Origin of the sequence: Calothrix anomala FACHB-343, assembly GCF_014696435.1 — a bacterium.
In the GTDB taxonomy this organism is placed as follows: Bacteria; Cyanobacteriota; Cyanobacteriia; order Cyanobacteriales; family Nostocaceae; genus Aulosira; species Aulosira anomala_A.
The window spans coordinates 1-57,671 of record NZ_JACJQG010000010.1; the positions used below are offsets into that span (position 1 = coordinate 1).

Annotated in this window: 34 protein-coding genes and 1 pseudogene; 28 read left to right on the plus strand and 7 right to left on the minus strand. The window is 38.6% G+C overall.

Annotation, left to right across the window (positions count from 1 at the left end):
• A pseudogene (locus H6G08_RS07340) lies at positions 1-519 on the minus strand (DEAD/DEAH box helicase); the annotation flags it as partial.
• Positions 520-923: 404 nt separating this feature from the next.
• Between H6G08_RS07340 and H6G08_RS07345 the strand changes: the two are divergent.
• The 5 genes from H6G08_RS07345 (at position 924) to H6G08_RS07365 (ending at position 17,772) form a co-directional block, all read left to right on the plus strand.
• Positions 924-3,791 (plus strand): DEAD/DEAH box helicase, encoded by a 2,868-nt coding sequence (locus H6G08_RS07345; protein WP_190540062.1) that lies wholly within the window; start codon positions 924-926, stop codon positions 3,789-3,791.
• Positions 3,788-8,623, plus strand: coding sequence for an Eco57I restriction-modification methylase domain-containing protein (locus H6G08_RS07350; protein WP_190540063.1), 4,836 nt, complete (start codon positions 3,788-3,790; stop codon positions 8,621-8,623). Before H6G08_RS07345 ends, H6G08_RS07350 begins: the two co-directional genes overlap by 4 nt.
• Positions 8,624-8,628: 5 nt before the next feature.
• A complete protein-coding gene (locus H6G08_RS07355; RefSeq protein ID WP_190540064.1) occupies positions 8,629-9,186 on the plus strand; it encodes a hypothetical protein in 558 nt (185 codons plus the stop codon).
• Positions 9,187-9,253: 67 nt separating this feature from the next.
• On the plus strand, positions 9,254-15,580 hold the full coding sequence (locus H6G08_RS07360) for a DEAD/DEAH box helicase (protein WP_190540066.1): 6,327 nt from the start codon (positions 9,254-9,256) through the stop codon (positions 15,578-15,580).
• 35 nt (positions 15,581-15,615) lie between these two features.
• Entirely contained in the window at positions 15,616-17,772 is a 2,157-nt protein-coding gene (locus H6G08_RS07365) for a UvrD-helicase domain-containing protein (RefSeq protein ID WP_190540068.1), read from the plus strand.
• Positions 17,773-17,833: 61 nt separating this feature from the next.
• Here the strand turns inward: H6G08_RS07365 and H6G08_RS07370 are convergent, their stop codons facing one another.
• A complete protein-coding gene (locus H6G08_RS07370; RefSeq protein ID WP_190540070.1) occupies positions 17,834-20,467 on the minus strand; it encodes a DEAD/DEAH box helicase in 2,634 nt (877 codons plus the stop codon).
• A 376-nt stretch (positions 20,468-20,843) separates the two neighbouring features.
• Between H6G08_RS07370 and H6G08_RS07375 the strand changes: the two genes are divergently transcribed.
• From H6G08_RS07375 to H6G08_RS07455, 17 genes are all read left to right on the plus strand, one after another.
• On the plus strand, positions 20,844-25,286 hold the full coding sequence (locus H6G08_RS07375) for an AAA domain-containing protein (protein WP_190555561.1): 4,443 nt from the start codon (positions 20,844-20,846) through the stop codon (positions 25,284-25,286).
• Positions 25,264-27,126 carry a phospholipase D-like domain-containing protein gene (locus H6G08_RS07380; protein ID WP_190540075.1) on the plus strand — a complete coding sequence of 621 codons (1,863 nt, stop codon included), beginning with the start codon at positions 25,264-25,266 and terminating at the stop codon, positions 27,124-27,126. Before H6G08_RS07375 ends, H6G08_RS07380 begins: the two co-directional genes overlap by 23 nt.
• A gap of 338 nt (positions 27,127-27,464) precedes the next feature.
• Positions 27,465-27,863, plus strand: a complete 399-nt coding sequence (locus H6G08_RS07385; protein ID WP_190540076.1) for a hypothetical protein — start codon at positions 27,465-27,467, stop codon at positions 27,861-27,863.
• Positions 27,817-28,437 carry a hypothetical protein gene (locus H6G08_RS07390; RefSeq protein WP_242046091.1) on the plus strand — a complete coding sequence of 207 codons (621 nt, stop codon included), beginning with the start codon at positions 27,817-27,819 and terminating at the stop codon, positions 28,435-28,437. Before H6G08_RS07385 ends, H6G08_RS07390 begins: the two co-directional genes overlap by 47 nt.
• Before the next feature lie 8 nt (positions 28,438-28,445).
• Positions 28,446-28,694 carry a hypothetical protein gene (locus H6G08_RS07395; RefSeq protein WP_190540077.1) on the plus strand — a complete coding sequence of 83 codons (249 nt, stop codon included), beginning with the start codon at positions 28,446-28,448 and terminating at the stop codon, positions 28,692-28,694.
• A 2-nt stretch (positions 28,695-28,696) separates the two neighbouring features.
• Positions 28,697-28,915, plus strand: coding sequence for a hypothetical protein (locus H6G08_RS07400; protein WP_011316696.1), 219 nt, complete (start codon positions 28,697-28,699; stop codon positions 28,913-28,915).
• Between the two features lie 10 nt (positions 28,916-28,925).
• Complete coding sequence (locus tag H6G08_RS07405; protein WP_096542706.1) at positions 28,926-29,768, plus strand: phage terminase large subunit family protein; 843 nt, start codon at positions 28,926-28,928, stop codon at positions 29,766-29,768.
• 4 nt (positions 29,769-29,772) lie between these two features.
• Complete coding sequence (locus H6G08_RS07410) at positions 29,773-30,339, plus strand: hypothetical protein (RefSeq protein WP_190540079.1); 567 nt, start codon at positions 29,773-29,775, stop codon at positions 30,337-30,339.
• Positions 30,340-30,357: 18 nt separating this feature from the next.
• Positions 30,358-30,846: a hypothetical protein gene (locus H6G08_RS07415; protein WP_190540081.1), complete on the plus strand. Its 489-nt coding sequence runs from the start codon at positions 30,358-30,360 to the stop codon at positions 30,844-30,846.
• Positions 30,846-31,187: a hypothetical protein gene (locus tag H6G08_RS07420; protein ID WP_190540084.1), complete on the plus strand. Its 342-nt coding sequence runs from the start codon at positions 30,846-30,848 to the stop codon at positions 31,185-31,187. The genes H6G08_RS07415 and H6G08_RS07420 overlap by 1 nt, the downstream gene beginning before the upstream one ends.
• Positions 31,188-31,191: 4 nt before the next feature.
• Complete coding sequence (locus tag H6G08_RS07425; RefSeq protein ID WP_190540086.1) at positions 31,192-31,842, plus strand: M23 family metallopeptidase; 651 nt, start codon at positions 31,192-31,194, stop codon at positions 31,840-31,842.
• A gap of 26 nt (positions 31,843-31,868) precedes the next feature.
• Positions 31,869-32,696, plus strand: a complete 828-nt coding sequence (locus H6G08_RS07430; RefSeq protein ID WP_190540088.1) for a glycoside hydrolase family 24 protein — start codon at positions 31,869-31,871, stop codon at positions 32,694-32,696.
• 9 nt (positions 32,697-32,705) lie between these two features.
• On the plus strand, positions 32,706-34,886 hold the full coding sequence (locus H6G08_RS07435; RefSeq protein WP_190540090.1) for a DNA translocase FtsK: 2,181 nt from the start codon (positions 32,706-32,708) through the stop codon (positions 34,884-34,886).
• Complete coding sequence (locus H6G08_RS07440; protein WP_190540092.1) at positions 34,876-35,334, plus strand: hypothetical protein; 459 nt, start codon at positions 34,876-34,878, stop codon at positions 35,332-35,334. Before H6G08_RS07435 ends, H6G08_RS07440 begins: the two co-directional genes overlap by 11 nt.
• A 27-nt stretch (positions 35,335-35,361) precedes the next feature.
• Entirely contained in the window at positions 35,362-35,841 is a 480-nt protein-coding gene (locus H6G08_RS07445; protein ID WP_190540094.1) for an ATP-binding protein, read from the plus strand.
• Positions 35,842-36,112: 271 nt separating this feature from the next.
• On the plus strand, positions 36,113-37,378 hold the full coding sequence (locus tag H6G08_RS07450; protein ID WP_190540096.1) for a hypothetical protein: 1,266 nt from the start codon (positions 36,113-36,115) through the stop codon (positions 37,376-37,378).
• A 279-nt stretch (positions 37,379-37,657) separates the two neighbouring features.
• Positions 37,658-38,164 carry a hypothetical protein gene (locus tag H6G08_RS07455; protein WP_190540098.1) on the plus strand — a complete coding sequence of 169 codons (507 nt, stop codon included), beginning with the start codon at positions 37,658-37,660 and terminating at the stop codon, positions 38,162-38,164.
• A 91-nt stretch (positions 38,165-38,255) separates the two neighbouring features.
• On the opposite strand, the gene H6G08_RS07460 is transcribed toward H6G08_RS07455, so the two are convergent.
• Complete coding sequence (locus tag H6G08_RS07460) at positions 38,256-38,708, minus strand: helix-turn-helix domain-containing protein (RefSeq protein ID WP_096644786.1); 453 nt, start codon at positions 38,706-38,708, stop codon at positions 38,256-38,258.
• 520 nt (positions 38,709-39,228) lie between these two features.
• Here H6G08_RS07460 and H6G08_RS07465 point away from each other — a divergent pair.
• The 3 genes from H6G08_RS07465 to H6G08_RS07475 all read left to right on the plus strand — a co-directional run bounded on the left by H6G08_RS07465 (position 39,229) and on the right by H6G08_RS07475 (position 43,576).
• Positions 39,229-40,413: a ParB N-terminal domain-containing protein gene (locus tag H6G08_RS07465; RefSeq protein ID WP_190540099.1), complete on the plus strand. Its 1,185-nt coding sequence runs from the start codon at positions 39,229-39,231 to the stop codon at positions 40,411-40,413.
• A gap of 557 nt (positions 40,414-40,970) precedes the next feature.
• Positions 40,971-43,172, plus strand: coding sequence for a hypothetical protein (locus H6G08_RS07470; RefSeq protein WP_190540102.1), 2,202 nt, complete (start codon positions 40,971-40,973; stop codon positions 43,170-43,172).
• A 122-nt stretch (positions 43,173-43,294) separates the two neighbouring features.
• Positions 43,295-43,576 carry a hypothetical protein gene (locus H6G08_RS07475; protein WP_190540104.1) on the plus strand — a complete coding sequence of 94 codons (282 nt, stop codon included), beginning with the start codon at positions 43,295-43,297 and terminating at the stop codon, positions 43,574-43,576.
• A 70-nt stretch (positions 43,577-43,646) separates the two neighbouring features.
• Here H6G08_RS07475 and H6G08_RS07480 read toward each other — a convergent pair whose 3' ends face one another.
• Entirely contained in the window at positions 43,647-44,588 is a 942-nt protein-coding gene (locus H6G08_RS07480; RefSeq protein WP_190540106.1) for an RpnC/YadD family protein, read from the minus strand.
• Between the two features lie 315 nt (positions 44,589-44,903).
• Between H6G08_RS07480 and H6G08_RS07485 the strand changes: the two genes are divergently transcribed.
• The 3 genes from H6G08_RS07485 to H6G08_RS07495 are packed head-to-tail and all read left to right on the plus strand — an operon-like array spanning position 44,904 to position 47,317.
• The gene (locus H6G08_RS07485; protein WP_190540108.1) at positions 44,904-45,812 is read left to right on the plus strand and encodes a P-loop NTPase family protein; all 909 of its coding nucleotides are present in this window, start codon (positions 44,904-44,906) and stop codon (positions 45,810-45,812) included.
• A gap of 22 nt (positions 45,813-45,834) precedes the next feature.
• Entirely contained in the window at positions 45,835-46,641 is an 807-nt protein-coding gene (locus H6G08_RS07490) for a hypothetical protein (protein ID WP_190540109.1), read from the plus strand.
• Positions 46,642-46,696: 55 nt separating this feature from the next.
• On the plus strand, positions 46,697-47,317 hold the full coding sequence (locus tag H6G08_RS07495; protein ID WP_190540111.1) for a DUF6753 family protein: 621 nt from the start codon (positions 46,697-46,699) through the stop codon (positions 47,315-47,317).
• Between the two features lie 4 nt (positions 47,318-47,321).
• On the opposite strand, the gene H6G08_RS07500 is transcribed toward H6G08_RS07495, so the two are convergent.
• From H6G08_RS07500 to H6G08_RS07510, 3 genes are all read right to left on the minus strand, one after another.
• Positions 47,322-48,110 (minus strand): response regulator, encoded by a 789-nt coding sequence (locus H6G08_RS07500; protein ID WP_190540113.1) that lies wholly within the window; start codon positions 48,108-48,110, stop codon positions 47,322-47,324.
• Positions 48,111-48,613: 503 nt separating this feature from the next.
• Positions 48,614-49,384: a hypothetical protein gene (locus H6G08_RS07505; protein WP_190540115.1), complete on the minus strand. Its 771-nt coding sequence runs from the start codon at positions 49,382-49,384 to the stop codon at positions 48,614-48,616.
• Between the two features lie 7 nt (positions 49,385-49,391).
• Complete coding sequence (locus H6G08_RS07510; RefSeq protein ID WP_190540117.1) at positions 49,392-57,125, minus strand: hypothetical protein; 7,734 nt, start codon at positions 57,123-57,125, stop codon at positions 49,392-49,394.
• Positions 57,126-57,671: the final 546 nt, after the last annotated feature.

The window sequence follows — 57,671 nt, forward strand, 5'->3', positions numbered from 1 at the left end:
CCCAGCACGTAATTTTGTCAGAGCTTCTAGTTGATGAGAATAAATGTTGGTGATACCGTTATTTTGCAACGCCAAACGTAAAGCAGGCGGTAAATCGCTGGGTACGGTGTGAACTATCCCTTGGTTGGGATTTTTGATATCCACCGCTGTGATGCTTGCAATCAATTCTTGAGCTATTGACTGAAATGCCAGGTGGGGGATTTGGTGAATGCGTTCGGAAACTGTTGCAGCTCTTGTATTAGTTTGTTCAATCAAAGTTGTCGAAGAAACCAAGTTGGCGTTACTTGATTGAATTGAGCCAATGGAGATCGCTTCTTCCCAATCGCCAAATTGAGTTGGAGTAACCTCTTCAACAAACTTAACAATTAACCGCCTGCCCAATAACGCCATGACTTCGCCTACTCCATACTCTGGGGAGTAAATATGTTTGCCCACAGTTAGCCATTCAGGTGGTTCTGAAACAGTTTGGTTAGCAGCGCGGATAATAGCGGCGTAATCAGTTGGTTTGTTGTCAGTCACAAAACAATTTTTTTGCTACTGGTGCTTGATTACTTGTCAGTATAAACCTATTGACATCCTCGGTATGGACGGTAGTTATCGGACAATGGTGAGATTTTTTGGAACAGTAATACCCTGAGCAGGTTATGTTTTCTCTTCATTTGTTTGTTATACTCGCGTAGTTTTACAAATGTTTTGTTACAAAAAATTATAAATTTTGTACTTATGAATTTTTACATATATTTTTGTAGTGTATTTAACAGTCTGCACTTATAATATTACGTAGTCAAAATTTATTTCAATCTCATGCACCAAAGCAATCTCCGTAAAAGCAAATTTCCTGTTCAGGATAGTCAGCAAAGTAAGAAGCATTGGACTGTGGTGTACAATCACTTCCACGTTTAGGTTTAAAAGACTAAGCCGATATGGAAACACTTGCTCCTGGTGCGCGGATTGTTGCTAGAGATGCTGAATGGCTTGTAAAATCCACTTCAAGAACACCCAATGGTTCTGTGGTAATAGAAGTTGTGGGTGTAAGTGATTTTATTAAAGGTCGCACTGCACGGTTTGTCAAAGAATTAGAAGAAGACCTAGAGGTTTTAGACCCAAAAAATACTAATTTAGTATCCGACAATACTCCTGGCTATAGGAATTCGCTGCTTTTTCTCGAAGCTCATCTGCGGCAAACTGCTCCCACTGAGACTAATCTTTACATTGGTCATGAAGCGGCAATGGATGTGCTGCCTTACCAATTAGATCCAACGCTCAAAGCTCTTTCTATGCCGCGGCAGCGTTTGTTAATTGCAGATGCTGTTGGCTTGGGGAAAACTTTGGAAGCAGGAATTTTGGTTGCTGAGTTGATGCGTCGGGGACGAGCAAAACGCATTTTGGTTGTGACAACCAAAAGTATGCTGACTCAGTTCCAGAAAGAATTTTGGGTGCGTTTTACTATTCCTCTAGTACGTCTTGATTCTGTGGGTATTCAGCGCATTCGCTCTCGTATTCCCACCAATCATAATCCTTTCCACTATTACGATAAAGCTATTGTCTCAGTTGATACCCTTAAACAAGACAGAGAATACCGCACCTACATCGAGCAGGCTTACTGGGATGTAATAGTCATTGATGAAGCACATAACGTTGCTCGTCGGGGACGTGGTAGCAGTGCTTCGTTACGTTCTAAATTGGCTGATCGGTTAGCAAGCCGCTCCGATAGTTTAATTATGCTATCAGCCACACCACATGATGGACGCGCGGAAAGCTTTGCTAGCTTGATGAATATGCTCGACCCAACGGCGATCGCCAACGAGTCGAACTACACTAAGGAAGATATTCGAGATTTGTACGTCCGGCGGTTTAAAAAAGATGTTGTAGCGCAACTTCTCAAAAAATTCCCAGAACGACAGGTTTTAGCGGTGGAAGCTAATGCTTCTCCCCAAGAAGAAAAAGCGTTTGAAATTCTCGATAACTTAAAATTAGCTGGGATTGACGCGAAAGCTTCTACAGGTAAGTTGTTTAAAACTACTTTGCTAAAAGCTATGCTGTCCAGCCCTATGGCTTGTTTGGAAACAGTATGCAATCGCATCAATCGGGTAGAAAAAACTGATGATCGGCGTTTTAGTGCTGATATTGATGAGTTGAAAGCTTTAGCAGCCGCTTTAGTAACCATCAACGATCAAAATTTCTCAAAATATCAAAAACTACTAAAACTAATTATTACAGCCGAAGATGGAGGCTTTGCTTGGAAGGGTAAAGACCCAAAAGACCGGATTGTAATTTTCACGGAACGTTTGGAAACGATGCGCTTTCTGAAGGAGAATTTAAAGCGCGACTTACAGCTAACAGAAGAAGCGATCGCTACTCTTGATGGGGGAATGCCAGATGTTGAATTGATGGAAATTATCGAGGAGTTTGGTAGTGAAAAATCTCCGCTGCGGCTGGTAGTAGCTACAGATGTGGCATCGGAAGGGATTAATTTACATTATTTTTCACACCGTCTCATACACTTTGATATTCCTTGGTCATTAATGGCCTTGCAACAGCGTAATGGGCGGGTTGACCGTTATGGGCAGGAACGACAACCACAGATTCGCTATTTATTGACTCGTTCATCTAACGAAAAAGTTGATGAAGCAGAGCGCATTGTTAGCGTGTTGGTGAGGAAAGACGAGCAAGCAATAAAAAATATTGGCGACCCTTCTGTTTTTATGGGAGTGTTTGATGCCGATAAGGAAGTAGAGGTGACAGCCGCAGCTATCGAAGCAATTGAGCAGGGAGAAACGGCAGAAACTTTTGACGCACGCCTGCAACCAGGTGAGCAGACAGAGGATGAGGATAACTGGTTTGCTGATTTACTTAGCGATGACCCAGAAGTGAGTGAAGAACCCCAAGCACAAGCGGCTATGCAGAAAATGCCAAGTTTATTTCCCGATGACTATCATTACACGTTAGCAGCGTTGGGTGCGGTTAATGAGGAAAATCCTTTGCAGCTGCGTAGTTTGGGGGAAGAGTTGTTAATCGAGTTAACAATGCCCAATGAATTGCGATCGCGCTTTGAGCGTTTACCAAGAGAAATTCAACCTGCATCAAATCAAGCATTGCGTTTGTCTGGCGATCGCAATAAAGTGATGCGCGAACTAGAGGAATCACGAAAATCTGAGGAACGCTGGCCCTCGATTCAGTATCTTTGGGAACTGCATCCGGTAGTAGATTGGTTAAATGACCGTGGGATAACACTTTTCGGTAGGCATCAAGCACCTGTCATTGTTTTACCTCAGTTACAAACAAATGAGGTTATATTCGTCATGTCAGGTATAATTCCTAACCGTCGTGGTCAACCTCTAGTCAATAAGTGGGTAAGTGTAGTGTTTCAAAATCAAAAGTTTAAGCATATAGAAGACTTTGAGAAAACGCTACAGCTTACTGGATTGGGAGAGGAGCCGATTCCCAATCAAATGTTACCTACTGATGAAAAACTTTTGAATTTACGTGAGATAGCGGTTGTAGAAGCGCAAAAGAAAATGCTAGAAGCACGTAAGAATTTTGAGGATTCAATTAATGTTCAATTACAGGAACAATTGAATCGTTTAAATAAACTCAAAGGTCAACATTATGAGCAACTAACATTACGTTTTGCAGACGGTACTCCTTTAAAAGAAGAGAAAAAATCAAAAGCAGAACGAAGGATTGAGCAAATTTTTAATGATTATTGGCGTTGGGTAGAGGATAGCATGACTACCGAACCTGCTCCATATATCAAAATTATTGCAGTTTTACAGGGAGCTAAGGTATGAGTAAACTAACAGGAATTACTAATGAAAATGAGTTTTACTCAAATCACTACCTGGATGCTATCCTCAATGATGATATTAAGGGAATTGCTCAACGCTGGCGAGAAGCTGCGGCTGAAAATGAAACAAAATCTCCCCCTGAATTATTGGGAAGTTTAGCTGCCCCTTATTTTAGATTGATAAATAATTTTAATAAAGAAAAAGATATTGCAGAACGTATAATTCTTCAACAGCAATGGTTGTCTGATTTTTTTGGCGTTTTAGGTTATCAGATTGAACCTAGTCAACGTATTCTCGATGAAGGGCAAATACTCCCCGTATTGTGTGAAATTAAAAAAACTAATGGAGTGCCGTTACTCTGGATTATAGAAGCTTTACCAGAAGGCGATGAAGTTATTGATATTTTAGATTTAAGTCTAAATAAAGCACAATTTACTGAACAAGATAATGATGATATAAATGCAGAATTAATTTCGTCTGAAATTACGATAGAAGATATTATTTCTGATTATATTTTTTCTCAAGATGAGCCGCCCCGGTGGTTATTGCTTGCTAACGTTCATCAAATTATTCTGATTGACCGTTTCAAATGGAACGCATCACGCTTGTTGCGGTTTGATTTATCAGAAATTCTCTCACGTAAGGAATCAGATACTTTATTAGCAACTGCAACATTACTGCATAAAGAACATACCTGCCCTAGCGAGGGTACAGCTTTACTTGATGAATTAGATGAAAATTCTCACCGTCATGCTTTCTCTGTTTCCGATGATTTGAAATATGCCCTCAGAAAGTCAATTGAAATTTTGGGTAATGAAGCAGTTTGGTATGTAAGAAATAAGCTAAAAACAGGGGTATTTTCTGGACAATTAGACGAGGGACAATTATCAATTGAATGTCTGCGTTATATGTACCGCTTGCTCTTCCTTTTTTACATTGAAGCACGGCGAGATTTGGGTTATGCACCGATGAATGCTGAAATTTATCGGGAAGGTTACAGTTTAGAATCGCTGCGGGAACTAGAGCAAGTAGAATTGCGGACAGAAGAAGATAAAAACGGCTATTTTATTAATGCTTCTCTTACCAAACTATTTGAAATAATTTGGCAGGGATATGCACCAAGTAATGTGGGAACTCTGTATTTACCTGAAGAGAAAATTTATGATAACACTTTTGAACTTGCACCGCTAAAAAGTCATTTATTTGACCCAGAACGCACTAAGCTACTGAATCGGGTCAAGTTTCGTAATAGCGTACTGCGAGAAGTGATTGAATTAATGTCACTATCGCGGGAGGGTAAAGGTAAGCGTCGGGGACGCATTTCTTATGCACAATTGGGAATTAACCAGTTGGGTGCTGTGTATGAATCCTTGCTGTGCTTCCGAGGCTTTTTTGCTGAGGCTGATTTATATGAAGTGCAGCGTGCAGAAAAAACAACAAAAACCTCTGCTGGCGATGATGATGAGGAAGAAGTAGAAGAAGAAACTCCTAAACGGGGAAAAAATAAATATGACGAATTAGATGTTGCTTACTTCGTCAAGTTAGAAGATTTAGAAAATTACACAATGGCGGAACGGGTATTTAATGCTGACGGTACGCCAAAAATGTACCGCAAAGGTGAGTTTATTTATCGGTTAGCGGGAAGGGATCGCCAAAATTCTGCTTCTTATTATACCCCAGAGTCGTTGACGCGCTGTTTGGTTAAGTATGCGTTGAAGGAATTGCTTAAAGATAAGACAGCAGATGATATTCTCAAGTTGAAAATTTGTGAACCTGCGATGGGAAGTGCAGCATTTTTGAATGAAGCTGTTAATCAGTTAGCAGAGAAATATTTGGAGTTAAAGCAGGACGAGTTAAATAAACGCATTCCCCACGACGAGTATTTACAGGAAAAACAGAAAGTCAAAATGTTTTTGGCTGACCGCAACGTATTTGGGATTGACTTAAACCCGGTTGCTGTGGAGTTAGCAGAGGTGTCCCTGTGGTTGAATTGCATTTACAAACCGGAAAATAGAAAAGCTTTTGTACCTTGGTTTGGAATGCAACTGCACTGTGGTAATTCGCTAATGGGTGCGCGTCGTCAGGTATACAGCACTACGTTAATTCCCCGGAAAAAGAAACAACCATACTGGTTTGATCATGAACCCCAACGGGTAATGGTAGGGGATAAGTTACCTGATGGGGTGGTATTTCACTTTTTGTTACCCGACCCAGGAATGGCGAATTATACAGATAAAGTTATCAAGTCTCTAGCACCAAAAGAAATTGAAACTATTAATAATTGGCGTAAGGAGTTCTGTAAAGATTTCTATGAAGATTTTGATGTTGACCGTTTGGTGGCATTATCTCAACGCATAGATGAACTTTGGCAACGTCACACCGAAGAACTGCGGATGATGCGACAACGCACTACTGACCCGTTGAGTATTTTTGGTTATGAAGAAGATGCACATCAAAGCAGCACTTTAGAAATCAAAGATAAAATTTTAGCGCAAGAGAAATTATCTGAAGGTGTAGGTAATTCTAGCTCTTACCGACGGTTGAAATTTGTCATGGATTATTGGTGTGCGTTGTGGTTTTGGCAGATTGAAAAAGCTGATTTATTACCGTCAAGGTATGAGTATTTTATGGAGTTGGCGGTAATTTTGGGTGAAACAGAAATGACGTTTGAACCTGAACCAGAGTTACCATTATTTCCTGAAACGGCACTCCAAAATGAAGTGCAAAAGTTTGTTGAAGATTATAAGTTTGTAAATGTTGCAAAATTAGCAGAACGTTTTCCGAGGTTGGGTTTAGTTGCGAAGATTGCGGAGGAGAAGCGATTTTTTCATTGGGAGTTAGAATTTGCAGATATTTTTGCAGATAATAGTGGCTTCGATTTTATTTTGGGTAATCCACCTTGGTTGAAAGTAGAATGGCAAGAAAGCGATGTGTTAGGTGATAGTGAACCCTTATTTGAATTACAAAAATTTTCAGCAAGTAAGATTGCAAAGTTAAGGGAAGAAACTTTTGTAAAATATCCTAATTTAAAATTTGAATATTTTAGAATCTTTGAATTTTTTGATGGGTATCAAAATTTCTTGAATGGATATCAGAACTATCCTTTCTTAGAAGGACAAAAACCTAATTTATACAAATGTTTTATTCCGCAAAGCTGGCTCTTTTCTAATAATCAAGGTATACAAAGCTTTATTCATCAAGAAAGTAATTATGATGATCCAAAAGGAGGTATTTTCAGAGAAGCAATTTATCCCAGGTTAAAGTATCATTTCCAATTTATTAATGAGCTACAACTTTTCAAGGATGTAGATCATCATACTAAGTATAGTATTAATATATATGGACAATTTTTAGAGGATAATAAATTTTATAATATATCTAATTTATTTTTACCCAAAACAATTGATATCTGCTTTGAGCATGATGGGCAAGGAAAAATACCAGGAATTAAAAATGATGAAGGTAGATGGGATATAGTAGGTCATTCTAAAAGAATTGTTCATGTTGGACAAAAAACTTTAAGCTTATTTTCTCGACTTTACGATCAAGCTAACACTCCAGCTTTAAAAGCAAGACTACCAGCACTTCATTCTCAACAATTATTAAGTGTGTTAGAAAAATTTGCTAAACAAAGTCGTCGCTTGGTTGATTTAAATGATGAATATTTCTCTACAGTAATGTTTGACGAAACTGATGCTCAAAAAAATGGAATAATTCAGCAAAAAACTTGTTTCTCAGATGGTATTGAAATATGGGTTCTTTCTGGCCCACACTTTTTTGTAGGTAATCCTTTAAATAAAACACCAAGAGCAATTTGTACAGCCAATGGGCATTATGATCCAATAGATCTAACAAATATTCCTAATGATTATTTACCTCGTACTAATTATCTGCCTAGCTGTGATATGACTAATTATTGCAGCCGAATACCTCACGTTAATTGGATTGAAGAAGAAAATATTCAACCTTGTAAAGTTACCGATTACTACCGATATGTTTTTCGTAAAATGCTAAATCTATCAGCAGAAAGAACATTGGTTAACTCTATAATACCTAAAAGGGTTACTCATACAAAGTCTTGTGTTTCAGTTATTTTTAAAGATCAAACAAAGTTATTATCATTTGCTGCATTTAGCTCTTCTCTTTGTTATGACTTTTTTTTAAAAACAACAGGTAAAAATAATATTACAGATGAATTAGTATCGCAATTTCCTTTTGTTGAAACAAATATAGAAGTTTATTTACGCGCTCTTGTTCTTAATTGCCTAACTGTTTATTATACAGAGTTATGGGAAAGAAATTATACTATAAAATTCAATCAAGACACTTGGACAAAGAACGATCATCGACTTAACAATAACTTCTTCAAAAACCTCACCCCTAACTGGCAACGTGACATTGCTCTCCGCACCGACTACGAACGCCGCCAAGCCCTAATAGAAATTGACGTACTTGCAGCAATGGCATTAGGGCTAACCCTAGACGAACTGATCACAATTTATCGCGTCCAATTCCCCGTTATGCGCCAATACGAAAAAGACACTTGGTACGACCAAAACGGACGCATTGTATTTACCATCAGCAAAGGACTTGTAGGTGTTGGCTTCCCCCGCAAAGGTAAAAAAGGCGAACAGGGATGGGAAGACATCAAAGACATGAAAACAGGTACAGTCGAACGCACCATCATAGATGACACAATGCCAGGTGGCCCCATCGAACGCACTATCATCTATGAAGCCCCCTTCGACCGTTGCGATAGAGAGGAAGACTACCGTATTGCTTGGGAGGCATTTGAGAAAAGATTTGCTAATAATGATAATGATGTGGAGAATTGAAAATAATGACTAACCAAAAAATAGAACAATTAAGGCAAAAACTTAACGAAATTTACGTAGAAAGAGAAGAACAAATTAACTTAATCATTAATGCTTTCAATAATAAAGAAAATATTTGGCTCTATGGCTTAACAGGTACAGCGAAAAGCGCATTATTTAATGATATGGCAAAAGGTCTTGGATATTCTATATATCATATTAACCAACAATCTGCATATTTTTTATTGGAAAGTTATGATGAAATAAATAGAACATATAATTTTAACCTTGACACTAATATTCCAACAGTTCTTTTTCTCAATCATCCATACTTTTGGCATAAATCTCCAGATAGTATAAAAGCTATTGTTGATATACAACGAAGAAGACCCGAATTGTTTCCTTTTGAATTTATTGTTGGTGAAAGCTTATGGCCGGTGAATCATGAAAAAACAAATTGGCTAACTGACTACTTTCAGCAAGAAATTCAATTTGAAGATATCAAAAATCCTCTTAACAGAAAGAAAGCCTTAAAAACAAAATCATTAAGAGACAAGTATTTTAACGCTACAGAAACTACTTAATTAATAATAATTTATTCATCTAATTCTTTAATTTATAACAAATAATTCTTGGGTGTAATCAATACAAATGCTACCATCCGTTGTCGCTTCAGAAGTTCGTGCCAGCATTGAAGACTTCCTCAAAACCGAATTTCGCCCTGCGTCACCAGGATTTGAAGGGCTGATGCAACGCTTTTTAGCAACACCGGAAGCTGTATTTAAAGGCCCTTACCTGTCTGTGGGTTTACCATTCCGCCCCGGTTCTACAGGTGCAGACTATTTCCCCGACGTGCCAATGGCATTTCCCCCACACCGCCATCAGGAACAAGCATTCGCCCGATTAAAAGCACCCTACTATCAATCAACCCTTGTCGCTACAGGAACAGGTTCAGGAAAAACAGAGTGTTTTTTATTACCCATCCTCAATCACTGCTACCAACATGAAAGCGAACCGGGTATTAAAGCACTGCTAATTTACCCGATGAACGCCCTTGCTACCGACCAAGCAAAGCGGTTAGCAAGTCTCATCTGGCACAACCCAAAATTAAAAGGTAAGGTAACTGCTGGGTTATTTGTGGGCGAGTCGGAAAGAGATCCAAAGGCGATGATGGGTGAAGACCATATCATCACTGACAAAAATATTCTGCGCCAATGTCCCCCCGACATTTTGTTGACTAACTACAAAATGCTCGACTACCTGTTGATTCGTCCAGGCGACCAACCATTATGGGCAGGAAATATACCAGAAACCCTACGTTATTTGGTAGTTGATGAAATTCACACCTTTGATGGCGCACAGGGAACAGATTTGGCTTGTTTAATCCGCCGCCTCAAAGCTAGATTGCAAACTCCCGAACGTTATTTAGCTTGTGTCGGGACTTCTGCAACCTTGGGTGGTAGTGGTAATAAAGGGGATATGTTGAATTATGCAACTACTGTTTTTGACGAACCCTTCGACCAAAATGCCCTAGTTGAAGAAGATAGGCTAACTTGTGGAGAATTTCTCTTTGATGCTTACATTAATCCCCTCCCCATTCCCGAACCCGATAAATTAGACATTCTCAAAGCTGCCAACTACCAAACTATAAAGGAATATATCTGCGCTCAACATCAGCTATGGTTTGAAGCAGCAATTACCGAAGAATTTAATAATAATGAGTGGCGAGTTGAATTAGGCGATCGCTTGAAATCTCTGCCCATCGTCCACAACCTGCTGAAAGTTCTAGACCAAGGAGCGATCGCCCTACCTGAACTTTGGCAAAAACTCAGCCGGAAAATGCGCTTACCAGATAGCGATGACCCAATTTATCAAGCTGCCTTATTTGATAGTTTAATTGCCTTGTGTGCGATCGCCCGCCGCCAATTGCACACTGCACTTGTCCCTTGGGTGAATATTCGTCTGCAATTTTGGCTGCGAGAACTGCGCCGCATGGTGGGAACTGTAGAGAAGCAACCCGAATTAGTATTTGCTGATGACCAAGCATCAGAAGAAAAAGAGCGTGTTCTGCCAGTGATACACTGTCGAGACTGCGGTAGTACGGGATGGGGAGGATTAAGGCAACAAGTAACAAACCATAAAATAGCTTGTGACCTACGGGACTTTTATAAAGCGTACTTCGCAAACGACCCATTAATTACCTACATTTTCCCCCATCGCAATCCAGATAATGATAGAGGTTGGTTATCTTGGAAGCTTTGCAAAGAATGTCTAACCCTTAACCGCACAGATGCTCATCGTTGTTCTAAGTGCTCCAGCGAAGAATTTATTTCAGTTATTGAACCAGACCAAGATGCGATCGTTCGCACGATAAAAACCAAAAATGGTAATCCCCGCCGTGTTTCTAACCATGATTGCCCCTTCTGCGGTAGTAAAGACGGTTTAGCAATTCTTGGTTCTCGCGCTGCGAGTTTAGCTAGTGCCGCAATTGGTACATTATTCTCATCAGCTTACAATGATGACCGCAAACTAATTACTTTTTCTGACTCTGTACAGGATGCAGCGCACCGTGCAGGCTTTTTTGAAACTCGTACCTTCCGCACAACCTTAAGAAGTGCTTTACGCCAGCATCTTGATCGTAAAGCTAAAGGATGGAATTTAGCGGATATTCGGGCTGACTTTTCTCAATATTGGCGTAATGAAATTGGTGGCGATGGCGATTATATTGCTACATTTATGCCTTCAGATTTGGAATGGCTGCGGGAATGGGAAGAATTACAACAAGCAGGAACAGCAAAACCCAGCCTTGTTGAGCTGATTAATAAACGGCTTGATTGGGAAGTAATTGCAGAAATTGGCTTGCGGACAAATTTGGGTGCTTCATTAGAACGCACTGACACCTGTGCAGTTTACCTTGATAGTAATTTACTCAACCCTGCCTGCTTAAACTTACTCGAACGAATTCGCAACGAAATTGGCGGACTAGAAAATCTTGATCGGCAAACCCTGTACCGTTTTCTGTTGGGGTTAATTTACCATCTGCGGCTACAGGGCGGTATTTTGCATTCGGTAACAGAAAATTATATTGAAAGTGGTGGTCAAACCTTCCGGTTGCAGCAACCCTTATTTATGCCTGGATTTGGCCCATCCTCACTTACACCCGTTTACTTTGTCCAAAATGGTAACTTTCCTCGTTTTGAAGCCTTAGTCCGACCATCAGGGAAAGTAACTTGGTGTGAAAATTGGGCTTTTAAATTGTTTTCTAGCTACACTCCACTGATTGTCGCCCAGGTAGAAACCCTTTACAACCTAGTTTTAAATCAACTGGTGGCTCATGAGATTTTTGGAGTCAGGGAAACACGTAACGGCGCAAAAGTCTGGGGTATCAAACAAACAGCATTGTATTTGGATATTACAGCACATCACCTTGAATGCGATAAATGCGGACACAGCATTACCGCTTCTCCACAAGAATTGACGTTATGGACAGATACACCTTGTATGCGTCCGAAGTGTACGGGGAAATATCAACCATCGGAACGAAAAACCCGCGATTTTTACCGCCACTTATATTCTAAAGGTCGAGTGTGGCGCATCTTTGCTAGAGAACACACTGGATTATTAGAAAGAGATGTCCGCGAAGAATTAGAAAATCGCTTTATCACAGGTCGCCACCGTTACGACCCCAATCTTCTTTCTGCTACTTCAACCCTGGAAATGGGGATTGATATTGGTACGCTTTCTTCTGTTTTATTGTGTTCCGTTCCTCCAGCCCAAGCAAATTATCAACAGCGTATTGGTCGTGCAGGTCGTCGAGATGGTAATGCTTTTATCGCTGCGATCGCTAACGGTACTCCCCACGATTTATATTTTTGGGCTGACCCCATGTTAATGATTGCAGGTGGGGTAGATACTCCCGGTTCTTACCTCGATGCTTCAGCAATTTTACAACGCCAACTCACTGCTTACTGTCTCGACCGTTGGGTATCCCAAGGTATCACCCCAGACCAACTACCCGAACGATTTGGCACTGTTTTAGATAGCGTCCAGCAACGTGATTTAACTCGCTTTCCTTATACATGGCTAAATTTTATTGAAAATCAACAATTAGAACTACTGCAAGATTTTCTCGATCTCTTCCAAAATCAAATATCCCACCGCAGCGCCGAACAATTAAGAATATTTATTGAGAAAGGCGAAAACGATGAAGGGGGATTGCGTTGGCGCATTGTCAACCGCTTGCAGGAAGTAGTGGAAGAACGCCGCCGCTTAAAAAACCAAAGTGATACCTTACGGCGACGTATTAAAGATAAGGAAAAAGCTGCTAAGAGTCAAAATCACGAAGAAGAACTAACGGAACTCCACCGCGAACGGGGGGGGTTGATGGAGCTAGTGAAAAATATCAGCGATAAAAATACCCTCAACTTCTTTACTGATGAAGGGTTGCTACCTAACTATACTTTCCCCGAACCAGGTGTAATACTCAAGTCAATTATTTGGCGACAAAAGAATATCAAAGGAGATGGTGCATCTGGTAAATACGAAACCTTTACCTTTGAGTACGAACGTCCTGGTGCGATCGCCTTGCGGGAACTTGCTCCTTATGGTGTGTTTTATGCTGAGGGAAACCGCGTCAAAATTGACCAAATCGACTTAAATATTTCCCAAATTGAAGAGTGGCGCTTGTGTAGGAACTGTTCCTATGCTGCTCTCACTATTTTAGATGCAGCTAAAGAACCTGCTTGTCCACGCTGTGGGGACAGAATGTGGTCAGATGCAGGACGTAAGCGCAAAATGATTCGCTTACGCCAAGTTATAGCAACTACCAACGCCAGAGAAAGCCGTATTGGTGATGACAAAGATGAGCGCCAACCAGCCTTTTTCACTCAACAAATGCTGGTAGATTTTGAACCAGAAGCACGAGAAAAGACTTTTGTAATTAAAGATGAGGAATTTCCCTTTGGTTTTGAATTTATTTCACGAGTCACCTTTCGAGAAGTCAATTTTGGAGAGGGTAATTCCCAATCTGAAAATTTTGAAGTTGCTGGAATTAACCGTCCCCGTCCTGGTTTTCAAATTTGTCGCCATTGCGGTAAAGTTCAAATTGATCCGGAAAAACCAGAACACGCCTTGGCTTGTTCTCGACGTGAAAATAGCAATGAAAATGATTTTACTGATATCTTGTACTTGTTTAGACAATTTGAATCGGAAGCAATCAGAATCTTACTACCTGTAGATACTTTAACTTCTGATAAAAAATTACATTCATTTATTGCAGCCCTGCAACTAGGGTTAAAACAATACTTTAAGGGTAAAGTAGACCATCTCAGAACCCTTATTAGTCACGAACCGCAAGAAAATACACCTAGCTTGCTACGCAAACCTTTTCTATTTTTATACGATACCATTCCCGGTGGTACAGGCTATCTACGCGAATTACTACGAGATCCAAATAACTTTTTCTCTGTGTTTGAACAAGCATTAGTTATTTTACGTGCTTGCGATTGCAATGATGGCTGTTATAACTGCTTGTACGGTTATCGTAATAGTTTTGACCGAGATCAAACCAGCCGTAAGACAGCGATTGATTTACTTAATATTATTGTTAACCGTCGTCTGCAATTAACTGAAACTCAAGGAGGGCTTTCTCAAGTTAAGCTTAATGCTTTATTTGACAGTATTCTTGAATTACGTTTTATTGAAGCACTAAGACGCTACCGCCATAATAACGAACCAACAATCGTTCGTAAAGAAATAGTTAATGGTAAAGCTGGTTATTTTATTAGAATTGATAATCAAGATTGGAACGTTGAACCACAGGTTGAACTTGGCAGAAACGAAGGAATTGAAGTTAATAGCAGAGCAGATTTTGTTTTTTATCCTGCTAAAAATACAACAGCGATTAAACCGATAGTCATATTTACCGATGGTTGGCAATACCATGCTCACCGCATTGCTGAAGATTTTCTTCAACGTATGGCAATTGCTAAAAGCAACCATTATCACGTTTGGTCTTTAACTTGGACTGATGTAGAATCACAGTTCTCCAACAAGCAAAATGATGCTTATATGGACCTTTTAGAACTGGGTGCTAGTCAGCAATTTAAGGCTAAAGAAGGTACATTTTATGAAAAATATAAATGTGGGGAATTAAGACTAATTGCTCAAAAAAACAGTTTTATTTGGCTGGTTAATTTCCTAGTTAATCCAAATAGAGATTTATGGAAAAATTTTGCTCTGATGAGAACTTCTGCTCAATTTGATAATGCTCGTTTTAGCCAGCAGGATGCTCGTCTATCTTGGGTGAATGCAGTATTAAAGAAAACCAACTCTTCAGTTGTAGATGCGTTTAAACCCATAGAAACTGGAAAAATGTTAGGTTTAGTTTATGGGGCAATAAATGACGATAAAAACTTAGTCGAAATTTACATCTCAGTAGATGGTAAACGTCATTCAACTCTAGATAGTGCTGGCTCGTTTATCACTATTTATTTAGATGATAAGGCAATAGAAAATGAAAAAGAATTGCAAAAATCGTGGATAGGAGTTCTACGTTATTTCAACATATTACAATTTGTTGACCATAGTTATGTTGTGACGGCTCAAGGTAATGACAATGGTTTAAATTCTGCATTAGTACCTCCCAAAGCAAACCAGGCTCAATCTCAACCGACGGTTAAACATAATGTAGCAGCTTGGCAAAAACTAGAGGAACTAGTTTTTGATGAGACAACATTAGAACTGTTGCACTATATGCAAGAACATAACTGGGATTTACCAGAAGTTGGTTATGAGTTAATGGATAGTAATGAAGTTGTAATTGCTGAGGCTGAGTTAGCTTGGACAAAACGTAAATGTGCTGTTTTGATTACAGCAGATAATACTTTAATGCTATTTAAAGCAGCAGGATGGCAAGTAGCTACTATTAGTGAAGTTATGGCTGATCCAGAAACATTTTATAGCCAATATATTAATTAATAATGCGATAGGAGATTATCCAAGGAAGTAATTATATGTTAAACCATCAACCAAAACTAGCAATATCCGCAGATTTTCTCGATGCTTTTAGTAGGATACCTCGACAAATTCAAGGTAAAGTAAATGTATTTGTTGAAAAATTTAAGAAAGACCCAACCAGTTCTGGTATTAATTATGAGTCAATTAACGGCAGGGACTCTCGACTAAAATCTGTTCGCATTGACTTGTCATATAGAGCTATTGTTTTTAAACCTGATAAAGGCAATACTTATATTCTTTTATGGGTTGATAACCATGATGATGCTTATAGCTGGGCGCAACGCCGAGTTTGTAAAATTAACCCAGAATCAGGTGCATTACAAATTATAGATATTGAGGAAGCAAGCGCAATTGAAGCAGAAATTTCTAGTCGTAGAATACCACAAATTCCTGGTCGATTTGATAGCATACCAGATAAATATTTATTGCGGCTTGGCATTCCCGATGAATTATTAGGTGCAGTTCGTGCAGTTGTAACTGACGAAGATATCGATAAATTAGTGTCTAAGTTACCCGAAGAAGCAGCTGATGCTTTACTAATGTTGGGTGCTGGATACTCTATCGAAGAAACTCTCACAGCACAAGATAAAAACCGCGAACAGACTATCGACACAGATAATATTGATGCAGCTTTAGAAAAAGACGACAGTAAACGCCGCTTCCGAGTTGTTGAAAATGAAACAGAATTGTTAGAAATTCTAGCTGCACCTTTAGAAAAATGGCGCGTATTTCTTCACCCCAGCCAAAGACGTTTGGTTGAACGCGACTGGAAAGGGCCAGTACGAGTATTAGGTGGTGCAGGAACAGGGAAAACAGTAGTTGCAATGCACCGTGCTAAATGGCTGGCAGAAAATAGATTTACAAATTCAGGCGATCGCATTTTATTTACAACCTTTACCCGTAACCTTGCAGTTGATATCGAAGCTAACTTACGTAAGATTTGCTCTCCTGAAACCATGCGTCGCATACGAGTTGAGAATATTGATGCCTGGGTAACATCATTTTTAAAAAGTGAAGGTGTTACTACTAAAATTGTCTACGATGACCAAGTAGCAGAACTTTGGGAAAAAGCTTACGAATGCAAACCTGAATCTCCATCGTTAACACTTGCTTTTTATCAGGATGAATGGCGTGAGGTAATTCAAGCTAATAAAATCACAAACCTCAAGCAATATTTAACAGTTACCCGAACTGGACGCGGTACAAGACTCAATCGAGCCGAGCGAGCTGCTATTTGGGTTGTTTTTGAAGAATATCGTTCATTACTCCAACAAAAAGGTTGGAAAGAAGCCGAAGATGCAATGCGTGATGCTTGTAGTTTATTACAAAATAAACCAGGAGAAACTTTACCTTTCAAGGCTGTAATCGTAGATGAAGCTCAAGATATGAGCGATGCAGTTTTCTCACTAATTAGGGCAATAGTTCCACCGAAAAATGACGGCAATGATATTTTTATAGTTGGCGACCCTCACCAACGTATTTATGGGCGAAAAGTTGTTCTTAGTCGCTGCGGTATTGATATTCGCGGTCGCTCCCATAAATTAAGAATTAACTACCGTACAACCGATGAAACCCGCAAGTGGGCAACAATGGTGCTGGATGGCATTACTTTCGATGACTTAGACGGGGAACAAGATGACCTTAAAGGATACCGTTCTTTACTTCATGGAGATCAACCTGTAGTTAAAGGATTTTCTAGTTTCGAGGATGAAATGAATTTCATCAGCACGTATCTTCAGCAGCTAGAAAGTAGTGGTACTCCTTTAAGCAATGTTTGTATTGTGGTTCGCACTAATTCTTTGGTAAAACAATATGCTTCTGCTCTTGAAAATCTTAATGTCAAAGTGCGAGAAATTAAACGTACTCAGCCTGATAATTTGTCTGAACAAGGTGTTCGCATTGCAACAATGCACCGAGTAAAGGGTTTGCAATTTGACTATGTGGTGTTAGCCAGTATTAATGATGGTATTTTACCGTTAAAGTCTGCATTATCTAATACTGCTGATAAAGCAGCATATAATTCACTAATTAATTCAGAGCGTTCTTTAATCCATGTAGCTGCTACTCGCGCTAAACGTTGCGTTACGCTTACTTACTATGGACAATCAAGTTGTCTTATTCCAGTAACAAAAGCCATACCTTTACAAAAATAGAGTTTGTTTAGCTTTTGTGGTAACAGTCAAACTTCATTATAAACATGAATCAACTTTAAATTTAGATTAGTGATTCTAAAGATGTTGACCAGTTACAATTTCGTTGTGAGCATCCTATGTAAATACCCTTATAGCTTTTGTAAGCAATTGCTTGTTGCTTACAAACTGAACAGTTAATGTTCATAAATCTCATCAAAAGGGTCGTATCTTTCTCGTTCATTTTCCTACGAGAATGGTTAGGCCGTTTAGAACAAGTAATATAAGCCCCATATTCAGTACGGCTATACCAGCGAGGTTGCCCACAATCAGGGCATTGACCAAACGGATTTTCACCCTGAGTAATTTTAGCTGTTATGGAACCTGGATCTTGTTCAGGCACTAAGCGTAAAAAACTATATAGCAATTTTGTAGTTTGTGCTAAATCTATCCGAATAATTGGTGCTAATGATGAATTAGGATTTAAAGATACCCACAAACATTTACGGTCAATACCAACTAGCCCCATATTCGTATCAGCTTTATTATCCCAAAGATGAGTATTTTGTAACCCAGTAGCTATAGAATTGCGATTTTTACCTGTAATAAAAAATCGAACATTACGAGAACTACACCGCTTTAATGCGGACAAAGGAAGCTGATTATTGCTATTTGAATTTGACCAAGCTATGGCTATTTCTTCCTTAGTGGCAAGTAAGTCTAACTTTATTTGCTGTAAAGCATCTTGGCTTTGAGAAAAGTAAGTTACTCCTGGTAAATTGCTGAGTGGTTGTAAAGCCCATGTAAGTGATTGAATATTAGCTTGAGCGTATATACGGTCAACAAATTTCCGAAAAATATTAAAAGAGCCAAGAGTTTGCTGAATATATTGATAATTAAATAAACCAATGAATTTACCCTGCGCTCTACTAATAGCAACATTTGCCAGCCGCATAGCTGTACTTTGCGTTCCACCTGTAACTAGTTTTCCTGCCTTAGCTTGTGGTGAACCTTCAACAGCATCAAAAATAATTAGATTCTGTTCTGCTCCTTGGAAGCGATGAACTGTAGCGACTCTTACTGACTTGTTCGTAAGGTCTAAATCTTGTAGCAAACGTTGTATTAAACGTGCTTGGGCATTGTAAGGCGCAATGATACCGACACTGGAATTATTCGTCTGGGTACTTTGGTAAGCTATATTGACTGCTACTAAAGCTGAGATGATATTAAAACGGCTGTGAGACTGCTGTTCTTTAAAACAAAAAGCTGAGAGTTGGCTCAAGTCATACAAGATTAAAGCAGATCCTGGATGTGGCTGACTCTGGACAATCGGCATTGTCCTTTGCTCTACACCAGAGCCATCTTGCAGCTGACCATTGTAAAAAAGCTGATTTGGTATTTTAGAGATCGCTGGATTCATCCGGTACTGTGTTTTTAACAGCACCATGCGTGAGTCAATTTGTCCCTTGTTTACCTTTTGAGTAATACCCGCTTCGTCAAAGATATCTCGTTGTAGCCATTCCTGCGCTGCTTCTGTCTCTGCTTGTGAAATTGGCCCTAATTGACGAAAGTCACCAAAAATAGCAATGCGACGATTGGCAAGAGTGCTGATATAAGCACAGTGGGGAATATAAGCCATACTCGCCTCGTCCACTACTATGGCATCAAAACGGCGTTGGTAAATTTCTTTGGCGATCGCCGCTTTAGATAAGGTGCAACCAACTACTGTTGCTTGTTTAATCAGTTCAACTTCTTTCTGCTTTAACTGTTCTTTGAGTGGTTGCAAAGCTTGTTTGACAGTAGCAATCTCATTTTGGATACTTTGGCGTTGCAGTTCGGTTAGCTTTTCAATACGCGATCGCTTGACTAAATCTCTGCGTTGTCTTTCTAAACGTTCAATTTGCTCTATTAATTTTGGATTCTGCTGACGTGCTACTCCTCTAACGTGTAACTGTGGAAATTCTTCTAAACTACCAGGAGTTGCAACTCCATAGCGTAACACTAACCCATTTTCATAAATAGGCGCACCTTGCAAATACTGGGCTACACTTTTCATAGCTGTATCAACAGCAGTGTTGCTATGAGCTACCACCAAAACTGACTCACCAGCTTGAACCAAAGCAGCTACGGTGATTCCCAAAGTTTTAGTTTTCCCTGTTCCTGGTGGCCCCCAAATAAAACTGACTTGGCGATTAAGTACCTTGTCAACAGCAGATTTCTGATATTCATTACAACCTATTGGTTTTTGTAATCGCTGCTCAATTTGATTTAAGAGTTTTTGGCTATTGCTGGTTGAAGAGTTAGTTTCACTTTTATCACCTAGTAATATTTCCGCTAGGTTTCTATTAGCTCCCTTTAAATTAGAGCTTTCTAGCAAACGCTTTTTAAGTTCTTCCAATAAAAACCAGGGAGAAGTATAAAGTATAGCTGTAGGAATTGAATCTCCTAAATTTTTCTGTAATGCCAAAATAATGTCAAAGCCTTCAACGGAAACTAAAATTCCGCTATATCTTTTGCTTTTATACTCTAAATCTACTGGAGTATCATCAGGGAAACGCAGTTCAGTATCGGTTGTAAATGAGTATATATATTGACCGCCACGCTTACCCAACAATGAACCATCACTCAAAAATGTTTTTTGTCCACCACTTTTTCGCAATGCTTTAATTTCGTCATCAAGCGCTTTGTGAAATTGTTTTTGATATTCTGTGTAACCCATCGGGGCACCCCTGAAAAAATTCTCTTTCCAATTTGGTCACAATTTTTTCCAATAGCTACGGTGTAAACCGTATTCTTTGATGTACAGTATGGTGGTTTTTTCAAGCAGGTTGGGGAATCAACAATCCGGATGAACTTGCTACTATCCCGCAATAAAAGTCTGAAATTCAACAAGCAATCGCAATCGCGGCGATACTTAAGTACTTTGAAAATTAGTCTCACCTGTGACAAGCCAGCGCAGATAGCTTTCTAGAGATTTGAGTCATTGAGCTAATCTCACAGTTGCAGAAAACTAAATCAGTATATTTACTACTTATAGGTAATACGTAATACAAAATATAATAAGTGAAGTTTATGTTTGCTTAATAAATTTATTTATGTCAAATAGCTTGCCACCATTACCTACAAAAGCAGGAAAGATAGATGAAATAAATGCTGAAGATTGGGGTTACAAGTTTGTTGGCAGGTCAATTGACAAGTTTATTAGGGATATAGAAGGAGAAGCAGCTTTAATAGCTTATCCAGATTTTCACGATCGCCGTGCCCATGCTGAAGATTTAATCTTTAATTTGGTTGGTCTAGATCCTTGTCTATTTTATGTGCGTCGCAAAGAACAAGGACAACAAGCAGATGAAGAGAAATGGGAACTGACAATAGCTACAGACTTAGATAATGTTGAACTACCACCCATACTGCGTGAGCGTAGTAAAACTTTGGGATTACTGGCTGCGGTCACTCAAAGTGGTTATGGTGGTTTGAGAGTGCTGTCAGCCAGATTGCTACCGATTAATAAAGGACAAGCAGATAGTTTTGCTGTACCTTTTCGGCTACGTTTGCGCTCCAGCCATAAATATCACATTGGAGTGCCATCTTCTGCATGGGTGCGTATAGTAACCATGCCTTTACTCAGTGATTCTAAACCAACAGAAGAGCAATTACAGGCTTGGAAAGTATTTGAAAATATTGAAGAGCGCCTTGCCAAAACACGTCAATTTTGTGTGCCTTTTGTAAGTCATAACTATGGTGAAGCAACAAGAAATATTACCTTTATCATTGATGCCAATTCCGCAACTGTAGATGGAACTCCAGAATCTTTAATGGATGTAGATGATTTTTGGCAAAGAGCAAAACGGGCACGCAATCAAAATCTCAAAGTATTAGAAACAATTTCTAGTAAAGGAAAAGGTAAAGGTGACGGACGTGAATTAGGAACGATTGAATCAATCGAATTGGAAAGCAGCAGAATTAGAGTTAGGTTAGACTCTGAAATTTTCGATTTGATATCTGAAGGGCTTTATCGGCTACCAGATACAGGATTCTTGTCTTTTGAAGCCTTTGGCGATATTGTTCAAATAGAGCGCAAGAAAAGAGCATTACAAGATTTAGAATATGGGCGCACGCAAAATCCTTATTTAGGCCAATTTTTATTTGACGCATCCCAAGCAAGGCTTCCTCAAGAAATTATTGCAATTCAACAACAAGATTTATTACTTAAAACCGCAAATGCTTTTCAGAAATCAGCTGTAGAGATAGTATTAGCTGCACCAGACTTAGCCTTGATTCAAGGGCCACCAGGAACAGGTAAAACTACAGTAATAGCAGAGATTTGCTATCAAGTTGCATTGCGGGGAGGACGTACACTAATTGCATCACAAGCAAATTTAGCAGTAGATAATGCCCTTAGTCGTTTAGAACATAATCCAGTTATCCGTGCTGTACGTAAAGGCAAGCGTGGTTCTGTTGCTCCGGAGGGTGAGCAATTTCTTGAAGACAGGGTTATTGGGAAATGGCTGCAAAATACTGCAACTGACTGTGAAAAAAATTTATCTATACATATTGATAATGTAAAAATTATCCCACAATTACTAGCATCATCTCAAAAATTTGAAGCTTATTTAAATTTAGAAAGAACATTTGAGTCTCATCAGAGAAGATTACAAGAATCTAAAAATAATCTCAAGTCAAATAAGCAAACAATAGAAAGTCAGCATAATCTAGCTAAAACTAAACAAACAGAATTAGAGTTTCTGCTTTCTGGCTTAAATAATTTGCTTGTTTCCTTTCCTCGAATAAATTGGACAGAATCAAAAGTTAGCCATTTATTCGTCTGTCTCCAGCCATATATCAATAGTTATAAAGCAGCACAAAATCTAGCTGCAAATGTACATATAGTGATTGAGAAAATGAATCTTAATCCTACAGAGCAAAATTTATTTGGCAAAGCTGCTTGGGTAAAAGATAAAGTCAACAATGTGTTACCTGAAGTGAGAATAGCATTAGAAGAAGCAAATAATACGGTTAAAAAAATGCATGAAGCTAATGCCGCAAATAAGCTTTTAAAGCAGCATGATAGAGCTTTGCTTGACTTACGACAAAATTACGACCACAGTTTTTCCAATCAAAATATTCAACACCAAGAAATTGTGAGTCTGCAAAATCGTATCTCAGAAATTGGTTTAGCAGTAATTGAGTTAGATAGATGGTCATCTAATAATCAAAATCTGCGTCAATTTTTGTATAAATATTTGCAAGAGCGCCAGCTATTGACTAAGAATTCAATTGAATTATCTCCCAGATTATTAGCGTTATCTGCTGCGATTAACTCTCATCCTTGGAAAGGTGATTTACAGAAATTTGAAGAAAAATTCAATAATTTAATTGAAACATATCGTCAGTGGGATCAAGCCTACATTATTGCTAGTAAACTTGATGCGTCAATCTCTCCTGTATTCAGAGGATTATCTACAAAAACTCCTAGTGAAGAAGACGTTTACAAAGCTACTAAGGCACTGGCACTTAAGGGGCTAACTCCTTTATCAGCTTTGCAAAAGCTACACCAATTAACGCATTTATGTATAACAGAATTAAAAAAACCATTAGGATTTTTGGCACAGATTATGGAATTGATTTTAGCTGTTGCTTCTCAGCTAAAACTATGCAAGCCTAGTCGCCGTACCACTGCTATGGCAACCCTAGAAGCTGTGAAAAGGTTAGCCCCTATTATTATCCAAAAATCTCAACCAAGTAACATTGATACTGTTGTTAATACCTTTACCGACGAAATTGTTAATACTATAGTCTTTAATGCTCGTACCTGGCTCAGTCAGTTGCAAGCGGATACACAACAAAGGATGGAACTGCTGCAAGAACAATTCAATAACCAAAAGGCTTTGGTTTTAAACCTTAAACAGCAAATATCCCAAACTGAAGAACTTATAGCAACAGCCAGTACCAACATTGAGGCTCAATTACATCAAGTTACCTTGCTCTGGCAAAGGCTGTCAAATTTACAATATATACCAGCTAGATTACGCATTTTAATTGAAAATTATCAACATAATCCTAAGGCTAGTTTAGCTCAATTAGCAGAGTTTGCTACACAGTTAGATTCTTGGGAGCATCACATTAATGAAATAGAACAATTAATCCCATCATTAAATTCTTTCAGTGTACTTGAGAATATAAAAAATGAAATAGCAGTTGAGCATACTCAGCAAGGAACAAATACCAAAAATTTATTAGATCAACTTCAAGAGAGCGAACAAAAGCTTTCTGAAATTGATAGACAGCTAGAGCAACAACAAAAGAATCTACAAAAAGAAAGAAATTGGTGGGAACAATATTGGCAGGAAATACCTAAACAATTTAAACCAAGTATTCCATCAACTGAGTTATTCAATACAATATTTTTACAAAATTTTCAAGCTCAATTTCCTGTTTGGCAACATGAATTAGAGAACTCACAAGCTTATCTCCAGCGATACAAAATTTTAGTGTCTGATTGGATTACTAAGTTACATAATCATACAGAACAAGACCGTAAAGAGTTGCAACGAATTTATTTAGATAATGCAAATGTTATTGGTATAACTTGTAGTCAATCAGCTAGTAGAGATTTTTCTGAAGAATTTAAATCCTTTGATGTCGTTATTGTTGACGAAGTTAGTAAATGTACTCCTCCAGAGTTACTAATACCCGCTTTAAAAGCTAAAAAATTAGTTTTAGTTGGGGATCATCGTCAGTTACCGCCTATGTTAGATAGTGATACTTTGGAAGAAATTGCTGAGGAATTAGGGAGTACAAGAGAAGAAATAAACTATTTAGAAGAATCTTTGTTTAAAAGTTTATTTGAACAAGCACCAGAAAGTATTAAAGTAATGCTAAATACTCAATATCGTATGCATCCCATGATTATGGGGGCAATTAACCAATTTTATGATAATCAGCTAAAATGTGGTCTTGAAAATGCTGACAAGCAAAGGTCACACAGTTTTACTGACTCAATAATTCAAGAGAATAAGCATATTGTTTGGGTTAAAACACCTATTCAGCAAGGTTTTAAAGAACAATTAGATGGAACTTCATTTGTAAATATTAAGGAAGTTGATGCCATTGCAAAGTTATGCGAACACTTTGAGCAAGCTTGGTCTACCAAGATTAAGCAAGGTCAACCCAGAAAAGAAATTGGAATTATTACTTTCTACGGACGACAGCTAAAGTTAATTGAAGACCGTATAGATGTCAGACGTTATCCTTCATTACATATCCGCACAGGTACGGTTGATAGATTTCAAGGTATGGAGAGACAGATCATCATAGTAAGCATGGTGCGGAATAATGACCAAGGAAAAGTTGGATTTGCAAAGAAACCAGAACGTGTAAATGTTGCTTTTTCTCGTGCTCAAGAATTGTTAGTAATTGTTGGTTGTCACTCGCTCTTTACACAGCAGCATGGTAGCGTCGGGACTATATACTCCAATGTTTCAAATATTGTACGTATCAATGGAGATTTTCTAGATGTTTCTGACATCCTCTGCTAAACCAATTGACAAAGAACTGCGTGAATCAGTAGATAAAATTGAAAGGCAAAGTCCTAGTTTATCAGTTTTAGCAGCTCGTTGCTTCCGCTATAGGGTTACGCAAGCTGTAGTCCAAGTTACTATCAGCGAGTCTCGGAAATTTAATATATTAGAAGAGTTTTTACTTCGTGCAGGTATAGAACTTCAACCTCCACCGACTGAAGATGAATTAGCTGCTGTTCTAGGTTTAGACTCTATATTCATTCGCAGCACTACAGCAAATCTTCAAGGCTTAAACATACTAACTACAGCATCTAACTGCCAGATTCAAATAACCGACCAAGGACGAGAGTTTTATAATATAGGTTCCCTACCGCAAGAACCAAAGACTAAAGAAATTTTTGCTATATTTGACCCATTAACAGAAAATATTTTATTTGATTATTCACCTTTAAGTAACCTTAAGATAGATGATCTACCTGATTTAACAGAGGCTATACAGATAAATAATATTTTCGATTTTTCTTCACTAGCCATAGATGAATTACAGCAATTAGTCAAAAACTCAAGTTTAGGGCTACACGTTCCTGATGAAGGTAAACTAATTACCTCCTGCGGTGAGGTAAATGTTTCTCAGATGATTCACCAAAAAATTTCAATATTTATCATTTTTGATGCTCTCGAAAATCAAATAAAGCTAGAAGCAAGACGTGGCAATAAAATTATCCAAGATGCATCAAGTGTATTGAATAGAATTGTTGGTGAATCTCAGGTATTGTTGCAATCTTTATTTGAGTTGACCGACGAAGAAATTAGATATCAGTGTGAGGAAATACTTAAGTACAAAAACACTGAAGTTGAGAATCGAATTGAAAATATTCGTAAACAGGCGCGAGAAAATGCTTTACTAGCATCGCAAAAACAGCAGAGTTCTGATTCTGAGACTAAAAATTTTGAATCTGGCACAGCTGTGCAGTTACGTGGCAGCAAAATATCTCAAGAACTAGAAAAAATATTAGATTCTGCAAATAGCCAAATTCTCATCTATTCTCCTTGGATAAGTAAGAAAGTCGTAAACAATGAATTTATTAAACGACTTCAGAAGTTAGCTGAAAAAGGGGTTTGGATTATTATTGGACATGGCATTTCTAAGAGTGAAGAAGCCGAAGAAAGACCTATTCCACCACAAGTTGAAGAACAACTGCGTGCTATTCGTACTCGTGAGGGATTACCAGCAGTACAAATATTCTGGCTAGGGGGTTCTCATGCCAAAGAAGTGATTGTTGACCAAAAAGTTCATCTTTTGGGTTCCAATAACCTTCTTTCCTATCGTGCTGATTGGCGATTATGGGATGAATCTGTATATAAAGTTACACTTCCTGAGCAAGTCAAGGAAGCTTACGAATTTTATGCAAAGCGATTTCAAGCTAAAGCAAAGCAATTATGGAGTCAAGCCATACAAAACCGTGATACTACTCTCGCTACAGAGGCTATTTGTTTGTGCGGTTCTCTATCCCTAGAAGAGTCTGCTTTAAAGATAATCCAACAATATTCGTGGTTGGAACTTTATCCTATATGGTTACATATGGTATGTCAGGGTTTGAGATCTAAACAAATATCACCATCATCAGCTTATTTTCCAGTTGCGCTTTCCTTGTTAAGTCAGCTCTCACCGGATGCGGCTTATATAGAGTCGGTGCGTGAAGCTTGGAAAAAAGTAATAGGCGGGATTGCATATTTAAGTCAAGATACTGCTCTGAAATTATTGAATGATTCATGGGCTGAATTTACCCGCCTTAGTATTACTCAAGGCTCTATTAACTCACCCGCAAAATTTATCTCTCAATACGCAATGACGTAAAACCTATAACTACTATGAACTCTAGTTGGGACTGTAATTAAAATTTCAAGATAAACGATATATGTTTCCATCAGAGGAAGTTTTTCCCTAAACATTCACTTTCTACTTTTCTTCACTCATATATACAAACGTGCTTGCATTATCAACAGGCAGTATGTAACTTGGCTAGTGTGTAGTTTATTTGGAGATAGGTTGAAATATAGATGTATTTGAGTTGAGCTATACCTGTACTAAACTGGCATATTTTGTAAATTATTTTCTAATTTACAAACAATTTAGTAATGTGCTAGTTGAATTTGCTTCTCATTGATGTTGTCTTTCACTTGGAATTGAGTTTGATGATATGTGAAAACGTTATCTACACCCAAAAAACACTTGCCGAAAGATACGGGATTTCAATCTCTGCTTTACAAAAGTGGTATCCCTATGCCGGTATAGTAAAACCGCAAAAGCGGGGAGGATATTTTGATGCAGCAACAGTTGAGATTGCTGATGTTTTCTACGTTGCTACCAAAATTAGGCGGTTGACGTATAAGGAATATTTACAGCAAGTAATTCCTGCTGGTGGCTTAGATGCTTATTTACAAAAAGTCAATGGCTTAACCCTTTATAACTTTTTGACCAAGCATATATCTGATGAAGAAAAAAACAACCCAATTGTGCAATCAGTAATTAGGAGAATTGAGCGCAATGAAGCATATCAACAAAGTGGCAGAGACTTTGCAGGTGTCGCCTGATGTAGTACGTACCTGCTGTCGCTTATTAGATTTAGCTTTGCAGCCAAATGATACGCTTGACGAAACAATCGAACAGCAATTAGTTCAACTTAAAGAGATAGCTTCACGAGAAGGTATGTCCCTGGAAGAAGCTGCCCAGCACTTGATTGCAATGCGCGATCGCAAATCAGAAGTAGGCGAACATAAGTTCGACAAGCGCGAGTATATTAAACAGCGATTTGGCGTAGATCCAGAACAAGCTTCCCCCGATAGTTTTGTAGGAATACTGTACCGGGATGCAGACAGGGGTATTCAGTTAGGAGAATTACGCCATAAAGTGGTGCTTGAATCTTCCACACTTGCTCTCGAAGAATTTGTTTTTCATGGCAGTAGTTCGCTGGCTGAAGGTAATACTTCCGTTACATCTGGTTACGACCAGGCGCAAGAGCGAATCAATTCGCGCATTGATAACGATTTTTTCGGCAAGGTGAACTGGGGGGAAGAGATTCATCCTCTGTTGGTCGGTACATCGACACCGCAGCCCAGACAGTTGAAGTCCTCGCAGCCGAAAACCGGGCAATCTCCGAAGAAATAGTTAGCCAGATGCTACCCATCTGTTATCGAATACGGGATGAGAGTTTACTCAACTTGAAAAAAACATCTACCCAAGCAGTTGGTATAAATTTACTTTCGGTAGTAGCTGGTACTGTGGTTGGGACATGGGTAGCGATTCCCCCAACACAAGATAAACAGGAGATTTACAGCATCCAGCCAATTTTGGTAGGTGTAGGCATAGGTGAATTAGTGGGTTTAGTTCTGGCACTAGTAGTTATTTGGTTTACCAGGGAGTAAGTATGAGTGCAGCATTTGACTTTTTGGTTAACACTGCGGGTGGGTTATTAATGAACTTGGGTGTTTCTGGGATGGTAGGACAGCTATTGGGAGTGGGGGCTACTCTTGCCTTACACCCTCTGTTATTACTAACCGGGATAGTTGTGGGTGGTGCGGGAATTGCGATCGCACGCGAGTTAAACAAGCGCCCTCAGTTGCAGTTGGTTGTTGATAATACGTGAGGGGTAAATTATGTTTACTCCTACACCTGTGCGAAATAAACAACCAAGTCGAAGAAGACAAAAGGTAAATGTTACCCTGTGGACGGTTTGTTCGACTGTTAGTGCGCTGTCTGTTATTGGGGCGGTTGCATTAATGGTTGGATGGAAGCAACAAATTCCAAGTAATCAGATATCGGAGGTACAGCAAGTAAAGGCGCAAGTTGCCCAAATTCGAGAAGTGTACTTAGAAAAGCTTTCCCGTACTGACTACAATATAGACCATCTGTCCAGTTACTCCTCAGTAGAGGGTGCGCCTACTCTTACAGGCTGGCGACAGTTAGCGGCGGCATTGTGGGGACAGCAACTGCGGGGTGAAATATCCAGAATGCAGGCTAATGAGAAATCTGGGTTTTACCGCCTTCACTATATGCCAGCACTAGAGATAGTTAAGTTCAACTCGCTGGATGTTTTACTAGAAGCGGCTTCTGGAAATAATAGTTTTTACTGGGGATACCGCAAAACTGATGGTACGAAAGTTGAGGAGAAGATACCAACTGGGGCTGCTGCTGTTTTGATCTTGGGTAAATTAGAGGCGATTGATTACGCCCAGAATTTGGAATCTCAACCATCGGTCGATCTGAATCAAATGCTAATTCAGATTAGGAATGCTCAAGAACCATACTCGCTTGCACAGGCGCAGCTATTACGGGCGCGGGGGTATTTAGACCCAGTAGAGCAGATGGCACAGGTGGCAGACATCCGCGAGAAAATACGCCAGAAAGAGGAGGAAAGGCGAATATATCTCCAACAAATGAAGAAGCAATTACCTAATCCAATTCCTAATAGAAAGCCTGTTAATAAATCAGGGGAGTGATGTCATGTATGTCAAGTTTGCTGCTGCGATAATTTGCATAGCTTTGTGTTCGCTCAATGTTGTAGCGGCAGTCAAACGTACACCTATTCGTACTACCCTGGAAGGTTCAACTCGCACAACGGTTGAAATGATGCCATCTCCCAATTCAGAAGTGCATTGGATGAGTGCAGTTATATTTCTGGCTGGGTTTGCTTGTTTCTTGAGTTGGGGAATTTCTGACTATAACAATGCAGTTGAAGAAACAGATGAAGTTTCTGATAACTTGGGAAATTCTGGCAATCAACAACTTCATGTTGGTGTTTCTAATACTGATATTCAGCCTTCTTTAATCCCCCCAGTTTCGCCTCCTGGGATGAGATTTAATAACGAGTTTTCTGCTAAAAATGTCGTTCAATTTTCTCCTCGTTCTGCTGTTTCTGGATTAGGGCGAGTAGATAGTAGTCAGTTTGTGGAAGATGGAGTGCAAAATCAACCTGGAATGTTATCTCCAGAAGAGTTTTACGCTCAACTTCAAGATGAAGATTTTTGGGAAGATACTAACTCTCAAATAAATAATAAACCTGCCAGCTAGTTAATTTGAGGTCATATTATGAGTAGAAATCAACGCCGTAATTTTGATGTCGATTATTCTGAAGGTGGAGCAATTGTGCCTGCCAATCGCTTGCAAAATATGTTGCAGCAGGTACAGCAAGGAGGAATGGTAAATCAGCAACCTAACATTTCTCCTATGACCACTTATGATACTCAACCCGTAGAAGTTAGGTATATTAATGCACCTACTGCTTATAAGCCGAGAGTTCCTCAGATAGAAATTCCCTATATTGAGACTTGGAAAGCACATAGGTTGCATCCACAAAATCCCTGGAGATTTGGCTGGTATCCAGTATATTTTTTATCAGATGTAATTAAATCTCCTGTGGGTGTCGCTGCTGTGGGAGTGTGGTTGTTAATAATGCTGTTGAATTTTCTCCTGAATGGCAGTTACACCGGGCCAGGATATGCAGCTGGGAAAAAGATTGAAGTTGTACCCAAGGAAGTTCCTTCTTTTGCCCTGCCTGTGGTTAAGCAGTTGGATTAATGTGGGTAAAGGCAATTTTTTGGTTCGTACTGCTGGTGTGGATTGCAGATATCTTGCAACCGGGGTATTTGCAGTTTTATAACTGGCGTAATGCTGTGGCGTTAGCACAAAAGCTTCAATTTTTATCGCCAGCTGCTGTTTCTACTGCTGCACCTAGTGTGAATATATCTTCTAATCCTGTCTCTACTCGCTATTCCCCTAAAGTTAAGGAATCTGCAACATCCGGAGATGGCCTAAGTTCTCCTGATTGCCGTGTAGCTCAGAATGATTTTGAGGAAGTATTGAGTACTGCAAAGATTGGTTGTTGGCAGGTTTCTCCTGCTAATGCAAAAAGGCGTTGAGACAATGCGAATAATCCTTGAAACTGACGGTAAAAAGGAGGTTAGTAATTCGACTGTAACTAGTTTGAATGAGACAGCCGATACTAATTCGAGTGAAAGCTGGAGATATGCGATCGCAACCTCAGTTGTAATTGCAGCTATGGTCATTCCCCAGGTTTCTGGATGGATTGAATCTCAACTGTTAGTTAAATCTCTCCAGAATCTCATACTACCTAGAACTGTTGTTAGTAATCAGGTTTTAAATAACGATCGAATTGCCTTTCCTACTGCGGCTGGTACTCCTGTAACTAGTGAATTTGGTTGGCGGACACACCCCATTACAGGCGATCGCAAGTTTCATAGGGGAATTGATTTTGGCGCAGCCAAGGATACTCCGATTTATGCGGTTGATGCTGGCCGAGTAGTTTTTGCGGGTGACAAGGATGGTTACGGCAAAGCAGTTGTTATTCAGCATCAGGGAAGTTTATCTACTCTCTACGGTCATGCCAGTCAGCTGTATGTGCAGCAGGGACAACTTGTTGTCCGTGGACAGATGATTGCAGCAGTAGGTAGTACGGGGTTTTCGACGGGGCCACATTTACATTTTGAAGTTCACGTTAATGGTGTAGCGCAGAATCCCCGCCCTTATTTACACGAGTATTTAGCTAATCGTTGAAAGTTATTTAGCTATTGGCAAGAGCAATGCAAATTGTACCGATTTTTATATCAGGTGTAGTTGGTGCAGCCTGCTCTGTTGCATTTTCTTATGGAGTAGCTTCACTGCCATGTGGATTGGTATCAAAGGGTGCAGATACTGTTTGTCAAGTGCGTAGTTTCGGTAAGGCAGTTGATAGTTGGAAATTTGGGTTTATTGTTGGTAGTTTAGCAGGATTGATTTTCAGTCCTCGCCATCAATTTATATCCCGTTTTCAACCCATTCATTTGTCAACTGCTTCCTTAATTACTTTAGGCATTTATTTCTCAATTTCTCAAGGTAATAGTGTTTCTTCATTGTCGTCAAATGGTTTAAGAAGCAGAGTTAATACAAGTTCTTACTCACCACATCTTTATTCACCACGTTTGAGTGCTTTTTTAGCAACAATTCGTTGGGCAGAAACAGGAACCAGTGAGTCAGAAAGTTATCGCAAGTTAGTATTTAACGGAACTTTTAATGATTTTTCTACGCACCCGTTAAAGAAACAGTGCGCTCCTATTAATGGTAAAAATGTTTGTTCAACTGCGGCTGGTGCTTATCAAATGTTGGATATAAGTTGGTATGACCTTCAGCCAAAGTTAAACTTAAAAGATTTTAGTCCAGCTTCTCAGGACAAGATGGCAATTGAATATATTCGTCGTAATAGTGCCTTAAGTGATGTTGAAGCAGGAAGGTTTGATACTGCTGTATGCAAAGTAGGTAGAATTTGGGCTTCGTTTCCTTGTAATAATTACAATCAAAATGCTAAATCAATTGCTCAATTAAGAACTTACTATCAGCAACATTTACAAAAGTTTGAAATTTCTATAAAGTGAAACTTAGTAATGTTACTACCATACAATGACATTAATACTAATCTTGAATTTCAAAAACAACAGCTTTGGACTGCAATTGTACAGGCTAAACAAGATGGTTTGAGCAATGAAGAGATTATAGAGAATGTACGGGAAGCTTTACCGGACGCAATGGTTTTTTATGCTGAAACTGTTTTAAAGCAGATTGACTTTAGAACAAAATTATCACGTCCAGTTGTTGAATTTAATTTAGAATTTTTATTTCAGGTAATATATGAATCAGTAATTGCAGGTACAAACGATGATGAAATATTATCAATATGTGCAGAACACTGTACTTTAAACCAATATGAATTTGTACGTTATGCACTTGAATATATCCATCTCAATCGAATGCCCTCACAGTGGGAGCAAAATAACGTGTATCAAAAAATGATTGAGATAGTTAGCATCTCGCCAATAGAATCTTTATTTGAATATATAGAATCAATCAAAAATATTTATCTCAAACAGATTGGTTATAAAGTAGTTCAGGAGAATCTTTATAATTTATTTTTGAGCAATAAAGAAACTGGTTATTTTACTGATTTAGCAAATAAATCGAGAGATAACTTTATTAAAAACTATTGCTGTCGAACGGCAGTGCTTGTTGCGCGTGCCACAGGTAAACCATTAGATTTAAAAGTGACAGGTAATGGCTCAATTCTTTTAAAAGAACCTAAATATTTGGATAGTGAAATTGCTAATAATGGGATTGTTAGCTCAAATGTTTTAACTATGGGACAAGCAGGAGAACTATTAGTTGATACTTTAGAAGATTTTAATATTAATGCTAAGTATGTTGATGCCAAAAATGGCCCCACTTTTAACCGTATTAGGGTAAAACTGGGACGGGGTGTTAGTTACAAGAAAGTAGAAGATATCGGTAATGACTTAGTACAGCAGCTTGGTGAAGAATTAGGCTTGAAAGTTGCGCCAATGGTGAGTGTAGTGCCTGGGGGAGTTGTATTTGACATACCCAGGTTAGACAGACAATTTGCTTATTTCCGTGATTACTTTACTTTTGACGGCGAATCTGACATTTATTCGGTGTCTATCCCCGGTGGTGTTGATGTTGATGGCACTTATGTCGAAATCCCCCTTTATAGCGATAACGTGACCCATATCCTGGGTGGTGGGCGGACGCGCGGTGGAAAATCACAGTTTGAGAAAGCTGCAATCTTATACTTAGTGCGACGATATCCCCCTTCTGTTGTTCGATTGGCACTTTCAGATGTTAAACGTGTGACCTTTGGTAAATTTGATGGGCTTCCCCATCTTGTAGCCCCAGTTGCGCGTGATGCAGAGTCTACTGCTAACTTACTCGATTACTTGGTCGAAGAAATGGAATTGCGCTACCAGGAATTTGAGCGCCACACCAGTATTGAAACGATCGCACAGTACAACTCACGGTTCGCACCTAATTGTGTTATGCCACGAGTGATTTGTCTAATTGACGAGTGTTTTGACCTACTTTCCGATGATAACTACTGCGATCGCATTGAGACTGCGCTGATGAAGTTGCTTGCAAAAGCGGGTGGTGCGGGGATTCATGTATTGTTATACACCCAACGACCTGACAAAAACGTGATAGACCCGTTGATTCGCTCAAACTTCCCAGCGAAGACAGCTTTTGTTACAACCCGCCCTGAAGATAGTTGTATTATCCTTGGGGACGATAAAGATAAGCGTGCAGTTTATTTGCTGGGATACGGTGATTTTTTGTACAAGACGACTGAAGTTTTACGACTTCAAGCTTTATATGTTGCTGACGATGAAGACCCTGAATACTTCCAGCAATTACTCTTGGAAGCAAAAAACCAGAACGATCCTTATACAGCATGGAAATCTGGGTTAGACTTTGATGAATTTGCCGCTAGTCTGTATCGCGAGAGTAGTAGTAATGATAATGGTAAATTTAAAGCCACTACTGCTACTAAAACTAAGCAGCCTAAGACTGATTTTGAGGGCAGTTTTAGTTTTAAGGTGCAGCTTGACGAAGAAGCAAGAAACTCAATTATGAATTTGCATCAAAAGGGCTATAAAATTGATGAAATTGTCAAAGCAGTATTTAATTTATCCCGTCAAGATGGTAGGTCATACAAGAAATTTAGAAACGTTGTCGAAGAATTTTTAAATAACCTTAAAGGTGGGGATGAAGATGATATTTGAACTAACCATGCCTTTACCCCCTTGTATGAACGAAATTATCAACCAGGCACGGTCGAGTTGGCAAGCAAGTGCTGAACTTAAGAAGTACTGGACAAACTTAATTGGTGAATTTGTTAGAGAATGTGAATTTTATTTGGATAGTACAGTTTGGATTGAGTTCCATTGGTATCTCAAAAATTTTGCACGAGATAGTGATAATGTAGCTGCTGCCGCTAAATTTATTATGGATGGGCTAGTTACAGGGCGAGCAATTCGTAACGATAACCTGACAGTTATCCAATCACCTGTTGTACATTACTATCATCGCAGTAGTGGTGATGATGGTGTACTGTTAAGACTTTCACAATCACCTGATTTTTTATTAGATAATTTTATTATATCTAACCAATTTTCTAAAAAAAGTTTAGAAAGACACAATCAAAAAATCACACATTTAATCTCAAGCTAATTGTAATTTATATAAAGGATAATAGTAATGTTACGTTATAAAGAATATACTTGGTTGATTGGTAAACTAAATGCAGGCAAGAATGTTAATTTATGGGGTAAACAGGATATGGGCAAGACTTTTACTGTTAAAAACTGTTTACTTAAAGATATTACTTTAGAATCTGTCTATCTCAATCTTGAATATCCTTTTAGTGTGGCTCATCTATTTGATGTTATTCCTATGAGTTTTGATTTGTACTACCAGCAGGATTGGCAAAATATAATAAGCGAATTATCTGATGGATTAAATAGACTACTTGTGATTGATAATTTTGATAGATTGCACTTTGTTAGCGATAGTTTTACCGACGATTTATTGAGATTACAACAGTTGGCTAAACTAGAAAATTTTTCTTTACTATTAATATCTCGGATGCCGCTAAGATACTTTCATTTTACGAGTTTTGCTAACTGTTTTGAAGAATTGGAATTAAACGAAACTAATACTTGGACTTTTGGAAAGTAAATATGTGATTTCTATATATTGTTATTTGGTGATATTCCAGTTCGGTTAGATTGTTGTTTTAAGCAACAAAGCAAGTTCGACTCTTGCTATCACCATTGGGAATGAAACTACTACTGAGACTGAAAATTAACGAGTACATATCTATTAAATAGTTTTGGAATTGTTAATAGAGTAAGGGATAGGTTAGTGGTGTAGTTCTCAGCAAATCCCAATTTGTGCCGGGGCGAGAGTAATTAAAAACCTTGTGACCTGCATTTTGGAGGGATGAATTATGTTGAAGAAGTTTGCGTTTAATTGCTTAGGAAACTTTAACGCTGCTTTTGGAATGGTGTCTTTGACTGCTATTGCTTTAGGCACTGTAGCAACTTTTTCTGGTTTGGGCTTATTGTACTTAGCTAAGGGCGGATTCCCAATAGTTGAGAAAGAACGCTCTGAACAAATTGCACATATTGGCACTGGTGCTATTGTATTAGGCTTTACCGGAATTATTCTTGCTTCCTTGGGCGGTGCTTTCTTAAGCATTGTTGAAGAATCGGAGGAAACTAATTCGAGTAGAGAAACTGCAAAAATAGCTGACATAAAACCGCTTGTATTAACAAAAGCTGAGAACTCTGAAAAATCTGATTTTCTGCCTTCAATTTACACTTACATAGTGATGAAATTTGAAGTAAATCCTGATTCAAAGTGCTTCGTTGTTTCTAGATTTGAGGAAGAACCATATCGGAAATTCGTACTTTACGAAGAATTACGTTCTCACCAAATTGACGACTTGGCAGTAATCTATGATGAAACAGATCCAGACAGATTAATTGGACAAACCTTCTCCTCATATAAACCTTTACCTTGTGAAGCTTTAGAGGAGCATTTAGATATACACCGACGCTATGTTAATGCAGTTAATAGCGAAGAATTTAGTTCTTGCTATTTGCGAGTATGTGCTGGGTGTAAGTTACTGCATGGTGCCAATAATATTGTTTGTGGGATTCATCCACATGGATGGTTTGAAAATGGTTGCTGTCCAGATAAACAATGGGATGACCGTAAGGCGTTGTTTCCATTTGAAGATGATGCTGTTGTCGAAAATTTAAATAGAGAAATATCGTCCAATCAAGCGAATATTTACAAATTTTACGGCAATCTTATCTTGTGGGATGAATACGCTAACCGTAGGTTTTCTTTTTCTTATTCTGGTATCTTGCTTAAACATTCTGACAGACTGCTTGAGCTTGGTATGGAAGCAACACTTCTTGCTTACATCCAGTATTTCCGTACTCGAAATGTAGTGGTCTTTGACTACGTAGCATCAGGACAAGTTTTAGAGTTTGCAAAGGAACTTAAGGGCATAGCTCAAATCGAAGTTGATGGTGATGAAATATCTATCTTTTTTGATATATATGCGCCCTGTCATCGCTTTCGTCGTGATGGTGTATCGCTGCATCCCTACTCAACTTTCGTTCCTCAAGAACTCAGATATAACTACAACTTGGTTAGCTACGTTAACTACCTTAAGAGTAAAAAATCTGGAGTATTGAGATAAATAAGGAAGTTTCTAAAAGCTGTGGGTGTAAGTTAGAAAAACCGCATTTCGCATTTTTGCAATTTCTGTATTTTGAATTAATAATCTCTAGAATTCAGCATCTGCAAATTTTGGAAAACTTAGTTCATCTAATTGCTTAAAAAGGCAATTTACCCTCCTTCCTCCTGCTATTGCTTGGGATACGTATAAAAGCTTTCACTCAGTACGGGGGTTTCCCCCGCTACTGGGTGGTAAGTCGCTATAACGCCGCCCATCAGTAATTCATGGAGGAACCACATTATGTCTGCTTTTGCAATATCGCCTTTTGTGCAATCTGTTAACGATGTTTTGTTTCCAATCGAGTTGTTTTTGATGATCTTCCCAATTTTGTACGCTATCTTTGTCCCTGCTCAATCAGTATCACTTCAAGTTAGTAATAGCGTTGGGGTGATTCCTGAAGAGTTGCCAGTTTTGGAAACTCATGGGGATTTGACTGGTGTTAATGCTGTTTCTGTTCGGGAAGAATTTTCTAAACCAGAATCTTCCATTATTGAAACTGTGCCGCCAGTTGTTGAAACTGGGGTTGCGGATGAAGCTAGACAGCTTGTGCTGGTAGACGTTAAGGAAGAAAGGAAGAAGCTTTTGGATTTAGGTGCGCGGAAGCTGCGACAGTTCTGCAAAGAACGCCGAATCCAAGGCTCTTCTACCGTCTACAACCGTAAAAAACTTGATGGACTCGTTGACTTTCTAATCGCGCAACAAGTGACCTCTGCTCAAGTGGTCGAGTGTGTGGAAATGCTTGCTTAGAATTAAAATTTGGTGAAAAGCCTCGGTAAAAACTGGGATTGCAAAACTACTCCCTTGGGATAGGATAATACTTGCTTGATGACTCTTTCTATTAAGGTTGAGCTTCTAAAATGCGTCCTATACTTCTTGGCGATAGTGTTGGTAAACCTCTCCTAGCGGCTTCTTCTGCTACCTGCATATGGTAGTGGTGCTTTGAGCGACTAGGTTTTCGGTTCTTGCTCCATTCGCTGATTTCGACAATTTTGCTTGCCTCTGTACTTTTGCACTTCTTAGGTCTGCCTACGTTGACACCCAATACTTCATTAGCTTTTGCGATCGCTGAGTCCTGGGTTTCTGACAAGATGGTACTTGATGTCCATCTTTTTTTCCACTTTGCTATTGAGTTTTCGGTTACACCAATCTCTTGGGCTAAAGCTACATATTTCTTGCCTTCGTTTAGCCCTAGCAGAATTTTAGCTCTTTTGCTAACTTCATCGCTGCTAGTTGCCGCTATGTGTTCTAGTGCTTGTTTTTCAAGAGAATTTAATATCTGAAGATGAGGCATCTAAAAATTTACCCCTCTTTACTGTACAATTTTGCCAAATGGAATGAAGCCTGATATACTCTTTTTGTAGCGTTCATTTTTTCTAAAAACCCACCCAAAGCCCTGGTGCAAACAGGGCTTTGAGGAGAAAACAAGCCCACTTGTTAGTAAAACAAGGCGGAACATTGTTTTGTCAATTTAATTAACTAGAGACATCATATCATGAGTTTAGCCAGTTTTACAAATCTTTCTTTCGGTAGATGTATTTTTCCCAAAAATAACACCAAAAAATATCTCTTCAATGAAATTGGTTTTAAATGGGTTAATAATAATAGTTTTCTACTGCAAAAATTCTCTTCGGGAGATTGTTTGATAATTAATTATTCATTATTTACAAAAATTAATTATTTTCTAATAATAGCACTTTCATCCACTGTAGAAAGTGCCATCAGTCCTGCTGTTTGAGTTTTTCTACTTTCTGCTTAAGCTTTTCAAAATTGAACTTATCTTTTTTAGGCAATTTGTGACCCGGAGTATCAATATGTCTGAGGTGCATAGTCCGGCAATTGTATATATTTCTCCTGCGGAGTTGGTAGTTCATCCGAAGCTGATAGAAATATACGGTGAAAATGAGAACCGTCCCGCTTTGGAAAAAAGTATCTCAGAAAAAGGGATTTTGGAATCTTTAAAGGTATCTGCACGCACTGGTGTAAATGTCGTCTTGGCAGGTAAGTGCCGATTGCAGATAGCCCGCCAGCTAGGGATTTCCTCTGTGAAAGTGGAATTTGTCGAGTCTAGTTCGCCTGAAGAGGATTTGAAACTAGTACTTGACTTTAATCTTCACCGGGAAGGCGGAAAGACTCATTACCAAAAATTTCACGAAGGGCAGTACTGGGAGAGCGTACTTCGTCCCCAAGCGAAAGAAAGACAACGGGAAAGTGCCCGTCGTTTGAATGAAACGAAGTATTCAAATTTGAACACTTCGATAGATGATAATAAAACTCAATTAAATAAGAGTAAACCTGTGATTCGCGAGGTTTCAGAGAATCTAAGAATAAGTGTTGGCAGTTATCACAAGGGTAAAAAAGTATTTGAATATATTTCTCAATTAAGAGAACTGCAAAAATTTAAGGCAGTTGTGGCACTGGAGGCGGAATTTAACCGGAGTATTGATGCAGCGTACAAGTTTGTTTGCAATCAAGATATCTGTGACCAGGTTATAGAGCTGATTGAAGCAGATGAGATAGGTAGTATAAGTGATGGTATCGCTTGGATGCGGAATGGCGATCGCAATCCGTTTCGGCGTTTCCAAGTTGGTCAAGTATATCAATTTAAGGAAAGACTACGGACAGAGTTGGAAATCGTGGGGCGTGTTATTGGTATAACTAATGAATTTGTTGTGTTTGGATTGAGGAATTTAGTAAATATGAACCTAGAAATCGTGAATCTACGTCCGCGACAGATTGATGCAGAGTTGCAAGATGAACCATCTGCTGAACAGAGAGAAAGAATACTTCACTTAATGGAAAAGTTTAGGGATGTTTTTCCAGTTCAGGTATCTTTAGCTGAATTGTTAAAACTACCAAATTTAACTGATAAAGAGGAGGTTTTATTGCGGATGTATGAATCTGACGTATTTGAAAAAACTTGGGAGGACTACAAGAGCCAAATGCAAGCAATGGAAATGTCTACAAATAGAAAAAAGGATAATATTCGTGCTGCATAGGTAGCTGTGAGCAGTTAATCTAGCAGAGAATTTATCCCACAATTTAACGTTACCTAATAGATTAGCATCTCAATACTGATTGCAGTACGAGTTCATATTTTGGGTGCCGAACTCGTATGGATATATTTGACTGTTTTTTGTTTTTAAATTCGTTGGTGAAGTGTAATTTCATCTTCACCCATTGTACTAACTTCTGTCAGTTTTTGGTGACACTTTTAGGTGTTACTAGCTTTGCATTCTTATTCCAAAACTATTTTCTAGATTTAGTCACAACTTCGCTAGAACTGACCTATTTAAATAGCTCTCAAAAAAAAGTTGGGTAGCCGCATTGTTGTTGGTGAAGCGTGTTGGACTAAATCTTAGCCTAAGCCTACGTGTGTCTAAGCCTAAACAAGTATAACCTCTGTTTGCTTTCAACCATGAGACGATTACCAGTCGCCTCCAACAAGCGGATAACCAACCGCTTCTTAATAAAACAAAAATTTCAAATTTAGGCTAACACATTTTGACCAACAGCGAGGCTACCTGATGCACTAAAACCATCAGGACAGTCACTCATGTTCCAAGAAGATTTCGGGGCAGATGTTGATAACAGGCCCCAATTAAGTCTTTCACAGCCTGCAAAAAAGAAAATCAAACCCCAGCTGCCCGCAGAATCTTTGGGTAAACGCTACGTAGAGCGTTTTTGGCATCCATTTGGGGCGATAGTTGCCCCTTCTTTAGTAGAAGGTGCAAAACCAGCATGGCGTACTATCGACCATTACCTGCAACCTTCCCAACTGTGGAAGCTGCACCAAGATAAGTCAAAATTAGTAGGTCTGCGCTTTGACAACACAACCCGTTACGGCACAATCGATTTAGACTTTTGTGGCGACTACCATAACATTGAATCTATAAATCGCATCAAAGCCGCACTAGAGGAAATTGGCATAGTCGATATCGTCATTCTCCAGTCCAGCTTTAGTGGTGGTTATCACTTGATTTTAAACTTTGCATCTCCCCTGCCTACCTTTGCTTTAGCCTGCGCCTTAGAAATTACCTTGAAAAATGCAGGCTTTATCCTGCGTCAAGGACACCTAGAAATCTTCCCCAACACTAAACCATATAGTGCCAAACAAATAACCAACTACAAAGCCATCCGTTGTCCCATGCAACCGGGTAGTGGGTCATTTTTACTTGATGATGACCTACAACCAATTAGCGACTCAGTTTCTATCTTCCTTGACTATTGCGATCGCGCGGCCAGTCGGCAAGATTTAACCAAATTAAAACGGGTAGCAAACAAAGCCAAAAAACAAATTGCACAGGAGAGATATCGTAAGCAAGAGTCTGCTGATGCTGCACAGTGGCGTGCCAACTGGGAAGAAATAATTGCGATCGGTTGGACAGGACAAGGACAAACAAACACCCTTCTACAAATCTTTGCAGGCTACGGAATCGTCTTTCTAGACTTAAGAGGCGATAAATTAATCGAATTTTGCCTCTCCACCGCAATTAACGCCCCTGGCTATAAGCAATATTGCCAACACCAACATGAAATCGAAGCTAGAGTACGGCATTGGGTAGAATGCACAATTCGTAACAAATGGTACAGTGCCTATGTTAGTTATCCCGAACGGTTGTTGGGTACATTCGCCAACACATTTGCAGAAGCCATAGCAGGTGTTAGCAGGATCGATCAACCCAAAGATAACGTAATTTTATTTCACCGTCGTCACCAACTGAACTGGGAACGCAGCCAGCAAGCCCAAAGACGCATCCAGATAGTAGTAACAGCAATAGAGTGGGGTAGTGGATTACCAGCAGGGGCTACTGAACGGGCAAAAGCTATACGTGCTGAGTATAAACGCCGCTTTAACAAAACTGTCTCTCAAGAGACACTACAAAAGCACTTACATTTGTGGCATCCCACACGCTACATTTTAGACCCTTGGGCAGAAAATAGCTTAAACCCTTATCAATCAAGCGAGAACGGGCAATTTTACGAATTTCACAGCTCATTTGTAAAACACGATACTCAAAATCCTTATGGAATAAGTAATTACGTTCATTCTTTCTATATGAAGGTTTTTTGTAAGTGTTTACCTCCTGCTGCTACAGCCCCCCAAGGGCTGGAGTCAGCAGAGGTAGTTGAACAACCCGATGTTTCTCAGGAACACTCACCTGTCATCCAGCCTGTAGAAAATCTGGAACTCATAAATTCTTCTAATACTGCTGAAATTAATTTAAATAAAACCACTAATCAATTAGAGAATTCAGTTCATACAAATATTTTACAATCAAATGAATTCAGTTATGATCAGGATTTTATATACCTGTGTAGCTCCGGCACGTCGTCAAAAGTTGATAATCAAAACTTATCTAACACGGAGAATAACGGGCTGGGTGTAGTTTCGATACCTGCTGCGGTTCCACTAGAACAACCACTCCAAAATCCCAACAACGGCTTGCTGGGCGCATCTGTTGGTGAAGAGACTGCTGATGTTTCCTACCGCATTGAGGAACTCAAGCGAGTGACAAAACTACGGCTAATGGCTTTAACCCAAGCTAGGGCTAAGGTGCGCCAATACTGCGTAGTCACGGGACATATTCTCGGCACTCAGGAACGCGATCGCTTAGAGCAACGTGCCAAAATGCAATTCTACCTCGATTCGGGTAACGAAACTTTAATTGCAGAAGCTAACGAGTGGGCGGCTGCCAATCCTGGATGTTTACCATTTTCGTTTGAGTTAGAGAGCGAAAAATTTTGGGAAAAATGAGGGACATCAGGCGGTAAGATGTTTGGTATTTTAGACTTTAACTGCACAAAAAGAGGTGATTCAGCTTTACAGAAGTTATTATACTTGTGAGTAAAATTTGGTACAAAAATATAGAAGAAAATATGAAAGATATCTTAATGGAAAAACTGTTTAATCAAGCAGTTGAACCAATCTTCCAAGCCAACAATTTAACTAAATATTCAGCACTGAAACAAAGAGAGGATGAATTTAAATCGTTGTTTCATATTGAATTAGCAGAATACGTGGACTCGAAAAGAGGATTTAATTTTTCTCTATTTATTCGTGATTTTTTAAGTGAAGATTCCTTGCCGTACAGGGACGCTATTCAACAAAAATATGGAAAGCGGGCAGCAGATTTGATTGGGGAATTAATTTGTATTTGAAAGCAAAAAAAAGTTGGCTAGTAGTTAGAATTTTATGACTATACGGCCAGCGTTCCGTGCAACTTTAACACTATGTATTTGTATCTTCCTGACTTAATTGTTGCCCAAACTCAGATATTGAACCTGTAGTTACGGCTTTTTCTAACAATTGATTCAATAACTCAATGTCATATAATTCATTTAGTTTTTCTACTAATTCAGTAGGAACATCTTTAAATCGAATTGTTAGGATTTGAGCAATATATTTCTGGGTAGCTTTTGCTATACCTATGCGTTCTACGCTTGTTATGTATGCCATTTCTTGTTCAGCCTCAAAACGCTCCAATTCTGCTTGAAAATTTAAGTCTAACTCCGGTGGTAGAGTCATTAATCTATCTAGCAACCGGAAGATTTGCTGGATTTTATCTCTACTATAGCCTAACTCATACATTCGTTTAATTAAGCTCAACTTCCACTGCAAACGACCAGTTAAATCTTGAGTTGTCGCTTGTGTTCGCAGGTGCGCCATCACCAGAACGGCAAAAGGACTATCACTTTGTTCTAATTCTGACCAACGAGATTCATAGTCCAGTAGCTTGACAATGGGAAATTGAAGACTAAGGCGACATCCCCAACGACCATAACTATACTCTTGTGGTCGCCAGTTGGCTTGATTATCCCCCAGAATTGCCAAGCTAACCACTTCTTGGTTATAACGGTCAAAGATTCTGTAGTGGTAAGAAAACATCCGTTTAGGGAAGTTGGTATCTACTTGACTTTGGATTTCCAGGTGAATCAGCAACCAAGTTTCCTTTCCATCTTTTAGCCAAACTTTGATTAGCTTATCGACGAATTGTTTACCAATTTCAGATTCTCTCATCAACTGCTGAAGTTCTTTCTCAAGGAATTCATAGCCTCTCTCCCAGTCAATTTTTGCTTGAATCTCTGGAAAGAAAAATGCAAGAAATGCTTCAAAATATTGTTCTACACCTTCCTTCCAAGCACCATCATAATCAGCTCGTACTTCACTCATAGATTATTTCCGATCAAAATATCATAATGCCTTTTTTTAAAGCCAAGTTAATTTAAACTACATAAAATTTATGACTAATTTACATATCAACAAATGTTGGTTTAATGTGGAATTTTGTTGCTTGGCTTTTTGAGCAAGAGGTTACATAATCAAAGTAGTTTATTCAAAATAAATTAGGAAAATTTTATTGAGCGATATAGTTGCTAATTTTTTTATTTCATTAATTTAATTTATTGACTTTTTGTTTACAAATTTAAAAAATTAGATTGACATTAATCTAATACAACAAAGTTTAATCACTTTGTAAATAATATTATGACGCGAAAAAATAAAGAACAACCAGCCATGTCAAACAATACTTCCTCCAATACTAATGGTAAGCCTCAAAAGCGACTGATAATTATAACAGGTGATAAAGGTGGCGTAGGTAAAAGTACCTTTGCACGAGCAATATTTCAACTTTACATTAATAAAAATTTACCCTGTGTTGCTTATGAGGCTGACTTAAGGAATCCTCAGATAGAAAGATATTTTCAAAAAGATTACCGCCCTATAATACGTTATATTGATATTTTTCATAGAGGTGGTGCTGACGATTTATTAATTAATCTAGATGAGAGTGATTGTCCTATCACATTATTAGACTTACCTGCACAATCTGGAGGTTTCTTTGAAAGTTATGTCAAAGAGCTTGCATTTTTTGAAGTTCTGAAAACTGAAATTAATTGTCGAGTGACAATGGTTTCAGTAATTAGTAGAGTTCTTGACTCTATCAATGTTTTAGAAAAACTTCGTGAACTTTGTAAAGACCAAGTAGATTATATTGTTGTCAAAAATCTGTTTCATGGTGAAGAAGAAAAGTTTGAGCGATATAATGACTCTTCTCTACGTCAGAATATGCTTGCAGAAGGTCTGATAGAACTTGTAATGCCAGATTTATTCTACAAGTCTTATGACTTCCTTGACCGCCATGCTTTGACGTTTAATGAAGGACAGACTCATAGAGAGACAAATATTGTAATTAAATCAAGAATAAAATCTTGGCTTGCTGAGTTTGAAGTGCAAATTAAGCCAGCATTTAATTTATTGGGTTTTGATATACAACCAGATGACTGTTACTACCCAGCAGTTGTGGAAAAATCTAAAGAGCTTAGAGAAAACGAAGAAAAAGAAAAAGCTAAAAACCAAGATGCAAATTTACCATCTGAAGATATAGCTGCTTAATTGAATAGGTTGCTTGGCTTTTATGTTTGGAAAGCGTTTTGTAATTACATCGGGTGATGCTCGTGTGGGTAAGTCCACAGTTTCTCGGCTCTTGCTGGAATTGTACTTGAAAAGTAAATGCAATGCGCGTGTTTTCTACCACGGTTATCGTAACAAGCTATCGATGTATAAAACAAAAGGTTTTGAAATAAACCATTTGGGATTGTCTAGGGGCGATTCGGATAGATTATTACTTGACTTAGAAATGTTTCCAAATATTGATGTAGTTTTGACAGATATGCCAGGTCAAAACCATCAAGAGTTCAAGTTTTTTGATAAAGATGTTTCACTGATAGAAAATCTTAACCATTTCGGATATCGTGTTACTTTCTTGCACCCGATATCACATCGTAAAGACTGTGTTGAAGATTATCTTGAGGATTTATACCAGCATTTTGGTAGTCAAGTTGACTATGTTGTTATCAAAAATTATTACTTTGGCAAACAATTTCGATACTATGAAGGTAGTAGATTCCAAGCTGATATTAAAAAATTAAATGGCTTGGAGCTAGTTTTGGGCGGGTTGCATAACGACTTTTACCAGTTGCTTGAGGATACTGGTTTACCCTATGTTCAACTTATTGAAACTGGCTCCCCTCTTAATACTATTCAGCGTTCGATAGTATTCAACTGGATGGAGAATTTTAAGAATTCTATTGTTTCTAATGTGATTGCTTCTAATTATTTAGGGCTAAGTAAAAACTGTACAGAGCTAGCTTCTGTAAGTGCAAATCAACAAAATCGGAAGGATTTTCTTGTAAATGAAGATATTGAATCTGAAGAATGGTAAGTATTAGCTTTACCAAATTGACAGTGAGGTTTTAAATTAACTGTTTAAACAACCTATGACCAATATTGCAAAAGTTGTTGAAAAAGTAATTGCAGAATATTCTGAAGAAAAGAAAGCAGAGGTCACTGATTGGATACTTAAATTAGGTGTTCGACCTGATGATCCCTTGTTTAACCTATATGCGGAACTAGGTACAACCCAATTTGCGTTGCAGCAACTACCTGGTAGGCTTGACTCGCTTGTGATGGGTTGGACTGACATGGTGGACGATAAGTTAAATAGTGCTTCTAAGGTGGCAATACAACAACAAAAAAGTGCGATCGCCCAAGCTGCTAAGGATTTAATTAAGATGACTAAGCAAGCTGGCGGGGCGTTGCCTTTCTTGGGTGTAAGTAATTGGCGATTGGCACAAGTAGCGGGAGTGTTGGGTTTTGTACTGGCTTTGGGATCTGTAATTGGTGTTTTTACATACAAAACTATTGCTGGAAGTGTAACTTTTCAGCAGGCGGCTTCTGGAACTGCTATTTTACAACCCGAAGATAAAAAGCTTCTGGATTGGGCTAAATCCAATGAAGGTAAAGTAGCGCGTAGTATTTATGTTAGAAACGCTGCCATCATTAAAACTTGCCGCCAGCAGAAGAAGTATTCAGGTGGCTGCATAATTGCAGTTGATTAATTTTCTAGGCAACCCAGCCTTTGTATCCCTTATTACTCGTTTTAGCTGTATCTTTTTGACTATTTTGGTTGGTTTTGACTCTTGTCTGGGTTGCTTGAGTAACTTCTTCTTCGATTTTCATGTCTGCAAAGCTGAGGATTCCCAGGCGGATAGCTTCCCGGATAGCGTTTAATCTATCTTTGACTCCTAACTTGATAAATGAATTATGTAAATATGACCTGACTGTACCTTCGGAAACATACATGACATTAGCAATTTCATTATTTTTCATGCCACCAGCCGCTAATTTGAGAACTGTAATTTCTTTATTAGAGAAATCACTTAACAAATCTAGTGAATTTTTATCGGCTGTGTCATTTGACCTAAGATTATCAATCAAAATGCGATTAATAGTTGGGTCAATCCATGATTCATTATTGTATGCAGCCATTACTGCTTCAATGAATCTTTCTCCTACTTCTTCTCTGGCATTATTTTTACAGTAGTAGCAGTCTGCGCCATTACTAATTGCTGCGTTAATGGTATCTCGGCTGCTATTTGCAGTCATAACCACTATTTTAATTGACGTGTGTTTGCATTTAATTAAACTTATGACATCAGTGCCATTGATATCAGGTAAATCAATATTTATCACCACGATATCTGGCTTTTGTTGGTCAACAGTTTCTATTCCTTCCTTTCCGGTTTTAGCAAGGCCACATACCTGGATTTTACCAGTTTCAGATAATATTGTCGCCGCACCAAACCTAGATATGTTCTCATTTTCAATGATGACAACATTAATAGGTTTCATATTACATACTGTTCGGTTTAGTATTTTCCCTGATTATAATACTTATAACACTTAGCTTTTACTATTTTTTAATTTTTACAATTACTATAAATTAATCAGCTTATTTAAAAACTTTATTTTTAAATTTAAAAATTTTACAAAGTGATGGGGTGGTTTATGTAGTTTTCATTAAGCAATCTATTTACTAGGCAATTTTATTGAGCGGTTTTAGTTTTAATAGTATTTATCAAATTTAGGGAGTAATAAACGATTTTTTATGAATTTCAATAAGCTTTTAGGATGGATAGAAAATATTGTTGTTTGGTCTTTAATAGTAATGCTATGTTTGGTCGGGTTAGGTAGATTACCTATTAACCCCACGAGTTTGTTTGACTTTACTGCGTCTTTTTACTATTTTTCTGTTGCGGTTGTTATTTGCCCCAAAACTCCCTTAAGTTTTAATAACAAGCTAGTTTTGGGGTTTATAGCCTTTTCGTATGGTGTGTGCTTTGGGTTGATTTAATTTAATCTATCTCTTTAACAGCATCCTGGCTTTTGAATTCTTGTTGGTTCTGTTCGCAGCATATTTGTTGCTCATCGAACAGAGCCTTAAACCGTTCAAATTCATTATGGGTAAGGTTATTGATGATGATAGAGTAATTCTCTGAGCTATGATTACGAGATGCTAGGAGTGCTTCTTGGCTTGCTTCTGAATCAAGCGAATTTCTATCAAGGCTAAGAGTTTGTGAATCTTCTTCTGATTTTAGGCTTGCAGTATATGCGTCACTTTTATAAATGATACTTTCTGTCTCTTTGTCTGGTTTTCCAAATATATTTAAGCGGTCTAAAATTACAGGAATAACAAATTGTTGAATTTGTAAATTAGCGATAATAGATTGTACTTTATCGTGTTGACCCTCTTCTACTAGATTGCCATTATTGTCGTCATTTTTATTTGTAAAGTTTTTTAGAACGTTTGGTTCAATTATATTGTCTTTAGACTGGCTTACTTCGGGCTGTAAAGATGACTCTGGACTAACTGGATTAATAAAATTGACAGTTTCAATTTCTGTGGAGCTTAACTTTACTTCCTCTTGCGCTATTTCACTGATTCTATTCATTTCTGAATTTAACTTTAACACAGCCTTTTTTCGTTCCTCAGCAGTTGGAGGATTTTTTGCATATTCTTCAAATTTCTCATCAGGTATATTAAGCTGTGCGATTAATTCTCTGACGAGACAAGCTTGCATTGCTGGAGTTAAACCTTCTACTGGAAACTCGATTAGTTCTTTCATAGTAAAATTACCTTTCTACTAAATCTTTTTTGACATCTTTGAGTGCATTATTGATGCGATCGCTCATAACTTGAAAATCTTGTAATGTTTCATCACTAATGTTACTTACTTGAGTTTTTCCTTGTTTGACATATAGCAAGATATTATCCTTTTTATCTTTAACTAAATAAGTTTGGTTTTGAGTTTGAGTAGCAATCTGATATTTTTCTGTTTGGACTGTCATAATGCCATTAATATCTTCTTGCCCAATTGTCTTAACTACACGTTGAGCAAGACTGGTCATCTCATTAACTTTTTCTAATTCTTTAATGTCTTGTTCCATTGCCTTAAAAGCATTCTCAAGACTAATATTTTCTTGAATGTATAAATTAGTTACCTCCTGAATTCTATTGAGATACGTGTCTGATTTACCTAGTTTTTCAGCCGCCATATACCAATCTTGGAGATTTTGCACTGTATTAGCTTTCATCCGCTCGATAATACTATCCATCGCTCCAACTTGCTGCATTTTGGGTTGAGCAGGTGATGCGAGTGCTTGGTCAATATTTGGTTGTGGGCTTTGTTGTGATGAAAAAATGTTCTTGTCTTTAGCAATTAATAAGTTATCTGATACTTGTGTATTGGTAGAAATAATATCGCTACTAACTTTGGTGTTTTCTACAGGATTAAATACTGCGTATCCTTGGGAAGATTGTTCTACTTTGTACCCTTTTTCTTGAAGATAATTTTGAACTAATTGGTCAGTTCCTTGTGCATTTCCGACTAGAAAAGAGCTTTTCACTGCTATTGCCTTATCAAGTAAGGGTTTATAGTGATTTTCAAATGTTTGAGCAAATTGCTCGCTTGTTACTCCACGCCACGGGCCAGATCCGGACACCATAATGATGTCTTCTTCTGAGTAATTTCCTGTGTTGGCGCGTTCCCCCCATGCTTGCTCGTAATTTCGCGTGCTTGAAGGTGTACCGGGAGGTGCAGCTGATTTACCGATAAACTGGGTAGCTATTTGGGCCATCGCAATGTCTTTTTTCATGTGTTCAGCGACGGCGGCATTTATAGGTTCGAGTTGAGACAGTGGATTTGTGGGCCGCAGAGCAGTTTGTTGGGACTTGTCCTGCTGGGTTTGTACTGTAGTTTGTTGTGATTTTGTAACTACGTATATATACGCTTCGCTAAGGGCTTGAATAAATGCGGATTCTTTACCCTTACCTTGCCACTGCTGATCCTGGGCATTAGTTATGCTTGTACAGTTCTCTAACCAATTGACTCCCCCGCGTTTGGCGATCGCCTCAGTCAGCCGGGGGTGTTGTTCGAGTTTAGCTTGAAGCACTTCTACCATTAGCTGGTATTCATCAACTGATGGATGCAACTGCTTTTGATGATTAAATGCGTGTTCGGCGGATGCGTATGCTACCCCTTGAGGTTTTTGGACATGGGTTTCTACTCCATACTGCCCGGCAGGGGCTTCTGGATTATTGTTGACTGAAACTTGGTAATTGTTTTGCAGCTTGCCTTGTTCTTTGGCGAGTGCAGTGGCAAGGCTGAGTGCTACTCCCAGCCCATCTTTGGAGTCGGGGCTGATATTTACTGGAGTTGCAGGTTGTTTTTGGATGGTTGAGAATGGAACAATTTTGCCATTGACATAATCTCCTAATGGCTCCATGAATAAGCCATATACCTGACTCTTACTTGCTTGAGTTTGGGTAAGTTCTTTTGTTGAATGCTTCTCCCATCTCGCCCAGGCTTGCTGGTAACTTGGGTCTTGAATCATTTGGGTGGTAATTTTGTATTGCTTACCTACCCGAAAAGCAACTTGCTCGCCGTTTTTACCTTGGGCGATCGCAATATCTCCCTCATTGATACCATAAGTTTTTTGGTAATCTACACCTCTGGTAGTGTGTATCCTACCGTGTCCGCGCGTAGCATCAATGGTTGTATCAACTGGTACTGTGGCAGCTTCACCGTGCAGATGCAGCGAATAAACCATTGGAACTGGTTTGCCAGATATAGTTGGGTTGTCTGGAATCTGAGGATTAGCAGCGCGTGCCGCAGTAGAATTGCCAATGGTGATAATTTCTTCGACAGTTGGTTGGTTTAAAAGGTGTGAGGGTATGTTTTGGGTGAATTCTCTGAGGCTGGTATAACTGCGCTCTACTTTAATTTCTCCCCCTGGTGTCCACTCGTTAGCTTTAATGGTGAGGTCGTTGTTGCTTTGGACTACCGCACGCGGAGGTTGGTTTGAGGTGAGGAAGTTCTCAAATTTTTGGCGAACGCTGTTTTCTCTGCCCAGATCATTTTTAATTGACCAGATGTTGATAGACCATCTGCCAGCCTCAGTATTCAGTGCGGCGTGTTCGTTTTTGCAGTTAAAGCGGGTTACTGTACCCGACTCAAGTTTAAACTCTTGGTATGGTGCGTCCTGATTCTCTTCCCTAGTCCATGCCATTCGTTCCTTAGCAGCACGATAGCCCCAGTCAGAATTTCCGATATTGATGCTGCGGGCTTCCGTCGCGGCGTAGGAGTCATCGCGGTGGTAGTTAATCCCAGCACCGGGGTTCTCGGAATAAGTTACCAGCACAATCTCAGCGTCGGGATATACTTGTTTGACAAGTTCCATCAAAGAGTCGTCCTGTACCCCTGGCTTGAAATCTTTATCCTTCAAATCCCATTTTGCACTGACCCATGCGACTTGTCTCAGTGGTGCATAGTTAGATTTGTCATTTTCAAGTGTGGGTTTGAGGTGGGTTTTAAGATGCGATCGCAGCTCTTCTACTTTTTCCTCGCTTACCTTACCCAATATTTCGATAGCTTTAGTTGGATCGGCTTGACGCGAGTTGGGTAGTAATATTGGTTGATTCTTAGCTTCTGATTGTGTATCAGTTATTACTTGTATCTCAACCGCGTTTTGATAAACTTGTGAAATTGCTGCAATTGCGGCGTTAGTATTTGATTGAATGTTTTCTGGTACAGCCTTTGCAGGAACAATTGGTACTGGAGAACCTTCTTGATTAAGTTCTCTTGGACGATTAGGAAGTGCTTGTAAAGCTTTTTGGTACTCACTATTTTCTGGAATTTGGTTGAATTTTAAAAGACTACTTTCAGTTGCAACTTTTTGATTTAACTCTGCACTAAGTTGTTCATAGCGGTCAAAACCATCAACTTCACCAATATTAATAGCTTCTCCAAGTAAACTATTAAATTTTTTCTTTATTTCCTCACTAATTTCATTTTTATTAAAGATAAATGTAGCTGTGTTACTGTCAATAAAATAATCGTTTTCAGTAGATTTTGATTCTAACCAAGTGGCTACAGCGATCGCGTCTTGTGCGGGAACTACTAATCCAAAAGCTTCTTTAGTTTCTAACTGCGTTCCATCGGGAGAAGTATATTGTTGATTTGGATTATAAAAATATACAGTTTGTTTGGGAATAATTGGAGTGGGTTGTGACGGTGTATCTGCACTTTTAATATGACCACCAGCACGGTTAATAAAGGTTTGTCTTAATTCGTTGCTGATAGTAGTTTCATCAAGTACGAATACGGTCATTCCTTTTTTAGCTTCTAACCGAGCTTGTGATACAGGAAGCTGTTCGTATGATACTCCCACTTTTTCGAGATATTTTTTGGTTTTTTCGGCTATATTTTCATCAACTGCTAATCCTAAAAGCCCTACTAATTTTTGCTCTTTATCTTGGAACATGATTGTAGAGCGTTCGTTAATTTTACCGAGTATTTGGTTGCGTTTTTCCTGCTGCTCGTCTCTGACAGGCTTTTCATTACTTATAAGCTGACTGCGTTTAACCCATTTGTCGGGATATTGTACTGTTTCTGGATTAATAATTATTTTACAGGTACTTTCATTACTGGTAATCTGTACAGGGATAGTGGTTCGTTGTTGGTTTGGGCGAATAATACCCGTATCAATTAATTTTTGTACAGTGCTACTTTCTTTCCTTTGCCACTGTTTTTGTATATTTCCTTTATTTAAATCAGCTTCGAGACGTTCATTATGCTGACCAATAATACCGAGTGATTGGTCGCCAATTTTAGCAATATAAACGTGCTTTTTATCAAATGCCCTAACTAAAGTTTCTTGAAATGCTTGGTTGTTAATCTCCTGTTTCTTGTATTTTGGATTCGTAATATTAATTCGTAATAGATTGCTTTGAGATGTTTCTGCTATAGCATAGGCATTTTGTCCAGTGATGATAGTTTGAATTTTAATATGTAACTTTTGCCCATTCCCAGGCTTTTCTGCTAGCCAGCCTTGGGCAATACCTTCTTTGATTGATTCTTTATCAATATTGCCTAGCTTTTCAGGTTTGTTACCATTTTGAAGATAAATAGTATAGTCTTCCCGAATTAGGTCAACCTTTTCAATTGTTAACATTACAGGTTCATTATTAAACCTTTGGGAATTCCCAAACTTATTAACTTCGCCCACTTTGAAAGTGAGTTCTGGTAGTCCAGGTACTTGGGTTGTAACAGAGGTGGTGTATACTTCACCTTTTTCAATACTGCCAATAGCAATAGTGCCAATTGGTAGCCGGGCGTTACTTTGTTCAATATTTCCAAATGTTTCGTAATTACCCTCTTGATTCTGGATTTCAATTACGCTTTTTCCATCTTCAGCTAGATTAAATCGAATACTCTGAGGTTGATTTTTATTAAAAAACTCATTATCTCGGTCAAATCCAGTGATACTAAACCCGGTAAACTTGAGTGTATCTAACTGACTGATAATCTCTTGAGGAAAGGCAGTAAAGGCGAAATTAGAAACTTTATTTTGGCGATCGCTACTTTTATCATTACCAGTCTCACGAGTAGTTGATACTGCCCAGGTGGCAGCTGCCATTGTTAGCTTTTGGTCTTCTGGAATCGAATTATAAAATTCCTCTGCTATCTGGTAAGCTTTTTGGTAAAGAAGTTTAATTTGACCTTCGCTTAGTTCAGGTTGGAATGATATTTTGTTAGATTTTACTTCTTGTCCAAGTGTAATTCCTATTTCTTCGAGTTTATTTTCTTGCTCCCTCGCCAGTGTACCTAATTTTCTAAAATTGGGTTTACCATTCTCAGTTTCATCGTTAATTTGAGCATAAACTAAATATTTATGTGGACGGTTATTATTGCGCTTATCTTCAGATACTTCTGATAGTTTTATCGTAATTGTATTAGCTTTCCAGATAAATTCATTATCATACTGTAGAAGATTAGTTATACTTACTTGATTACCATTAGCAAGGGTAATATTTGCAGATGGCCCTTTTTCAGTTTCTTTTTGTTTAGATAGCTCACTTGCTCGGTTGAATGATTTGTCAAATTCTTTTTTGATGAGGGTAGCTCTTAAGCGCTGTTCGTGAGAAAAATCAACCTCTTTAAATAAAGCTTGGAATTGAACGATTTCACGCGATTCGAGGCGAGCTTTTTCAAAATACTGATTGGTTTGAGCAATTAGTAACTCAACAGGTGAGTATCCCGTCGGTTGAATTATATTGTCAATATAGACATCTTTCTTCTTATCTTTAATATAGTTGACTTCACGGTGAAGAATCCGACTATTATTGCGAATAATTTCAATTTCGGGTTTTTTGGCACTCTTAAAAAGGTCAACTGCAATTTGATTTTGAAATGCTGCCTCAGCAATCATTTCACGGTACATTTGGGTATTAATGTTCATCGCCACTAGTGTATTGGTGGGTTCTTGTCGAACAGTTTTGATGAACTCTTCCATGTAACTGCGATACTTGCTTGGAATCTCCTTCCCTTCAATACCCTTGGATTTTGCCCAGGCTTCTGTTTTGAATAAATCTTCGTAGTGTTTGGCTACCTGCTGTACGTACTCAATTTGGTCTTTCTCGCTACCAAAGTTTTTCAGAATCGTAATTTCTGACTCTAACGCCTCAATTGCGGTAAGGTGATTGTTGATAACACCCACACTAATGCCATCGCTCATGTGGATGGCGATTTCCTCAAATTCTGGCTGGCTGCCATCTTCTTGGTAAAAAGATTGTTTTTTAAGTTTGACAGTTGGAGCGTAGGCATTTTCAGGAAGGTTGCGCTCTTTTGCTTCGGTGGTGAGGTTAGGATACTTGGTAGCCCGCTCGAAGCCGATACAATCACCATCGTAGTCGCGTGCTTGACGCTCTTGTTCGGACTCTTGAGGAAGAATTTCTAATTCATAACCAGCTGATTTTAGTTCTAAAATATACTGATTAAATTTGTTAGTAAACTCGATTTTATCTCTAGTTTCGAGCTTACTAATATTTTGGTCTAAGTAATTTTCAATACCTTCTAATCGAAGATTTTTTCCTTGAGCTTCTGGCAGGATAGATTTAATTTGCTCATTGAGGCGGTTGTAAATGCGATCGCTTGTTTCGTCCGAGACAGCGATCGCACCAGCGAGAGGTTGACCATCAGGCCCAAGGATATCTTCTACAATTTTGTTAGTTGAGACGCACAGACCATTTGAATTGAGGAAAGGGGAGCGGAAGTTGAGAACTTCTTCGCCGTCTTGATAATGCGGTATGGAAATTTCCCCATTTTGCAGGTCTTTGGAGGGAATGACCATTGCTCGCTCAAACGTTAACGTTTTGCCGATGGCGATTTCTTTCCACTCGTTTTGGACGAACCGGGCGAGTTCGCGCTGTACTTTCTCAGTTTCGAGAAGTTGCCCCTCTCCTTGCAGGTCAGCTTTGATGAGTTTGTAAATAAACGAGTCAGTAGCAATCCGATCCCGCAAAGTTTCTAACTCTTCTGCTACTGTTGGATCTTCTGCTGCTTGTTCGTCTAGTGTGGTTGCTTGTTCTTCAAGAAAGGCTTTCCGCTTCTCGTATTTTTCGCAGTAAAGTTGTGCAAGTTGCCGAGGATCATCCTGTGCTTCTTTAAGCTTTTTGGCTTCAAGTTCTAGCTGTTCAGTAAAGTCTTTCAGTCCGTTAGGGAATGAAGCGAGTAACTGCGATATAGCTGTCTTGCCGAGTTCAGATTGTGATTTTTCACCTAGCCAGATATTTTGTCGGTACAATCCAGGTTGAATTTGAGGCTTAGTCGGGCCATTAGGATTATCTTTATCAGTTCCCTTGAACGCAGATAAGGGAAGAATTAGATCAATTTTAGTTGAGTTATTGGAGTCTTGATAATTAAGAATTTGCTCAAGGTTAGCAGGGCGTAGTGTACCTTTACCAAAGCGGTATTTGTTGTCATCTCCGTCTCGATCAGTCCAACCGAAGCGGTGCTGAATTACTCGATATTTATCACCTTTTTGATGCTTGGTTAATTCGTGATAAAGTTCTTTTGATATTTGTCCGTAACAGTCTCCTGTTAGCCGATATGCTTGGTCATTACTGATAATGCCGCCATTTTCACCATTATTATCATCAACTATTAGGATGTTTAACTCTTTATTGACAGCATTTCTACATGAACCAAGAAAGATAGACCCGTAAGCACCTCTATCCTTGTTATCCGGGCATAATTGCCTAATTGTATCTAGACATTCTTCGGGGCCATATAACAACCGAGTTTTTGATGATAATAATAATTTATGACCTTCTAGATGATTAGTTAATTGTTCCACATTAGACTTTTCGTCCATATGCCCGAACGAAAACTTTACCCCAGGAAAGAAATGTTCTAATAAGGTGTTATTAAGTTCTTCCTTTAACAGCGAATCTGGATTATTTGTATTACCATCTGTATGAATCCATTGATTTAATCTAGTGTCAAAATGTTTAGCTTGAATTGTCATATATGAACAATTAAACTTATAAAATTAAAGATAAATTTTTACTTTTTGGCACTAAAATATCCGTAGAGTTTAATTTTACTTTCTCTTTATCAGTAATCTATTCAACAAATTTCTAATTTCTACTAACAATTTATTGGTAATTAAAAATACCTTGTTGTAAGGTTTTTACTTAGCTTAGTCTTTATGAAAGCTTATCCTATGTGATGTCATAATTTAAGTATGACAAAAAATATACAAACTTATTAATTACTTTTTACTTAGTTATAAATCAGTAGTAACTTTTGTAATGTTTGCGATTCTGGTTGTGTTTTACGTAAATCCCTATAACCTAATCAGTCAACTAGTACGATTAGTCAATTTACACCTTTAGTTTAAAGAAAGGATATCCAAAAAACCTTTCACCCCATCAATTTCTGAATATCCAGACAAAACAAATAACTCTTGCGATGGCCCGCAGAGATTGTTAGCGATCACTATCGCTACATTGAGTCCATGCCCTTAAAAATTTTAAATTTTGGAACTTTATTCTAAATGTACACCTACTGT

Excerpts from the sequence above, each read along its gene's own strand:
- H6G08_RS07455 (WP_190540098.1), top strand. The coding sequence starts at position 37,658 with ATGTCTGCTTTTGCAATATCGCCTTTTGTGCAATCTGTTAACGATGTT.
- H6G08_RS07380 (WP_190540075.1), top strand. The coding sequence starts at position 25,264 with ATGTTTCTGACATCCTCTGCTAAACCAATTGACAAAGAACTGCGTGAA.
- H6G08_RS07360 (WP_190540066.1), top strand. The coding sequence starts at position 9,254 with ATGCTACCATCCGTTGTCGCTTCAGAAGTTCGTGCCAGCATTGAAGAC.
- H6G08_RS07365 (WP_190540068.1), top strand. The coding sequence starts at position 15,616 with ATGTTAAACCATCAACCAAAACTAGCAATATCCGCAGATTTTCTCGAT.
- H6G08_RS07490 (WP_190540109.1), top strand. The coding sequence starts at position 45,835 with ATGTTTGGAAAGCGTTTTGTAATTACATCGGGTGATGCTCGTGTGGGT.
- H6G08_RS07505 (WP_190540115.1), bottom strand. The coding sequence starts at position 49,384 with ATGAAAGAACTAATCGAGTTTCCAGTAGAAGGTTTAACTCCAGCAATG.
- H6G08_RS07445 (WP_190540094.1), top strand. The coding sequence starts at position 35,362 with ATGTTACGTTATAAAGAATATACTTGGTTGATTGGTAAACTAAATGCA.
- H6G08_RS07375 (WP_190555561.1), top strand. The coding sequence starts at position 20,844 with ATGTCAAATAGCTTGCCACCATTACCTACAAAAGCAGGAAAGATAGAT.
- H6G08_RS07350 (WP_190540063.1), top strand. The coding sequence starts at position 3,788 with ATGAGTAAACTAACAGGAATTACTAATGAAAATGAGTTTTACTCAAAT.
- H6G08_RS07440 (WP_190540092.1), top strand. The coding sequence starts at position 34,876 with ATGATATTTGAACTAACCATGCCTTTACCCCCTTGTATGAACGAAATT.
- H6G08_RS07410 (WP_190540079.1), top strand. The coding sequence starts at position 29,773 with ATGTATGTCAAGTTTGCTGCTGCGATAATTTGCATAGCTTTGTGTTCG.
- H6G08_RS07450 (WP_190540096.1), top strand. The coding sequence starts at position 36,113 with ATGTTGAAGAAGTTTGCGTTTAATTGCTTAGGAAACTTTAACGCTGCT.
- H6G08_RS07435 (WP_190540090.1), top strand. The coding sequence starts at position 32,706 with ATGTTACTACCATACAATGACATTAATACTAATCTTGAATTTCAAAAA.
- H6G08_RS07400 (WP_011316696.1), top strand. The coding sequence starts at position 28,697 with ATGAGTGCAGCATTTGACTTTTTGGTTAACACTGCGGGTGGGTTATTA.
- H6G08_RS07370 (WP_190540070.1), bottom strand. The coding sequence starts at position 20,467 with ATGGGTTACACAGAATATCAAAAACAATTTCACAAAGCGCTTGATGAC.
- H6G08_RS07390 (WP_242046091.1), top strand. The coding sequence starts at position 27,817 with ATGAAGCATATCAACAAAGTGGCAGAGACTTTGCAGGTGTCGCCTGAT.
- H6G08_RS07425 (WP_190540086.1), top strand. The coding sequence starts at position 31,192 with ATGCGAATAATCCTTGAAACTGACGGTAAAAAGGAGGTTAGTAATTCG.
- H6G08_RS07345 (WP_190540062.1), top strand. The coding sequence starts at position 924 with ATGGAAACACTTGCTCCTGGTGCGCGGATTGTTGCTAGAGATGCTGAA.
- H6G08_RS07480 (WP_190540106.1), bottom strand. The coding sequence starts at position 44,588 with ATGAGTGAAGTACGAGCTGATTATGATGGTGCTTGGAAGGAAGGTGTA.
- H6G08_RS07430 (WP_190540088.1), top strand. The coding sequence starts at position 31,869 with ATGCAAATTGTACCGATTTTTATATCAGGTGTAGTTGGTGCAGCCTGC.
- H6G08_RS07385 (WP_190540076.1), top strand. The coding sequence starts at position 27,465 with ATGATATGTGAAAACGTTATCTACACCCAAAAAACACTTGCCGAAAGA.
- H6G08_RS07460 (WP_096644786.1), bottom strand. The coding sequence starts at position 38,708 with ATGCCTCATCTTCAGATATTAAATTCTCTTGAAAAACAAGCACTAGAA.
- H6G08_RS07405 (WP_096542706.1), top strand. The coding sequence starts at position 28,926 with ATGTTTACTCCTACACCTGTGCGAAATAAACAACCAAGTCGAAGAAGA.
- H6G08_RS07355 (WP_190540064.1), top strand. The coding sequence starts at position 8,629 with ATGACTAACCAAAAAATAGAACAATTAAGGCAAAAACTTAACGAAATT.
- H6G08_RS07415 (WP_190540081.1), top strand. The coding sequence starts at position 30,358 with ATGAGTAGAAATCAACGCCGTAATTTTGATGTCGATTATTCTGAAGGT.
- H6G08_RS07465 (WP_190540099.1), top strand. The coding sequence starts at position 39,229 with ATGTCTGAGGTGCATAGTCCGGCAATTGTATATATTTCTCCTGCGGAG.
- H6G08_RS07395 (WP_190540077.1), top strand. The coding sequence starts at position 28,446 with ATGCTACCCATCTGTTATCGAATACGGGATGAGAGTTTACTCAACTTG.
- H6G08_RS07485 (WP_190540108.1), top strand. The coding sequence starts at position 44,904 with ATGACGCGAAAAAATAAAGAACAACCAGCCATGTCAAACAATACTTCC.
- H6G08_RS07495 (WP_190540111.1), top strand. The coding sequence starts at position 46,697 with ATGACCAATATTGCAAAAGTTGTTGAAAAAGTAATTGCAGAATATTCT.
- H6G08_RS07475 (WP_190540104.1), top strand. The coding sequence starts at position 43,295 with ATGAAAGATATCTTAATGGAAAAACTGTTTAATCAAGCAGTTGAACCA.
- H6G08_RS07500 (WP_190540113.1), bottom strand. The coding sequence starts at position 48,110 with ATGAAACCTATTAATGTTGTCATCATTGAAAATGAGAACATATCTAGG.
- H6G08_RS07420 (WP_190540084.1), top strand. The coding sequence starts at position 30,846 with ATGTGGGTAAAGGCAATTTTTTGGTTCGTACTGCTGGTGTGGATTGCA.
- H6G08_RS07510 (WP_190540117.1), bottom strand. The coding sequence starts at position 57,125 with ATGACAATTCAAGCTAAACATTTTGACACTAGATTAAATCAATGGATT.
- H6G08_RS07470 (WP_190540102.1), top strand. The coding sequence starts at position 40,971 with ATGTTCCAAGAAGATTTCGGGGCAGATGTTGATAACAGGCCCCAATTA.